Origin of the sequence: Klebsiella sp. CB_Kp196, from assembly GCF_040061575.1 — a bacterium.
In the GTDB taxonomy this organism is placed as follows: domain Bacteria; phylum Pseudomonadota; class Gammaproteobacteria; order Enterobacterales; family Enterobacteriaceae; genus Klebsiella; species Klebsiella michiganensis.
Genome location: NZ_JBEAFH010000051.1, coordinates 1 through 57,491 on the forward strand (window position 1 = coordinate 1; position 57,491 = coordinate 57,491).

The window sequence follows — 57,491 nt, forward strand, 5'->3', positions numbered from 1 at the left end:
CCGTAAGAACACTAACACCTGAAGCTAGCGCGTCTACCAATTCCGCCACCTTCGCCCAGTGCGAGCAATATCAACGTGGATTATGGTGCGAGGGGGGGGACTTGAACCCCCACGTCCGTAAGGACACTAACACCTGAAGCTAGCGCGTCTACCAATTCCGCCACCTTCGCATACCATCGACACTATGAAAGTATCGTTACCACGGAGGCGCATTCTAGTGGTTTTCAGCTATTCGTCAATAGTTAATTGTATCAGTTGGATTGATTGTTGCAAAAATGGACGGTCAGAGAGGAAAAACATCGGCGACCAGCGTCTGCTGGCGCCGAAAAAATGCAGGATTATTTCTTCGCCTGACGGGTCATCACCGTCCGGTAGACCTTAAAGCGGCCCGTTTGGGCAATTACTTCATGGAAGCCGAAGATCTCATCCAGCACGTTCGGATAGGGCAGGAAGGCGTTAGCGACGATGCGCAGCTCGCCGCCGCTGTTCAAATGACGAACGGCGCCGCGAATCAGCGTTTGCGCGGCCTCCAGGCTGGTCTGTAGACCATCGTGGAAAGGCGGGTTGGAGATAATCATGTCGAAGCGGCCGTTCACTTCAGAGAACACGTTGCTGGCGAACACTTCCCCTTCGATGCCGTTAGCGGCCAGCGTGGCGCGACTGGCTTCAACTGCCGGGGCGCTGACGTCGCATAAGGAGAGGCGGACTTTAGGCGAGTGGCTGGCCAGCACGGTTGCCAGCACGCCGGCGCCGCAGCCGACATCAAGCACTTTACCTTTGGTATGCGGCGTCAGCGTGGAAAGCAGCAGCTGGCTACCGACATCCAGGCCATCGCGGCTGAAGACGCCCGGCAGCGTTTTAATCGTCAGATTATCCAGCGAATACTCGCCCCAGTACTGTTCTGCATTGAACGCGGGCTGTTTTTCCAGACGACCGTGATACAGCCCACAGCGGCGCGCGCTGTCGACTTTGCTCAGCGGCGCATATTCCGCCAGCATCTGCTCGGCGCTGCGCACGCCGCTGCGGTTCTCGCCAACCACGAAAATATCAATACCGGTCGGCAGCAGCGAAAGCAGGTTCATCAGCTGAAACTGCGCTTCCGGTTTGTTCTTTGGCCAGTAGTAAATCAGCGTATCGCAATCGGCGACATCGCCGGCCTCTGCGACCAGGCTATAGCGGGCATTTTCGCCCATCTGGCGGCTCAGTACCTGCCAGTGGTGGAACTGCTGGGTATGGGCGCGGCTGGCGGCCGTGTCCAGACGTGCGGGCAGGTCATCCTGCAGGTCACCGGCAAACAGAACGCGGGCGGACTCGAAATCATCACTGTGGCGCAGCAAGACTTCACTTGCCGGGGTAAAAGCGGACATGAAACACTCCTTCATTAAGACTGGGGCCGATTATACACGTTATCTTTCGGCCTGCCTCTTTGTTGGCGGCGGGATGCGCTCCGACCGCCGCGTAGTTTGTTGGCGCAGATACGACGGATTTGCTATATTGCGCGCTTAATTAACAGGAGTGTTTCGCTATGACATCCCGACGAGACTGGCAATTACAGCAGCTGGGCATCACCCAGTGGTCGCTACGTCGTCCTGGGGCGTTACAGGGTGAAATCGCTATCTCGCTTCCTGGACACATTCGTCTGGTGATGGTGGCGGAAGAACCGCCATCGCTGACCGAACCGCTTATCAGCGATATTCTGCGCGCGCTGGCCCTGATGCCGGAGCAGGTGATGCAGCTGACGCCTGAACGCGTTGCGATGCTGCCTCAGGACGCACGCTGTAATAGCTGGCGGCTGGGCACCGACGCGCCGCTGCTGCTGGCGGGCGCACAGCTTTCCACGCCCGCATTCGATGAACTTCAGACCAGCACGCCTGCTCGCATGGCGCTCTGGCAACAGATTTGCGCACATGAACACGATTTCTACCCTCAATCCGGCTGATTTGCCCCGCGCCTGGCAAATTGAAACGCGCGCCCACGCTTTTCCGTGGAGCGAACAGACGTTTGCCAGTAATCAGGGCGAGCGCTATCTGAATCTTCAACTGTCCGTGGACGGCGTGATGGCGGCCTTTGCCATTACGCAAATCGTGCTCGACGAAGCGACGCTGTTCAATATTGCCGTCGACCCCGCTTTCCAGCGTCGCGGTCTGGGCAGGGCGCTGCTGGAACGGGTGATTGATGAAGTTGAAAAACGCGGCGTCGTCACGCTGTGGCTGGAGGTGCGCGCGTCTAACGTCGCCGCCATCGCGCTCTATGAAAGCTTAGGCTTTAACGAGGCGACGATTCGCCGCAACTATTACCCCACGGTCGACGGACGTGAGGACGCCATCATAATGGCACTGCCAATCAGTATGTAAGACAAGGTGATACGATGAAGTGGGACTGGATTTTCTTTGATGCCGACGAAACGTTATTTACGTTTGACTCATTTAGCGGCCTACAGCGGATGTTTCTCGACTATAGCGTGACGTTCTCCGCAGAGGATTTTCAGGACTACCAGGCCGTGAATAAGCCGCTATGGGTGGATTATCAAAACGGCGCCATTACCTCTCTTCAGCTGCAGCATCAGCGCTTTGACGGTTGGGCGGAACGCCTGAACGTCCCTCCCGGCGAGCTGAACGCCGCGTTTATGAACGCGATGGCGGAGATCTGCTCGCCGCTGCCGGGGGCGGTATCGCTGCTTGATTCGCTGCAGGGGAAGGTAAAAATGGGCATCATCACCAACGGTTTTACCTCACTGCAGCAGACGCGTCTTGAACGTACCGGACTGCGCGATCACTTTGATTTGCTCATTATTTCCGAAGAGGTTGGGGTGGCTAAGCCGGATGCGCGTATTTTCGACTATGCGCTGGCGCAGGCGGGCAATCCCGATCGTTCGCGGGTGCTGATGGTTGGCGATACGGCGGAATCGGATATTCGCGGCGGCGTGAATGCCGGGCTGGCGACCTGCTGGTTCAACCCCCATCAACGCGAACTGCCCGCGGACCTCCGCGCGGACTGGACGGTCACCTCTTTAAGCGAACTGGAGCAACTCCTGTGTAAACACTGATTGCCTCCCCCCCATTGATGGGTAAAATAGCCGCAATTTTTTCGTATTCAACATGCGCGGCGCGTTGCCGCGTTTACTAAGAAGATTGAATTATGACGTTGTCTCCTTATTTGCAGGAGGTGGCCAAGCGCCGCACTTTTGCCATTATTTCTCACCCGGATGCCGGTAAAACGACCATTACTGAAAAGGTACTGTTATTCGGACAGGCTATTCAGACCGCCGGAACGGTGAAAGGTCGCGGCTCCAGCCAGCATGCGAAATCTGACTGGATGGAGATGGAAAAGCAGCGCGGTATCTCCATCACCACGTCCGTGATGCAGTTCCCGTATCACGACTGCCTGGTTAACCTGCTGGATACCCCGGGCCACGAAGACTTCTCCGAGGATACCTACCGTACCCTGACGGCGGTGGACTGCTGCCTGATGGTTATCGATGCCGCGAAAGGCGTCGAGGATCGTACCCGTAAGCTGATGGAAGTCACCCGTCTGCGCGATACGCCGATCCTGACGTTCATGAACAAACTCGACCGCGACATCCGCGATCCGATGGAGCTGCTGGATGAAGTGGAAAACGAGCTGAAAATCGGCTGCGCGCCGATCACCTGGCCGATTGGCTGCGGCAAACTGTTCAAGGGCGTTTACCATCTTTATAAAGATGAAACCTACCTGTATCAGACCGGTAAAGGCCACACCATCCAGGAAGTGCGCATCGTGAAGGGGCTGGATAACCCGGAGCTTGATGCCGCGGTGGGTGAAGACCTGGCGCAGCAGCTGCGCGATGAGCTGGAACTGGTGCAGGGCGCGTCTAACGAATTCGATAAAGAGCTGTTCCTGGCGGGCGAAATTACGCCGGTATTCTTCGGCACCGCGCTGGGTAACTTTGGCGTCGATCATATGCTGGACGGTTTAGTGGAGTGGGCGCCCGCGCCGATGCCGCGCAAAACCGACACCCGCACCGTGGAGGCCGCGGAGGAGAAGTTCACCGGCTTCGTCTTTAAAATTCAGGCCAACATGGACCCGAAACACCGCGACCGCGTGGCCTTTATGCGCGTGGTTTCCGGTAAGTACGAGAAGGGGATGAAGATGCGCCAGGTGCGTATCGGCAAGGACGTGGTGATCTCCGACGCGCTGACCTTTATGGCCGGCGACCGTTCGCATGTGGAAGAGGCGTATCCGGGCGATATCCTGGGTCTGCATAACCACGGCACCATTCAGATTGGCGATACCTTCACCCAGGGTGAAATGATGAAGTTCACCGGTATCCCGAACTTCGCCCCGGAACTGTTCCGCCGCATTCGCCTGAAAGATCCTCTCAAGCAGAAACAGCTGCTGAAAGGGCTGGTTCAGCTCTCTGAAGAGGGGGCGGTGCAGGTGTTCCGTCCGATCGCCAATAACGATCTGATCGTTGGCGCGGTGGGGGTGCTGCAGTTTGATGTGGTTGTTGCTCGCCTGAAGAGCGAGTACAACGTTGAGGCGATTTACGAGTCCGTCAACGTCGCGACCGCACGCTGGGTGGAATGCAGCGACGCGAAGAAATTCGAAGAGTTTAAGCGTAAGAACGAAATTCAGCTGGCGCTGGATGGCGGCGATAACCTGACTTATATCGCCCCGACCATGGTTAACCTGAACCTGACGCAGGAACGTTACCCTGACGTCCAGTTCCGTAAAACCCGCGAGCACTAATCCTCTCCGGAGCGCGGTTTTCGCCGCGCTCCACGCCATTTCCCCCTCAGATTGCCCTTTCTGGAAAGTTCTTAATTCTTACCGTTTTGCGCGCTTTTTTACCCGTTAATGCCGCACTCTTCCGCGTATCTACTACATTTAATAAGTAATTTTTGGAATCCTGGCTTAATAGACTACTTATTTTGCTTTACCTGCTTAGATATAACGAGGAATAACGATGACAAAACTTAAGAGCGGCAAGACACTCCTGGCCCTCTTCCTGGGCTCAGCAATAATCAGCGCTTCGGCGTATGCGGAAAACTCGACCGCAGATAGCGCAAAATCTGCAGCAAGCAATGCCGGGCAAGCCGTTGATAATTCGATGAACAAAGTCGGGAATTTTATGGACGACAGCACCATCACCGCCAGGGTGAAAGCGGCGCTGATCGATCATAAAGATATTCGCAGCACCGATATCTCTGTGAAAACTGAAAACAAAGTCGTCACGTTAAGCGGTACGGTTGACAGTTCAGAGCAGCATAAGCAGGCGGTTAGCGTAGCGAAAGCGGTTGAAGGCGTGACCTCCGTTAACGACAAGCTTAGCGTACAGAACGAAAAATCTGCTTCGCTGAAGGGCTACGCCGGCGACACGGCGGTGACCAGCGAGATCAAAGCGAAATTACTGGCTGACGATATCGTTCCGTCGCGTAACGTGAAGGTTGAGACCACCGATGGCGTTGTACATTTATCCGGTACGGTCGAGTCCAGTAAGCAGTCGGAGCGGGCGGAAGGTATTGCGAAAGCCGTTTCCGGCGTCAAAAGCGTGAAGAATGACCTTAGCGTCAAATAAATCTATTCACTAAAAAAATTTATTCTGCGGTCTTTCCGCAGGATGTGTAGCACCACAGGGTTGTGTATGCGCGGCCTGAGTGCGCAGAAAATCGACCGTCATTAACTATGGTAAGGAGAGACGTATGTTTAGATGGGGCATTATTTTTCTGGTGATCGCGTTAATTGCCGCCGCTCTGGGCTTTGGTGGCCTGGCGGGTACCGCTGCCTGGGCTGCGAAAATTGTCTTCGTTGTCGGTATTATCCTGTTCCTGGTCAGCCTGTTCACCGGCCGTCGGCGTCCCTAGACGTTAACGCGTGAAATACCGTCTTACATAAAGCCAGTCAATGTGACTGGCTTTCTCAGTTTAAGGGCGTTAAAAATTGCGTTACCTTTGTTTTTATAATAAGCCAGACAGGAAAGCAGGGTGGGGCAGCGAATTCCCGTTACGTTGGGCAACATTACGCCGTTATCTGTTAAACCCTTCCAGCCGGGCAGGCTCGCACTGGTGTGCGAAGGCGGGGGGCAGAGAGGGATTTTTACCGCCGGGGTGCTGGACGAATTTATGCGCGCGGGATTCAACCCGTTCGACATGATGTTCGGTACCTCTGCCGGGGCGCAAAATCTCTCGGCCTATCTGTGCAACCAGCCCGGCTATGCCCGCAAAGTGATCACCCGCTACACCACCGCCCGCGAGTTTTTCGACCCGATGCGTTTTGTGCGCGGCGGGAATCTTATCGATCTTGACTGGCTGGTCGACACCACCTCGAAAAAGATGCCGCTGGCGATGGCCTATGCTGAAGATTGTTTTGCTCAGGGAAAAGAGTTCTGGATGTGCGCCTGTCGCGGCGATGATTACACGCCAAACTACTTTTCCCCCACTCAGCAGACCTGGCTTGACCTGATTCGCGCCTCCAGCGCCATTCCCGGTTTTTACCGCAGCGGCGTGCTGCTGGATGGCGTGAGCTATCTTGACGGCGGCGTCAGCGATGCGATCCCCGTACAGGAAGCGGCCCGTCGAGGGGCGCAAACCATCGTGGTGATCCGCACCGTTCCGTCCCAGATGTACTACACGCCGCAGTGGTTTAAACGGATGGAGCGCTGGCTTGGCGAAAGTAGTCTGCAGCCGTTTGTGAATCTGGTGCAGCATCACGAAACCACCTATCGCTCCACGCAAGAGTTCATTGAAAAACCGCCGGGTAAGCTGAGAATCCTGGAAATTTATCCGCAGAAGCCGTTGAAGAGTATGGCGTTAGGCAGCCGTCTTCCAGCGTTGCTGGAGGACTACAAGACCGGGCGCCAGTGCGGGCGCTACTTTCTCGCTACCGTCGGTAAACTGCTGGCCGACAGACCGCCGCTGCTGCGCCATGCGCCGCGTATTGCGGTACCGAAAACGGTCGTTATTCCGCCAGCGCCGGTGGCCAATGAGATCCCTCAGGCGCCGGTCATCGCGGCGGTGCAGGCCAATGATGCCAGCTTTGAAAATGAGGACCTGGCGTGACCCTACGATTTATTGATACCCACTGCCATTTCGATTTTCCCCCTTTCACCGGCGACGAAAGCGCCAGCATTGCCCGGGCGACGGAGGCTGGCGTGACGCAGATCGTGATACCTGCGACAGAAGCGGATAACTTCGCCCGCGTGTTAGCGCTGGCGGAGAAATATGATGAGCTCTACGCCGCCTTAGGCCTCCATCCGATAGCGATTGAACGGCATAGCGCAGAGAGTCTTGAACGGCTTGAAGCCTGCCTGGCGAAACGCGACGCTAAGCTGGTCGCGGTTGGGGAGATCGGTCTCGATCTCTATCGGGAAGATCCGCAATTTGCACGTCAGGTTTCTGTATTTGAGGCGCAGATGCGGCTGGCGAAACGCTACGATTTGCCGGCGATCCTCCACTCCAGACGCACTCACGACAAGCTGGCGATGCTGCTGAAAAAGCACGCTTTACCGCGAACCGGCGTAGTGCATGGTTTTGCCGGTAGCCTTCAGCAGGCGGAGCGGTTTGTGCAGCTGGGCTACAAGATTGGCGTTGGCGGCACCATTACCTATCCGCGCGCCAGTAAGACCCGCGATGCGATCGCGCAGCTGCCGCTTTCGGCGCTGCTGCTGGAGACCGATGCGCCGGATATGCCGTTGAACGGTTTCCAGGGGCAGCCGAACAGGCCAGAACGGGTGGCTCGCGTCTTCTCCACCTTATGTGAGCTACGCTCTGAGCCCGCGGAAGAGATAGCGAATATCCTGATTGATAATACAAATGCGCTTTTTGCGCTTCCGTAGCGCTTTGCTGAGTGACCTGTGTCTCATTCCTGCCTTTTTATCTCATTGTTTTGCTTAAAATGTGTGAGCTGAAATGAGCATGATGGTTTCATGCCGTTATAATCGCGGGGTTTTAAGGCTGAACTCTCAATACACAGGGACTCTGTATGCAAATTATTATGGGACTTATCGGCATGGTGGTGCTGTTAGCCATCGCTGTGCTCCTCTCCAGTAATCGAAAAGCCATCAACCTGCGTACCGTCCTCGGCGCCTGGATTATCCAGGTGGGGATCGGCGCGTTAATTCTCTACGTGCCGGCCGGGCGCACCGCGCTGCTGGCCATGTCGAACGGCGTTGCCAACGTGATTGCTTACGGCAATGAAGGGATCGGCTTTATCTTTGGCGGGCTGGTTTCCGACAAGATGTTTGAAGTCTTCGGCGGCGGCGGGTTTGTTTTTGCCCTGCGCGTCCTGCCGGTCATCGTCTTCTTCTCATCGCTGATCGCCGTGCTTTATTACCTCGGCATCATGCAGTTTGTTATCCGCATTCTCGGCGGGGCGCTGCGGGCGGTACTGAAAACCTCGCGCACGGAATCGCTCTCTGCCACGGCGAACATCTTCGTTGGCCAGACCGAAGCGCCGCTGGTGGTGCGTCCATATATCGCCACCATGACCCGTTCCGAGCTCTTCGCCGTGATGTGCGGGGGCCTGGCCTCGGTTGCGGGCTCCGTTCTGGCCGGTTACGCGCAGATGGGCGTACCGCTGGAATACCTGATTGCCGCTTCGTTTATGGCGGCGCCGGGCGGCCTGCTGTTCGCGAAGATTATCGTGCCCGAAACCGAGCAGCCCCGGGACAACCCGGCGATGGACAAAAACGACGCCGATCCGCAGGCGCCGGCGAACGTGCTGGATGCCGCCGCGTCCGGCGCGGCTTCCGGGATGCAGCTGGCGCTTAACGTCGGGGCGATGCTGCTGGCGTTTATCGCGCTGATTGCCCTGGTTAACGGTATTCTCTCCGGCGTGGGCGGCTGGTTTAACCATCCGGACCTGTCGCTGCAAATGATCCTCGGCTGGGTCTTCTCACCGCTGGCGTGGGTGATTGGCGTTCCGTGGAATGAGGCCACCGTTGCCGGCTCGTTTATCGGCCAGAAGCTGATTATCAACGAGTTTGTGGCCTACATGAATTTCGGTGAATACCTGAAAGCCGACGCCGAGGTCGCAGCCGCCGGTTTGCAGGTGATTTCAACCCACACCAAGGCCATCATCTCGTTTGCCCTGTGCGGTTTTGCCAATCTGTCATCCATTGCGATTCTGATTGGCGGACTGGGCGGCATGGCGCCTAATCGTCGCCAGGAAATTGCCCAGCTGGGCATGCGGGCCGTGGCGGCGGGGACGCTGTCTAACCTGATGAGCGCCACGATAGCGGGCGTCTTCCTCGCGCTATAGCGCCGTCGTTAATCACGACCCTACCCCGCGGCACCGCCGCCGCGGGGATCTCTCATCTGTGTGTTAAAATCCTATCATTTAATAATTATCTGTTTATCAATCACTCATGATGCATCTGGCATTTTTTCGCACAAAATGTCCGCGCTGATATCGAGGTTGACCGCGTGGGTATGTTACAATAATAACATTGCCTCGACGCTGAGATTCCTGATTATGCTTAAAGAGAGTCTGGCCTTCGGGGGGCATGCACAGGGATTTATTATGTGATTCATATCACTCTACAGTAATGCAAATTAGTAATTAGTTTTCATTAACTGTGATGTATATCGAAGTGTAACGGCGAGGGGATGTTACAATAGTAACAGACTCGCAAGGTGAACAAACTTTAATACGGCAATACGCCGTCGGAGTATGAAATGACTGATTTAACGGCAAGCAGCCTGCGCGCGTTGAAACTGATGGACCTGACCACCCTGAACGATGACGACACCAATGAAAAAGTGATCGCGCTGTGCCACCAGGCCAAAACACCGGTAGGGAATACTGCCGCAGTATGCATCTACCCGCGCTTTATCCCGATCGCGCGTAAAACGCTGAACGAGCAGGGTACCCCGGATATCCGGATCGCGACGGTGACCAATTTCCCGCACGGTAACGATGATATTGCTATTGCGCTGGCGGAAACCCGCGCGGCGATAGCTTACGGCGCAGACGAAGTTGACGTCGTATTCCCTTACCGCGCGCTGATTGCCGGCAACGAACAGGTGGGTTTTGACCTGGTGAAAGCCTGTAAAGAAGCCTGCGCGGCGGCAAACGTGCTGCTGAAAGTGATTATCGAAACCGGTGAGCTGAAAGAAGAAGCGCTGATTCGTAAAGCATCTGAAATCGCCATCAAAGCCGGTGCCGATTTTATCAAAACGTCTACCGGTAAAGTTCCGGTCAATGCGACCCCGGAAAGCGCGCGCATCATGCTGGAAGTCATCCGCGATATGGGCGTTCAGCAGAGCGTCGGCTTCAAACCGGCGGGCGGCGTGCGTAGCGCAGAAGACGCGCAAAAGTTCCTCGCTATTGCCGATGAACTGTTCGGTGCCGACTGGGCCGACTCTCGTCACTACCGCTTTGGCGCTTCCAGCCTGCTGGCAAGCCTGCTGAAAGCGCTGGGTCACGGCGATGGTAAGAGCGCCAGCAGCTACTAATACGTAATTTGCCTGACCTCAAGGCCGGATGCTGTCCGGCCTGTGGTTGGTCTTTGACTCTTTCCTCGGGAGGTTATCTTGTTTCTCGCACAAGAAATTATTCGTAAAAAACGTGATGGTCATGCGCTGAGCGATGAAGAGATTCGTTTTTTCATCAACGGCATCCGCGACAACACCATCTCAGAAGGGCAGATCGCCGCGCTGGCGATGACCATTTTTTTCCACGATATGTCTATGCCGGAACGCGTTTCGCTGACCATGGCGATGCGGGATTCAGGGACCGTTCTCGACTGGAAGAGTCTTAATCTCAATGGCCCGATCGTCGATAAACACTCTACCGGCGGCGTAGGCGATGTGACCTCGCTGATGCTGGGGCCGATGGTCGCGGCCTGCGGCGGCTATGTCCCGATGATCTCGGGGCGCGGTCTCGGGCACACCGGCGGTACGCTCGACAAGCTGGAAGCGATTCCTGGGTTCGATATTTTCCCGGACGATAGCCGCTTCCGTGAAATCATTAAAGATGTCGGCGTCGCGATTATCGGGCAGACCAGCTCTCTGGCGCCGGCGGACAAACGTTTTTACGCCACGCGCGATATCACCGCAACGGTGGACTCTATCCCGCTGATCACCGCCTCCATTCTCGCCAAGAAGCTGGCGGAAGGCCTGGACGCGCTGGTGATGGATGTCAAAGTCGGCAGCGGCGCCTTTATGCCTACTTATGAGCTTTCCGCCGCGCTGGCCGAAGCGATCGTCGGGGTATCCAACGGCGCCGGCGTGCGGACGACGGCGCTGTTAACCGATATGAACCAGGTGCTGGCTTCCAGCGCCGGTAATGCGGTGGAAGTGCGTGAAGCCGTGCAGTTCCTCACCGGCGAGTACCGTAATCCGCGGCTGCTTGAGGTGACGATGGCGCTGTGCGTCGAGATGCTGATTTCCGGCAAGCTGGCGCAGAATGACGCCGACGCGCGGGCGAAGCTACAGGCGGTGCTGGATAACGGTAAAGCCGCAGAAGTCTTCGGCCGGATGGTGGCGGCGCAAAAAGGGCCGAACGACTTCGTGGAAAACTACGATAAGTATCTGCCGGCCGCGATGCTGAGCAAAGCCGTCTATGCCGAAGGTGAAGGGTTTGTCGCCGAAATGGACACCCGCGCGCTGGGCATGGCGGTGGTATCAATGGGCGGCGGTCGCCGTCAGGCATCGGATCTGATTGATTACAGCGTCGGTTTCACCGACGTGGTTCGCCTCGGCGCGCGTATCGACGCGCAGCAGCCGCTGGCGGTTATCCATGCTAAAGATGAAAACAGCTGGCAGGAAGCGGCCAAAGCCGTGAAAGCGGCCATTAAACTTGACGATAAAGCGCCTGAAATGACGCCGACGGTCTATCGTCGTATCACCGAATAGTTATATACTGATCTGATCGCTTTTTTGCAGCGCAAAAGGTACGGAGAATAATATGAAACGTGCATTTATTATGGTGCTGGACTCATTCGGCATCGGTGCGACTGAAGACGCCGATCGCTTTGGCGACGTCGGTTCAGACACCATGGGCCATATTGCAGAAGCCTGTGCCAAAGGCGAGGCTGACAACGGCCGCAAAGGCCCGCTCAATCTACCGAATCTGACCCGTCTGGGGCTGGTTAAAGCCCATGAGGGTTCTACCGGTAAAATTGCCGCCGGTATGGACGGCAGCGCGGACGTTATCGGCGCCTACGCATGGGCGCATGAGCTTTCTTCCGGTAAAGACACCCCGTCAGGCCACTGGGAAATCGCCGGCGTGCCGGTTCTGTTTGACTGGGGCTACTTCCCCGAGCATGAAAACAGCTTCCCGCAGGAACTTCTGGATAAACTGGTTAAGCGCGCAAACCTGCCGGGCTACCTCGGCAACTGCCACTCTTCCGGTACCGTTATCCTCGACCAGCTGGGCGAAGAGCATATGAAAACCGGCAAGCCGATTTTCTATACCTCCGCTGACTCGGTATTCCAGATTGCCTGCCATGAAGAGACCTTTGGTCTCGATAAGCTGTACGAGCTGTGTGAAATCGCGCGTGAAGAGCTGACCGAAGGCGGCTACAACATCGGTCGCGTTATCGCGCGTCCGTTTATCGGCGACAAAGCCGGCAACTTCCAGCGCACCGGTAACCGCCACGATTTGGCCGTTGAGCCGCCGGCGCCGACGGTGCTGCAGAAGCTGGTCGACGAGAAAAAGGGCCAGGTTGTATCGGTGGGTAAAATCGCCGATATCTACGCCAACTGCGGTATTACCAAAAAGGTGAAGGCGACCGGCCTGGATGCGCTGTTTGACGCCACCATCAAAGAGATGAAAGAAGCGGGAGACGAGACCATCGTCTTCACCAACTTCGTGGACTTCGACTCTTCCTGGGGCCACCGCCGCGACGTTGCAGGCTATGCCGCAGGGCTGGAGCTGTTCGACCGCCGTCTGCCGGAGCTGATGGAACTGGTCGGGGAAGATGACATTCTGATCCTGACCGCCGACCACGGCTGCGACCCGACCTGGACCGGTACCGACCATACCCGCGAGCACATTCCGGTGCTGATCTATGGCCCGAAAGTGAAGCCGGGTTCGCTGGGTCACCGCGAAACCTTCGCCGATATCGGCCAGACCCTGGCAACGTACTTCGGTACGTCTCCGATGGAGTACGGCAAAAACATGCTGTGATTATTTGCCCGGTGAGCCTCGCTCGCCGGGCCTTTTTTGTCGACCTGATTAGGCATAGCCGCCATCAGGTAAAACATTCAGAAGGATTTAACGATGGCTACTCCACACATTAACGCAGAAATGGGCGATTTCGCTGACGTTGTGCTGATGCCTGGCGACCCGCTGCGCGCGAAGCACATTGCAGAAACGTTCCTTGAAGATGTCCGCGAAGTGAATAACGTGCGCGGTATGCTGGGCTTCACCGGTACCTACAAAGGCCGCAAAATTTCCGTGATGGGTCACGGCATGGGGATCCCGTCCTGCTCCATTTACGCAAAAGAGCTGATCACCGACTTCGGCGTCAAAAAAATCATTCGCGTCGGCTCCTGCGGCGCGGTGCGTATGGACGTTAAGCTGCGCGACGTGGTTATCGGCATGGGTGCCTGTACCGACTCTAAAGTTAACCGTATGCGTTTTAAGGACCACGACTTTGCGGCGATTGCCGACTTTGGCATGGTGCGTAACGCGGTTGACGCGGCAAAAGCGCTGGGCGTTGACGCTCGCGTGGGCAACATTTTCTCCGCTGACCTGTTCTATGCGCCGGACGGCGGCGAAATGTTCGACGTGATGGAAAAATACGGCATTCTGGGCGTGGAAATGGAAGCGGCCGGCATCTACGGCGTCGCGGCGGAATTTGGTGCGAAAGCGCTGACCATCTGCACGGTCTCCGACCACATCCGTACCCACGAGCAGACCAGCTCCGCTGAACGTCAGACGACCTTCAACGACATGATTAAAATCGCGCTGGAATCCGTTCTGCTGGGCGATAAAGAGTAATCATCTCTTCCGCCCTCTCCCTATGGGAGAGGGCCGGGGTGACCGCACGTTAGCGTACCGCGCCGGCAATCCATGCCGAGAGCTCCCGCAGCGCTTTCTCCTGCTCCGGGAAATCCACGAGTAATGCATCGCACTCCTGCTGCAGCATATCCGCGCGGTAGAGGCATCCCTGTAGCCTGGCGGCCAGCGCTTCCAGCGGCGCCGGGTTGAGGCTGTCGGTAAAAATCTGCGTGCGCGTGATATGGCCTTTTTCGACGTCGAAATGGAGCTCTACGCCGCCCCAGGTAAAACGTTCATCCAGCAGATGGCTGAAGGCCGGGGCCTGGCCAAAGTTCCACTCCCAGCTGCTCTGGCGGGCAAAGGTCGCGGCAAAATTCGGCAGGTCCGGCATTTTCTCCGGAGAGATCACTTCGGCCTCCACGCGCTCGCCGTAATGGGCGAAGAACGCCTCCTGAATCGCTTCGCAAACCTGCTGATGGGTAATGCCCGGCAGCAGCTCGACCAGATTGGCTACCCGTCCGCGCACGGAGGTAATGCCTTTGGCCTGCAGCTTCTTCTTATCGGGATTGAGGTAGTTGGCAAGGCGGCTTAAATCGGCGTTCAGCAGCAGCGTACCGTGGTGAAAGCCGCGATCCATCGTTTCGCGATAGGCGGAACCGGAGACCTTGCGGTCGCCTTCGGCGGTTTTGACCACCAGATCGTTGCGGCCCGAGGCTTCCGCCGCTACGCCCAGCGCATTCAGCGCCGTCAGCACGATATTTGTGGAAACGGTTTTATCGTACTCCGGTTTGCCGGCCATAAAGGTAAAGCAGGTATTGCCCAGATCGTGGAATACCGCGCCGCCGCCGCTGCTGCGACGGGCCAGGCGCACGTTATCTTCTTCCATACGTCGGGTGTTGCACTCTTTCCACGGGTTCTGCGCGCGGCCAATGACCACCGTATCGGCATTGCGCCACAGAAACAGCACCCGTTGAGTCGCGGGCATCTGGCGAAAAATAGACTCCTCAACCGCCAGATTGAACCAGGGGTCGTAAGAGTCGGAGAGCAGCAGGCGCAGCGTGGACATGGCGATTTCCTTATTCTGATTCATCTTTATCTTCATCCTGCACCGGCTTATTGGCGGTGAGCAGGAAAGGCGATTGCTGCCAGCGGGTACGTTTACCCTGCAGCAGGGTGCGCGTCAGGACGACGCCGATGGCCAGAGATAGCAGCAGCATCAGACGCAGGATATTGGTGGTATTATCGACCTGCTGCGCTTCGGTGGCCAGGGTATGGGTATCCAGCGTCAGGCGCAGGTAGCCGAGCGGGCCGTTTTTACCCTGAACAGGTTCGACGATTTGCTGGTTGAAGTAGCCGCCGGCTTTTTTACCGTCCAGCGCCAGCCGATCGCGTACCTCGACGCTTTCGCCGGAACGCGCCACCAGGTCGCCCTGTTCGTCATATACGCCGGCGTCGAGGATCCGGCTTTTATGGGTAAGCTGATCCAGCAGCTGGCTAATCCGCTTTTCGTCGGGCGTTTCGCTACGCATCAGCGGCGCCAGGTTGAGCGTGACCTGCTGGGCGAGCGTGCGGGCCAGTTCTTCCAGCTGCGGATTGCGCTGCTTCTGGCTGTTCTGGCTGAACCATGAGGCCCCCTGCATCAGGGCGACGAGGAGCGCGAGACAGATCAGAACAATCACCGCGCGATGCAGCCGGAATTTAAGTTTTGCGCGTACCATATTCCACCTTTGAAAATTTGCAGCTTAATGTTGCCAGAAGCGCTGGTTACAAGGTAGCCTCATGCGTTATTTTCCTCGCCTGAATGAAGTTATGTGGAGCCGTGATGCCAAACAGTTTGACCTGGTGCGACCTGCCTGAAGATGTTTCCCAGTGGCCTGGATTGCCGCTTTCCCTGAGCGGTGATGAGGTCATGCCGTTGGATTATCACGCCGGACGCAGCGGCTGGCTGCTGTATGGCCGCGGTCTTAACAAGCGTCGCCTGACCGAGTGGCAGCGAGAACTGGGGGCGGCCCTGGTGATTGTTGCCTCCTGGGCGGTTGACGACTATCAGGTGATTCGGCTGGCTGGTTCTTTAACGCTACGAGCGACCCGTCTGGCCCATGAGGCCGGTTTTGACGTCGCGCCGCTGGGTAAAATCCCGCATTTACGTACGCCGGGGCTGCTGGTCATGGATATGGACTCGACGGCGATTCAGATTGAGTGCATTGATGAAATCGCCAAACTGGCCGGTACCGGCGAGCTGGTCTCTGAAGTGACCGAGCGCGCGATGCGCGGCGAACTTGATTTTACCGCCAGCCTGCGCCAGCGGGTGGCGACGCTGAAAGATGCCGATGCCAATATTCTGCTGCAGGTGCGGGAAACGCTGCCGCTGATGCCGGGCCTGACCCAGCTGGTGCTGAAGCTGGAAACGCTCGGCTGGAAAGTGGCGATCGCCTCCGGCGGCTTCACCTTCTTTGCCGAGTATCTGCGCGACAAGCTGCATCTCGACGCGGTGGTCGCCAACGAACTGGAGATCATGGACGGTAAGCTGACCGGCAACGTTATCGGCGATATCGTCGATGCGAAATACAAAGCCAATACGCTGCGTAAACTGGCGGAAAAGTATGAGATCCCGCCGGCGCAAACCGTCGCCATTGGCGATGGCGCAAACGATCTGCCGATGATTAAAGCGGCAGGGCTCGGCATCGCCTATCATGCTAAGCCCAAAGTTAATGAACTGGCGGAAGTGACAATCCGCCACGCTGACCTGATGGGGGTATTCTGTATTCTCTCCGGCAGCATGAATCAAAAGTAAGAGGTTAACGTGGCGAAAGCTCCAAAACGCGCATTTGTCTGTAATGAATGCGGTGCGGATTATCCGCGCTGGCAGGGGCAGTGCAGCGCCTGTCATGCCTGGAATACCATAACCGAGATGCGCATTGCCGCTTCGCCCCAGGTGGCAAGAAACGAACGTCTGTCAGGATATGCCGGTAATGCCGGCGTATCGAAAGTGCAGAAGCTCTCCGATATCAGCCTCGAAGCGCTGCCGCGCTTTTCGACCGGCTTTAAAGAGTTTGACCGCGTGCTCGGCGGCGGCGTGGTGCCGGGGAGCGCGATTCTGATCGGCGGCAACCCCGGCGCGGGTAAGTCGACGCTGCTGCTGCAAACCCTGTGTAAGCTCGCCGAAGGTATGAAAACGCTCTACGTCACCGGGGAAGAGTCGCTTCAGCAGGTGGCGATGCGCGCTCACCGTTTAGGCCTGCCGACGGCTAACCTCAATATGCTGTCAGAAACCAGCATTGAGCAGATTTGCCAGATTGCCGATGAAGAAAAGCCGCAGCTGATGGTTATCGACTCCATCCAGGTAATGCATATGGCCGACGTGCAGTCGTCGCCGGGCAGCGTGGCCCAGGTGCGCGAAACGGCAGCCTATTTAACGCGCTTTGCCAAGACGCGCGGCGTGGCTATCGTCATGGTCGGCCACGTGACCAAAGATGGCTCGCTGGCCGGGCCGAAAGTGCTGGAGCACTGTATCGACTGCTCCGTGCTGCTCGACGGCGACGCCGATTCTCGTTTCCGCACCCTGCGCAGCCATAAAAACCGCTTCGGCGCGGTCAACGAGCTGGGCGTATTCGCTATGACCGAGCAGGGGCTACGTGAAGTGAGCAACCCCTCGGCTATCTTTCTGAGCCGCGGTGACGAAGTGACTTCCGGCAGTTCGGTGATGGTGGTCTGGGAAGGCACGCGACCGCTGCTGGTGGAGATCCAGGCGCTGGTCGATCACTCGATGATGTCCAACCCGCGCCGCGTGGCGGTGGGGCTGGAGCAGAACCGTCTGGCGATCCTGCTGGCGGTTCTGCATCGTCACGGCGGTCTGCAGATGGCCGACCAGGACGTCTTCGTCAACGTGGTTGGTGGCGTGAAGGTCACCGAAACCAGCGCCGATCTGGCGCTGCTGCTGGCGATGGTTTCCAGCCTGCGCGACCGTCCGCTGCCCCAGGACCTGGTGGTTTTCGGCGAAGTGGGTCTGGCAGGCGAGATTCGCCCGGTGCCGAGCGGCCAGGAGCGTATTTCAGAAGCGGCTAAGCATGGTTTTCGTCGGGCGATTGTTCCGGCAGCCAATGTGCCGAAAAAAGTGCCGGAAGGGATGCAAATCTTTGGCGTGAAAAAGCTTGCGGACGCACTTAGCGTCTTTGACGACTTATAATAAGTTAAAAGGAGACTCGCTATGTCGTCATTTGACTATTTAAAAAGCGCCATAAAGCAGAAGGGGTGTACGCTACAGCAGGTAGCTGACGCCAGCGGGATGACAAAAGGCTATCTGAGCCAGCTGCTGAACGCGAAAATTAAAAGCCCCAGCGCGCAGAAGCTGGAAGCGCTGCACCGGTTTCTCGGGCTGGAGTTTCCGCGTCGGCAAAAAAGCGTTGGCGTGGTATTTGGTAAGTTTTACCCGCTGCATACCGGACACATCTATTTGATTCAGCGCGCCTGTAGCCAGGTCGATGAGCTGCACATCATTATGGGCTACGACGATCCCCGCGACCGCGAGCTGTTTGAAAAGAGCGCGATGTCGCAGCAGCCGACCGTGCCCGACCGCCTGCGCTGGCTGCTGCAGACCTTCAAGTACCAGAAAAATATCCGCATCCACGCCTTCAATGAAGAGGGGATGGAACCTTATCCGCACGGCTGGGACGTCTGGAGCCGCGGGATCCGCGCCTTTATGAACGAGAAGGGCATTGAGCCTAACTGGATCTACACCTCGGAAGAGGGCGACGCGCCGCAGTATCTGGATCATCTGGGAATTGAAACCGTACTCATCGATCCTAAACGCACCTTTATGAACATCAGCGGCGGGCAGATTCGTGAAAACCCGTTCCGCTATTGGGAATATATTCCTACCGAAGTGAAGCCGTTTTTCGTGCGCACGGTGGCGATCCTGGGCGGTGAATCGAGCGGTAAGTCGACGCTGGTGAATAAGCTATCCAATATCTTTAATACCACCAGCGCCTGGGAGTATGGCCGCGACTACGTCTTTTCGCACCTCGGCGGCGATGAGATGGCGCTGCAATATTCCGACTACGACAAGATTGCCCTCGGCCACGCGCAGTATATTGATTTCGCGGTGAAGTATGCCAACAAGGTGGCGTTCATCGACACGGACTTTGTCAGCACCCAGGCGTTCTGTCTCAAGTACGAAGGGCGGGAACATCCCTTTGTGCAGGCGCTGATCGACGAGTATCGTTTTGACCTGGTCATCCTGCTGGAAAACAACACGCCGTGGGTGGCTGATGGTTTGCGTAGCCTTGGCAGCTCGGTGGACCGCAAAGAGTTTCAGACGCTGCTGGTGTCGTTGCTCAAGGAGAACGAGATAGATTTTGTGCATGTGAAAGAGGCCGACTACGATGCCCGCTTCCTGCGCTGCGTGGAGCTGGTGAAAGAGATGATGGGCGAGCAGGGATAGGCCTTCTGCGGCCTGATGCCGCATGAATGCCTGCGCCGGGCTACAGCCCTCTCCCGGCGGGAGAGGGGGCAAACACGAAAAAGGGCAACCTGCGTTGCCCTTTTGCTTTTATTTCGCGATACGTTTGTACTTAATACGCTTCGGCTCCAGCGCATCGGCGCCGAGGGTGCGTTTCTTGTACTCTTCGTATTCGGTAAAGTTACCTTCGAAGAACTCCACCTTACCTTCATCCTGGTAGTCCAGAATGTGGGTCGCGATGCGGTCGAGGAACCAGCGGTCGTGCGAGATAACCATCGCGCAGCCCGGGAACTCCAGCAGGGCGTTTTCCAGCGCGCGCAGGGTTTCGATATCCAGGTCGTTGGTGGGCTCATCGAGCAGCAGGACGTTACCGCCCACCTGCAGCAGCTTCGCCAGGTGCAGACGACCGCGCTCACCGCCGGACAGCTCGCCAACGCGCTTGCCCTGGTCAACGCCTTTGAAGTTAAAGCGGCCCACGTAGGCGCGGCTCGGCATCTCGGTGTTGCCAATCTTCATGATATCCAGCCCGCCGGAAACTTCTTCCCATACGGTTTTGCTGTTGTCCATCGCGTCGCGGAACTGATCGACGGAGGCCAGCTTGACGGTTTCACCCAGGGTGATTGAACCGGCATCAGGCTGTTCCTGACCGGACATCATGCGGAACAGGGTGGATTTACCCGCGCCGTTCGGGCCGATGATGCCGACGATAGCGCCTTTCGGTACCGAGAAGCTCAGGTCGTCAATCAGCAGACGGTCGCCGTAGGACTTACGCAGGTTGCTGACTTCAACCACTTTATCGCCCAGACGTGCGCCTGGCGGAATAAACAGTTCGTTAGTCTCGTTACGCTTCTGGTACTCGACGTTGTTAAGCTCTTCAAAGCGCGCCAGACGGGCTTTGCCCTTAGACTGACGGCCTTTCGCGCCCTGACGGACCCACTCCAGCTCTTTCTCGATTGACTTACGGCGCGCCGCTTCCTGAGAAGCTTCCTGCGCCAGACGCTGATCTTTCTGCTCCAGCCAGGAGGAGTAGTTGCCTTCCCACGGAATACCTTCGCCGCGGTCAAGCTCAAGGATCCAGCCGGCGACGTTATCGAGGAAGTAGCGGTCGTGGGTAATCGCCACGACGGTGCCTTCGAAATCGTGCAGGAAGCGTTCCAGCCACGCGACGGACTCTGCATCCAGGTGGTTAGTCGGTTCATCGAGCAGCAGCATGTCTGGTTTTTCCAGCAGCAGGCGGCACAGCGCGACGCGGCGGCGCTCACCGCCGGACAGGTTGGCGATTTTCGCGTCCCAGTCCGGCAGACGCAGGGCATCCGCCGCGCGCTCAAGCTGGACGTTCAGGTTATGGCCATCGTGCGCCTGGATAATCTCTTCGAACTTGCCCTGCTGAGCGGCGAGCTTGTCGAAGTCGGCATCCGGCTCCGCGTATTTGGCGTACACCTCGTCGAGACCTTTCAGGGCGTTGACCACTTCGGCCACCGCTTCTTCAACCGACTCACGGACGGTCTGCTCCGGATTGAGCTGCGGCTCCTGCGGCAGATAGCCGATTTTCAGGCCCGGCTGCGGACGGGCCTCGCCTTCGATATCGGTATCGATGCCGGCCATGATGCGCAGCAGGGTAGACTTACCGGCGCCGTTCAGACCGAGAACGCCGATTTTTGCGCCAGGGAAAAAGCTCAGGGAGATATTTTTCAGAATATGACGTTTCGGCGGAACCACTTTGCCGACACGATGCATGGTATAAACGAATTGAGCCACGTTGGACTTCGCCTCTTTTATATACTCTTCATCCCTCAGGCTCGCTTGATGCAGCCAGAATGATTTTGAGTAGGGTAGTGAATAGTTTTCAAAGGCGAAGTGTAGCCTTTTTCGCGCTTTAATCCCAGCGAGGCGATGGGATTCACAAAAGCGTAAAAAAATGTCCGGGACGTGGCGCGATTCGCGTTGTCTGATTAGCATATCTACGTAATACCTGAAATTTTTGCCCGCGGCATGATGCTGCTGTGGTGTATCTGAATAGAGGAAGAGCTTGTGGAAAAAGCCAAAACTGTGACGTGGCGTCTTCTGGCCGCCGGCGTAAGTCTGCTGACGTTAAGCCAACTGGCGCATGCGGATTCACTGGATGAACAGCGCAGCCGCTATGCTCAAATTAAACAGGCGTGGGACAGTCGACAAATGGACGTCGTCAATCAGCTGATGCCCACCCTGACGACCTATCCGCTCTATCCTTATCTCCAGTACCGGCAGATTACCGACGATCTGATGAACCAGCCGGCGCTGGTGGTGACCAACTTTATCGCCGCCAACCCGACGCTGCCCCCCGCGCGCTCGCTGAAATCACGGTTCGTCAATGAACTGGCGCGCCGTAGCGACTGGCGCGGCCTGCTGGCCTTCAGTCCGGATAAGCCGACCGGCACCGAGGCGCAGTGCAATTACTACTATGCGAAGTGGAACGTCGGCCAGGCTCAGGAGGCCTGGGACGGCGCCAAAGCGCTGTGGCTGAGCGGCAAAAGTCAGCCAAACGCCTGTGATCAGCTGTTTGGCGCCTGGCGCGCCTCCGGCCAGCAGGATCCGCTGGCCTACCTTGAACGCATTCGCCTGGCGATGAAAGCGGGCAATACCAGCCTGGTGCGGGTCCTGGCCCAGCAGATGCCTGCCGATTATCAAACGATTTCGACGGCGGTCATCGCGCTGGCTAACGATCCCAATAGCGTGATGACGTTCGCCCGGACAACCGGCGCGACGGATTTTACCCGCCAGATGGCGGCGGTCGCGTTTGCCAGCGTTGCGCGGCAGGATGTGGAAAATGCGCGCCTGATGATCCCCTCATTAGCGCAGGCGCAGCAGCTCAATGAAGATCAGATTCAGGAGCTGCGGGACATCGTCGCCTGGCGCCTGATGGGCAGCGACGTGACCGAAGAGCAGGCCATCTGGCGCGACGATGTCATCATGCGTTCGCAATCCACCTCGCTGGTGGAGCGCCGGGTTCGTATGGCGCTGGGCCTTGGGGACCGCCGGGGCCTGAACACCTGGCTGGCGCGCTTGCCGATGGAAGCGAAAGAGAAGGACGAATGGCGCTACTGGCAGGCCGATCTGCTGCTGGAGCGCGGGCGCGATGACGAAGCGAAAGATATTCTCCGCTCGCTGATGCAGCAGCGCGGCTTCTATCCGATGGTCGCCGCGCAGCGCCTTGGCGAGGAGTACAGGTTCCGCATCGATAAAGCGCCAGCGAACCTCGATCCGGCGCTGACCTCGGGGCCGGAAATGGCGCGGGTGCGCGAACTGATGTACTGGAATATGGATAACACCGCCCGCAGCGAGTGGGCCAATCTGGTCACCAGCAAGACCAAAGACCAGCAGGCGCAGCTGGCTCGTTACGCGTTTAATCAGAACTGGTGGGATCTCAGCGTCCAGGCCACCATCGCCGGTAAATTGTGGGATCAGCTGGAAGAGCGTTTCCCGCTGGCCTATAACGACCTCTTTACCCGCTATATCAGCGGTAAAGATATTCCGCAAAGCTACGCGATGGCCATTGCGCGTCAGGAGAGCGCCTGGAACCCGAAAGCCGGTTCACCGGTTGGCGCCCGCGGTCTGATGCAGATTATGCCGGGGACGGCAACGCATACGGTGAGCATGTTCAGTATTCCCGGCTATAGCGGTCCATCGCAGCTGCTCGATCCGGAAATGAACATCAACATTGGTACCAGCTATCTGCAATATGTTTACCAGCAGTTTGGCAATAACCGTATCTTCGCCTCCGCGGCCTATAACGCCGGTCCCGGGCGGGTGCGCACGTGGCGGGGCAACAGCGGCGGCCGCATTGACGCGGTGGCGTTTATTGAGAGCATTCCTTTCTCTGAAACGCGCGGCTACGTGAAAAACGTTTTGTCCTATGACGCCTACTATCGCTATTTTATGGGCCAGAAAGAGACGCTGCTGAGCGATACGGAGTGGAAGCTGCGCTATTAATATCGCCGTCGTCGGGCAACATCGTATTTCGCGATGTTGCCCGAAATCCGTAGAGTCCGGACAGAAGTATGTTATGCTTTGTACTCGTTAGTGAGTACATTCGACAGGTGGCGTAACATGACCCAACAATCCCCCTATTCAGCGGCGGTGGCCGAACAGCGTCATCAGGAGTGGCTGCGATTTGTTGCCCTCCTGCAGCAGGCGTACGCCGACGATCTCCATCTGCCGCTTTTACAGCTCATGCTGACGCCCGACGAGCGCGAGGCGCTGGGCACGCGGGTGCGTATTATTGAAGAGCTGCTGCGCGGCGAGATGAGCCAGCGCGAGCTGAAAAACGAGCTCGGCGCCGGGATCGCCACCATTACCCGCGGTTCGAACAGCCTGAAGTCAGCCCCGCCGGAGCTGCGTCTGTGGCTGGAGCAGGCGTTGATTAACGTTAACGATAAATAGCGTTATGAAACGGGCTTAGCGCCAGCACGACGGCCTGATGATAAACGCTGCTGCGCGTCAGTTTTCCGGCCGTAAATACGCCGATAGCGCCCTCTTTACGGCCAATTTCATCGATGCCGGTATACTGAGACATCACCGGCCCCAGCGCTTCTCCTGCCTGGACTTTTTCAAGAATGACCTGCGGCAGCGGCAGGGTCGCCGAGCGCGCTTCGCCGCGCAGGCTGCCGTCCTCGATCGTCACCCAGCTAAAGGTGCTGCCTTCATCGATGCCGGCTTCAATAGCGACCCAGAAGTCAGCATTGGGCTGCGCGCGACGCGCGTTAGCCACGCGGTTTCGTGCGCCAGCGCGCGTTTCGTCGCTGCCGAAAGGCTGTTCCGGCACGCCGCTCTCGACGGAGACGGACTCAATGTGGCAGGATCCTTCGCCGAAGATCTCGTTAAAAGCCTGCAGAATTGCCTGAATTTTGGCGGGATTAGTGGTAGCTGAGACAACATGGTGCATAATCAAAACAACTCAGAAATACTAAACATCATCGCAGTATACTCCAAATCATTCTTGTTGCAGGCGGCTATGCTTGTAGCTTAATGGTTAAGAGCTCATAACGGATAATAAAGCATGTTACAGGTATACCTTGTTCGCCACGGTGAAACGCAGTGGAACGCCGAGCGACGTATTCAGGGCCAGTCCGACAGTCCGCTTACCGCCCACGGTGAGCGTCAGGCCTGGCAGGTAGGCGAGCGCGCCAGAACGCTGGGGATTACGCATATTATCGCCAGCGATTTAGGCCGGACGCGGCGTACCGCAGAAATCATCGCTGAAGCCTGCGGATGCAGCGTCATGACCGATTCACGCTTGCGTGAGCTGGATATGGGCGTGCTGGAAAAGCGCCATATCGACTCGCTGAGCGAAGAAGAAGAGGGCTGGCGTCGACAGCTGGTTAACGGTACGCCCGACGGGCGCATCCCGCAGGGAGAGTCAATGCAGGAGCTGAGCGACCGTATGCACGCGGCGCTGACCTCTTGTCTGGAGCTGCCCGCAGGTAGCCGGCCGCTGCTGGTGAGCCACGGCATGGCGCTGGGGTGTCTGGTGAGTACGATTCTTGGCTTGCCCGCCTATGCGGAGCGTCGCCTGCGTCTGCGCAACTGCTCTATCTCTCGCGTTGACTATCAGCAAAGCCCCTGGCTGGCGTCGGGATGGGTCGTGGAAACCGCGGGGGATGTCTCGCATCTTGATGCCCCCGCGATGGATGAGCTACAGCGTTAACGACGAATCGGAATCAGGTATTCGCAGCGCAGCTGAATAGGCGGTTCCTGATTCCGGTTTTCATCTTCCGGGAAGAAGCGTTCGATATCCAGGCCCTTACGACGAGTGAGATTGAGCATCGGCATGCAGGTGCCGTAAACCGTCAGAATAAATTCCTGTAGCCCGGTGCCCAATCCTTCGTAGGTAAACATCACGTATTCGCCGCCTTCCAGCGTCACCGGGTGGGCGTTGTGCAGATGGCCGTTAGCCAGCTCCGGCGTCAGCGCGGTGGTGTAAAACACCTCCTGCTCATCGTCTTTATCGAGGCTCGGACGCGGCTCATGCAGGCCGTACAGCGTCGGAGGAATCGACGGCGTATTGGCGAGGAATTCACGCCAGAACTGCACGCGCATCTGATTACGGAAATCGGAGATCTCTTCCAGCTTGCAGGTATAGCTCTGGGTCACGCCGACCAGCTGAGTGGTGTTCAGCGTGACGAATTCGTACTGCGGCATGGTGAACTCGCCCAGACGCAGCGGAGGACGCATACCGTAAGAGCTCCAGTCGGGGGAGCGTCGGTAAAGGGCTGGCGTCAACGAGAACTGTTTTTTAAATGCGCGAGTAAAAGTCTGCTGCGAGTCAAAGCGATACTGCAGCGCAATATCGAGAATCGGACGCGCGGTCAGGCGTAGGGCAACCGCTGACTTAGATAAGCGACGGGCGCGAATATAGGCACCAATGGCATGGCCGGTCACGTCCTTGAACATTCTTTGCAGATGCCACTTGGAATAGCCCGCCTTCGCTGCCACATTGTCCAGTGAGAGTGGCTGATCCAGGTGACCTTCCAGCCAGCTAAGGAGATCGCGAATAATCCCTGCTTGATCCATAAAATATCCCCATCCTTAAACTCAGGTGCCTGATACTAAAGGTAGCGGATAATAGCATTTTTTGATGTTTTAGCATTCAGTGTTTTTTTTGCTTTTAAATGCGATTCTTCCAGAAGTATCGGTGGTAATTTTGTAAAGCTGTGATCTATAAAACTTTTCTTCTTAATGTGTGATAATCACTCAGCTAAATTTTTAAGAATGGTAACAATATGAAATACAAGAAGTTAGTGGCAGGTATGCTTTTACTGGCGGGGTCTCAGATGGCGCAGGCGGAGCAAATTGGCTCTGTGGATACCGTGTTTAAGTTCCTTGGGCCGGATCATAAAATTGTCGTAGAGGCCTTTGACGACCCGGATGTACAAAACGTGACGTGCTACATCAGCCGGGCGAAAACCGGGGGAATTAAAGGCGGGTTAGGGCTGGCGGAAGATACCTCTGATGCTGCGATCTCCTGTCAGCAGGTGGGGCCGATTGAGCTGACGGATAAAATCAAAAACGGTAAAACGCAGGGCGATGTCGTGTTCCAGAAACGCACCTCGCTGGTATTTAAAAAGCTGCAGGTGGTGCGCTTTTACGATGCCAAACGCAATGCGCTGGTCTATCTGACCTATTCGGATAAAATCGTCGATGGCTCGCCGAAGAACGCGATTAGCGCGGTGCCGATTATGCCATGGAATAAATAACAGGGAACGCCGATGCAACAACCGCGGATCTGGTTGGTGGAAGATGAGATGAGCATCGCCGATACGCTCGTCTACCAGCTGCAGCAGGAAGGATTTATCGTTACGGCGTTCGAGCGCGGGCTGCCGGCGCTCGATGCGGCACATCACCACCAACCCGACCTGGCGATTCTCGACGTCGGGCTGCCGGATATCAGCGGGTTTGAGCTCTGTCGGCGGCTGCTTGCTCGCTACCCGGCGCTGCCGGTGCTGTTCCTGACGGCCCGCAGCGAAGAGGTGGATAAGCTGCTTGGCCTGGAAATCGGCGCTGATGACTATATTGCCAAGCCATTTTCCCCTCGTGAAGTTTGCGCCAGAGTTCGCACCGTTCTGCGGCGGCTGCAGAAGTTCGCCGCCCCTCCACCGCTCTTGCGCGTGGGGGAGTTCACATTGAACGACGCCGCGGCTCGGGTCACCTGGTGCGGTCAGAGCCTGAATCTGACCCGCTATGAGTTTTTATTATTAAAAACGCTACTGCACTCTCCGGGGCGCATTTTTTCCCGCCAGCTGCTGATGGAGCAGGTATGGGGCGATGCGAACGAGAGCTTCGATCGTACCGTGGATACTCATATCAAAACGCTGCGCGCTAAGCTGCGAGAAGTGAACCCTGACATCTCCCCCATCAATACGCACCGCGGCATGGGATACAGCCTTGGAGGCTTCTGATGCGCATCGGTATGCGGCTGCTGATGGGCTACTTTTTGATTGTGGCGATCGCGGCCTGGTTTGTGCTTTCCATCTTCGTTCAGGAGATTAAACCCGGGGTCCGGCGGGCAACCGAAGGGACGCTGATTGATACGGCTACCCTGCTTGCCGAGCTGGCCCGCGAGGATTTACTCTCCGCCGATCCCCAGCACGGGCGCCTGGCCCAGGCTTTTCAAACGCTGCATCGCCAGCCGATCAACGCCAACATTGCCGGCATTAATAAAGTTCGCAATGAATATCACGTCTATATGACCGATGCGCAGGGCAAGGTGGTGTTTGATTCTGCGGACAGTGCGCTGGGGCAAGACTACTCGCGCTGGAACGATGTCTGGCTCACTTTACGCGGGCAATACGGCGCGCGCAGCACGCGCAGCGATCCGAACGATGATAACAGCTCGGTGATGTATATTGCCGCGCCGGTGACTGACAGCGGCCGAATCATTGGCGTGCTAAGCGTCGGGAAACCCAATCTGGCCATGGCGCCGGTCATTAAACGCAGCGAGCGGCGTATTCTGTGGGCCGGCGGGGCGCTGCTGGGGATCGCGCTCCTGATAGGCGCTGCGATGGTATGGTGGATTAACTTTTCCATCGGCAAGCTGGTTCGCTACGCGGACTCCGTGACCGCCGATCGTCCGGTTCCGCTGCCGAATCTGGGCGGCAGCGAACTGCGTAAGCTGGCGCAGGCGCTGGAGAGTATGCGCCTTAAGCTTGAAGGTAAAAACGCCATTGAAAACTATATTTATGCGCTGACCCATGAGCTGAAGAGCCCGCTGGCGGCGATTCGCGGCGCGGCAGAAATTCTCCGTGAGGCTCCTCCGCCTGAGGTCGCCGCCCGTTTTACGCGTAATATTCTGGCGCAGAACGCGCGAATGCAGTTGCTGGTGGAAAATTTGCTCCAGCAGGCCCGGCTGGAGAACCGGCTGGAGATCGCCCGACGTCCCGTCCCCGTCGCTGAGCTATTTCATCGCCTGGCCGAGGAGCGCGAGATCGCGCTGGCGGCGAAAAAAGTGACGCTGCGCTGGCAGGATACGCCTCTGATGGTTGAAGGCGATCGGGAGCTTCTGGCGCAGGCGTTGGGTAATCTCGTTGATAATGCTATCGATTTCACGCCTTCCGCAGGGGAAATCCTGCTTGGTGCTGAAGAGCGTGATGGCGGCGTGCTGTTAACCGTATGCGATACGGGATGCGGCATTCCCGACTACGCCCTGGGGCGTATTTTTGAACGTTTCTATTCTCTGCCTCGTGAAAATGGGCAAAAAAGCAGTGGCCTGGGGCTGGCGTTTGTTCGTGAAGTCGCGCGCCTGCATCAGGGGGATATCCAGCTGGTTAATCGCCCTGAAGGCGGCGCGTGCGCTTTGCTGAGACTTCACGCTCACTTCACATAGCTTCAAACTCTCCCCACACGGCCCCTTTAAGGTGAGCGCATCACTAAGGAGAGGGCTATGTTGAAATCACCACTATTCTGGAAAATGAGCACCCTGCTGGGATGCATTTTACTGTTGTCGATCCCGCTGATGCTGGTCCGGCAGCTGATCGTTGAACGCGCGGACTATCGTAGCGACGTGGTTGACGCGCTGGAGAGCAGCACCAGCGGATCGCAGAAACTGGCCGGACCGATGATTGCCATTCCGGTGACCGAGACGCTAACGCGGGTTGAGGGAACTAAAACGGTAGAATATCAAACCCAATGGGTACACTACTGGCTGCCGGAGACGCTGGCGGTCACCGGTAATCAGGATGTTGAATCCCGGAGAATCGGTATCTATGAGGGGCAGATCTGGCACAATAATCTCAGCGTCAAAGCGCATTTTGAACCTTCGCGCATCAAGGCGCTCAGGAAGCAGACGATTACGCTGGGCAGACCGTTTCTGGTCGTCAGCGTCAGCGATGCGCGCGGTATTGGCGAGATTAAGTCACCAGAGCTCAATGGCGAGAGGCTACCCGTTGAGCCTGGGCCGGGTCTCGACGATAGCGGGGAGGGCATTCATATGCCGATGCCGCTGTTACTCCCTGAACAAAAAGCGCTGGATATTGAATTCACGCTCAATCTGAATGGCAGCGGCAGCTTCTCGGTGGTTCCGCTTGGGCGCAACAGTACCTTACAGCTTGCCGGCAACTGGCCGCACCCGGGTTTCCTTGGTGACTTTTTACCTGCAAAGCGGGAAGTCAGCCCAACAGGCTATAGCGCCCAGTGGCAAAGCACCTGGTTTGCCAACAATATGGCGAAGTTTTTTGTTGAGGGTCGGCAGATTGAGTGGCGTCAGTTGCCCGCTTTCAACGTGAATGTCACCACGCCCGCCGATCAATATCAGCTGACCGATCGGGCGACAAAATATGCCGTTCTGTTGATAACGCTGACGTTTATGGCATTTTTTGTTTTTGAAAGCTTAACGCGGTATCGCATGCACCCCATGCAGTATCTGCTGGTGGGGCTGTCGCTGGTCATGTTCTATCTGGTGCTGCTGGCGCTGTCTGAACATATCGGTTTTACGGCATCGTGGATTGCCGCCAGCCTGCTAGGCGCGCTTATCAACGGGGTGTATCTTCAGGCAGTCTTGAATGGTTGGCGTAACAGTTTACTGTTCGTCTGTGCGCTACTGCTGCTGGACGGCGTTATGTGGATGCTGTTGCGATCGGAAGATAGCGCATTGCTGCTGGGGACCGGCGTATTGCTGCTGGCGTTAAGTGCGCTGATGTTCCTGACCCGCCACGTTGACTGGTACGCGTTATCTCTGCCGAAGGCAAAAGGTGAGCTGCCGGACGCTGGTCAGGATGACGATAAGTTCAGGATCTGGAAATAAAAAAACGGCGCGAATTGCGCCGTTTTTACGTTATGACAGCAAGAAAAACGGTGTTATTCCTGCAGGTCGCCACAGAAGCGGTACCCCTCGCCATGGATGGTGGCGATAATTTCCGGGGTGTCCGGAGTGGATTCAAAATGCTTACGAATGCGACGGATGGTCACGTCCACGGTACGGTCGTGCGGCTTCAGCTCACGGCCGGTCATTTTCTTCAGCAGTTCCGCACGCGACTGGATTTTGCCCGGATTTTCGCAGAAGTGCAGCATGGCGCGGAATTCACTGCGCGGCAGCTTGTACTGCTCACCATTGGGGCTTACCAGCGAGCGGCTATTGATATCCAGCTCCCAGCCGTTGAACTTATAGCTTTCCACGCTACGGCGCTCTTCGCTCACGGTACCCAGGTTCATGGTACGGGAGAGCAGGTTGCGCGCGCGGATCGTCAGTTCACGTGGGTTGAACGGTTTAGTGATATAATCATCGGCGCCAATTTCGAGGCCAAGGATTTTATCCACTTCGTTATCGCGGCCGGTGAGGAACATCAGCGCGACGTCCGCCTGCTCACGCAGTTCGCGTGCTAACAGGAGACCATTTTTACCCGGCAGGTTGATATCCATGATCACCAGGTTGATATCATTTTCAGACAGGATCTGATGCATTTCCGCGCCATCGGTCGCTTCGAATACATCATAACCTTCTGCTTCGAAAATACTTTTTAACGTGTTGCGTGTTACCAACTCGTCTTCAACGATAAGAATGTGCGGGGTCTGCATGTTTGCTACCTAAATTGCCAACTAAATCGAAACAGGAAGTACCAAAGTCCCTGACCTGCCTGGTGCATGTCGCAAATTAACATGCCCGGCGTAACATGACTAAAGTACGTAATTGCGTTCTTGATGCACTTTCCATCAACGTCAACAACATCATTAGCTTGGTCGTGGGTACTTTCCCTCTGGACCCGACGGTGTCAAAAACGGCTGTCATCCTAACCATTTTAACAGCAACATAACAGGCTAAGTGAGGCATGACACCCAATAAAACTACGCTTCGTTGACATATATCAAGTTCAATTGTAGCACGTTAACAGTCTTGTGAAATCATTGCATCTAAACGGGATTCATCTTCACAATTCATACTTCGCTCAATTAGTTGCAATGAGAAAATAATAAACGCGGTGAATCCAAAGCCTCAAAACGTACTCGGACGTAAATTTCATTGCCAAACATACGGATAAAGCCGTTCTGTTAACATACTCTGTGTCATGGTGCCTTGGGAATAGTTTAGTTTTTTTTATGGGTGATAAAGCTCAAATTTAGTGATTTTTGTTGCAAATTTGTAAATTCACGGCGCGTAAAATGAGGGAAAAAATCGTTATTCCCACCGCCTAAAAGGTAAAAGAGAAACCGAATGCGTTTATCAATTGTATTAGTGTCCCCGGCTCGGGCGGAAAACGTCGGGGCGGCAGCCAGAGCGATGAAAACCATGGGGTTTAGCGACATGCGTATCGTCGATAGCGAGGCGCATTTGCAGCCCGCCGCGCGCTGGGTCGCGCACGGTTCTGGCGATATCCTCGATAATATCAACACTTATGCCACGCTGGAGCAGGCGCTGCACGATGTTGATTTTACCGTGGCCACGACCGCCCGCAGCCGGGCGCGTTTCCACTACTACGCGACGCCGCAGCAGCTCCTGCCGCTGCTGGAAGAAAAAGCGCAGTGGATGCATCATGCCGCGCTGGTGTTTGGTCGGGAAGATTCTGGTTTGACGAATGAAGAGCTGGCCCTTGCCGATGTGTTGACCGGTGTGCCGATGGCGGCTGACTATCCTTCGCTAAACCTGGGGCAGTCGGTGATGGTCTATTGCTACCAACTGAGCTCATTGCTGCAACTGGCCCCGTCAACCTCCGCCGACGCAGATGGTAATCAGCTGCAGGCGTTACGCCTGCGAACGCGCGATCTGCTTAACCGCCTCGGCGCGGGTGACGATGTAAAACTGTCCGACTGGCTGGAGCAGCGGATAGGACTTTTGCAGCAGCGAGACACCGCCATGCTGCATCGTTTACTGCACGATATTGAAAAAAACCTCCCAGGGTAAAATGCTGTCATATTATTTTCATATGGTCTTATGTGCTAATTATTGGCGTCTGGATGCGTAAATCCGGATGAATTGTCAGGTTGCTATGGCGTATTGGCCAGGTGTGAAAAAAAGGGCTAAAAGTAGAAATTCGTTGACTTAAGTCGACAGATACTTTAACCAATATAGGCACAGGACACAGACAGATAAAAATTACAGAGTACACAACATCCATGAATCGCATCGGCATGATCACCACGATTATCACCACCACTATTACCACAGGTAACGGTGCGGGCTGACGCGTACAGGAAACACAGAAAAAAGCCCGCACCTGAACAGTGCGGGCTTTTTTTTCGATAAAAAATCAAGGGGTCATAACCATGCGTGTGTTGAAGTTCGGCGGTACATCAGTGGCAAATGCAGAACGTTTTCTGCGTGTTGCCGATATTCTGGAGAGTAATGCCAGGCAGGGGCAGGTAGCGACCGTACTGTCTGCCCCGGCGAAGATCACTAACCATCTGGTTGCGATGATCGAAAAAACCATTGGCGGGCAGGATGCGCTGACTAATATCGCTGATGCCGAACGCATTTTCGCCGAACTTCTGCAAGGCCTCGCCGATGCCCAGCCGGGCTTTCCGCACGCTCAGTTGAAAATGTTTGTCGAGCAGGAGTTTGCGCAAATCAAACACGTCCTGCACGGTATTAGCCTGCTCGGACAGTGCCCGGATAGCGTCAATGCGTCTCTGATCTGCCGGGGAGAAAAGCTCTCCATCGCTATTATGGCCGGCTTACTGGAAGCGCGCGGTCATAACGTCACGGTGATTAATCCGGTTGAAAAACTGCTTGCCGTTGGCCATTACCTCGAATCCACCGTGGACATCGCCGAGTCGACCCGCCGCATTGCCGCCAGCCAGATCCCGGCTGACCATATGGTGCTGATGGCGGGCTTTACCGCCGGTAACGAAAAGGGCGAACTGGTGGTGCTGGGCCGTAACGGCTCTGACTACTCCGCAGCGGTGCTGGCCGCCTGCCTGCGCGCCGACTGCTGTGAAATCTGGACCGACGTTGACGGCGTTTATACCTGCGACCCGCGTCAGGTGCCGGATGCGCGTTTGCTGAAGTCGATGTCCTATCAGGAAGCTATGGAGCTCTCCTACTTCGGCGCCAAAGTTTTGCACCCGCGTACTATCGCCCCCATCGCCCAGTTCCAGATCCCCTGTTTAATCAAAAATACCGGTAATCCGCAGGCGCCGGGTACGCTTATCGGCGGCAGCAGCGATGAAGACGATCTGCCGGTGAAAGGTATCTCTAATCTCAACAATATGGCGATGTTCAACGTCTCCGGGCCGGGGATGAAGGGGATGGTTGGCATGGCGGCGCGCGTGTTCGCCACTATGTCCCGCGCGGGAATCTCCGTTGTTCTTATCACCCAGTCCTCTTCCGAATACAGCATCAGCTTCTGCGTGCCGCAGAGCGATTGCGCTCGGGCGAAGCGGGTAATGGAAGATGAATTTTATCTGGAGCTGAAAGAGGGGCTGCTTGAGCCGCTGTCGATCATGGAACGCCTGGCGATTATTTCGGTTGTCGGCGATGGTATGCGCACCCTGCGTGGGATTTCCGCTAAATTCTTCGCTGCGCTGGCGCGCGCCAATATCAACATTGTGGCGATTGCCCAGGGTTCTTCCGAGCGCTCTATTTCCGTTGTCGTGAGCAACGATGATGCGACCACCGGCGTTCGCGTGACCCACCAGATGCTGTTCAATACCGATCAGGTGATTGAAGTGTTTGTCATTGGCATCGGCGGCGTCGGCGGCGCGCTGATCGAACAGATCAAGCGCCAGCAGAGCTGGTTGAAGAGTAAACATATCGACCTCCGCGTTTGCGGGGTGGCTAACTCGCGCGCCTTGCTGACCAACGTACACGGCCTGAACCTTGAACACTGGCGCGATGAGCTGGCGGAAGCCAAAGAGGCGTTCAACCTGGGACGACTTATTCGTCTGGTGAAAGAGTACCATCTGCTGAACCCGGTGATTGTCGACTGTACCTCCAGCCAGGCGGTGGCCGATCAGTACGCCGATTTCCTGCGCGAAGGTTTCCACGTGGTAACGCCGAACAAAAAGGCCAATACCTCATCGCTGGATTACTATCATCAGCTGCGTCATGCCGCGAGCAGCTCACGACGTAAGTTTTTATACGATACCAACGTCGGCGCGGGGCTGCCGGTAATCGAAAACCTGCAAAATCTGCTGAACGCCGGCGATGAGCTGCTGCGCTTCTCCGGTATTCTGTCCGGCTCGCTGTCATTTATCTTCGGTAAGCTGGACGAAGGCGTAAGCTTCTCCGCGGCGACGAAGCTGGCGCGTGAAATGGGCTATACCGAACCGGATCCGCGCGACGATCTTTCCGGGGTGGATGTCGCGCGTAAGCTACTGATCCTCGCACGTGAAACCGGGCGCGAACTGGAGCTGTCTGACATTATCGTAGAGCCGGCGCTACCGGCGGGTTTTGACGCCAGCGGCGATGTCGACAGCTTTATGGCACGCCTGCCTTCTCTGGATGACGAGTTTGCCTCGCGGGTCTCAAAAGCGCGCGATGAAGGCAAGGTCTTGCGCTATGTCGGTAATATCGAAGAGGATGGCACCTGCCGCGTGAAAATCGCCGCGGTTGATGGCAACGATCCGCTGTTTAAAGTGAAAAACGGCGAGAATGCGCTGGCGTTCTATAGCCACTATTACCAGCCGCTGCCGCTGGTGCTGCGCGGTTATGGTGCGGGTAACGATGTGACGGCGGCTGGCGTTTTCGCCGACCTGCTGCGTACCCTGTCATGGAAGTTAGGAGTTTAAGATGGTCAAAGTATATGCCCCGGCTTCCAGTGCTAATATGAGCGTCGGGTTTGACGTGCTGGGCGCGGCGGTAACGCCGGTTGACGGCACGCTGCTGGGGGACAATGTCTCGGTTGAGGCGGCGACGAGCTTTAGCCTGCAAAACGTGGGTCGCTTCGCCAGCAAACTGCCGACGGCGCCGCAGGAAAATATCGTCTATCAATGCTGGGAGCGTTTTTGCCAGGAGATTGGCAAGAAGGTACCGGTGGCGATGACCCTGGAAAAAAACATGCCGATTGGTTCCGGCCTGGGTTCCAGCGCCTGTTCCGTCGTCGCCGCGCTGGTCGCGATGAACGAGTTCTGCGGCAAGCCGCTCAGTGAGAGCCGAATGCTGGCGCTGATGGGCGAGATGGAAGGGCGGATTTCCGGCAGTATCCATTACGATAACGTCGCGCCGTGCTATCTGGGCGGGATACAATTGATGCTTGAGGAAAACGGCATCATCAGCCAGCAGATTCCGGCCTTCGACGAGTGGCTGTGGGTGCTGGCCTATCCGGGTATTAAGGTCTCCACCGCGGAGGCGCGGGCAATTTTGCCGGCGCAGTATCGCCGTCAGGACTGTATTGCCCACGGTCGTCATCTGGCGGGCTTTATTCATGCCTGCTATTCCCGCCAGCCTCAGCTGGCGGCGAAATTGATGAAAGATGTGATTGCCGAACCGTATCGTACCAAACTACTGCCGGGCTTCAGCGAAGCGCGTCAGGCAGCAATGGAAATTGGCGCGCAGGCGTGCGGCATTTCCGGTTCCGGTCCAACGTTGTTTGCACTATGCGATAAACCGGAAACCGCGCAGCGCGTCGCCGACTGGCTGGCTACGCACTATCTGCAAAATCAGGAAGGCTTCGTTCATATTTGCCGGCTGGACACGGCGGGCGCTCGAGTAGTGGGATAACCAATGAAACTCTATAACTTAAAAGATCATAACGAACAGGTCAGCTTTGCGCAGGCCGTCACGCAGGGGCTTGGCAAACATCAGGGGCTGTTCTTCCCGCACGATCTGCCGGAATTCAGCCTGACTGAAATCGACGAGATGCTGCAGCAGGACTTTGTGTCGCGTAGCGCAAAAATCCTGTCGGCATTTATCGGCGATGAGATCCCGCAGGGCGTTCTGCAAGAGCGCATCGGCAACGCCTTTACCTTCCCGGCGCCGGTCAGCAAAGTGCAGGACGACGTCGGCTGCCTCGAACTGTTCCACGGCCCGACTCTGGCGTTTAAAGACTTCGGCGGCCGTTTTATGGCGCAGATGCTCACCCATATCGCAGGCGACAAACCGGTCACTATTCTGACGGCCACCTCCGGCGACACCGGCGCGGCGGTTGCGCACGCGTTTTATGGCCTGCCAAACGTCAAAGTGGTCATTCTCTATCCGCGCGGCAAAATCAGCCCGCTGCAGGAAAAGCTGTTCTGCACTCTCGGCGGTAACATTGAAACTGTGGCTATCGACGGCGACTTTGACGCCTGCCAGGCGCTGGTTAAACAGGCCTTTGATGATGAAGAGCTGAAAGCTGCGCTGGGTCTTAACTCGGCTAACTCAATCAATATCAGCCGCCTGCTGGCGCAGATTTGCTACTACTTTGAAGCCGTGGCTCAGCTGCCTCAGGAAGCCCGTAACCAGCTGGTTATCTCGGTACCCAGCGGTAACTTTGGCGATCTGACCGCCGGCCTGCTGGCCAAATCTCTGGGTCTGCCAATCAAACGCTTTATTGCGGCGACTAACGCCAACGACACCGTGCCGCGCTTCCTGCAGGACGGTAACTGGTCGCCGAAAGCAACCCAGGCCACGCTGTCTAACGCCATGGACGTCAGCCAGCCGAACAACTGGCCGCGCGTGGAAGAGCTGTTCCGTCGTAAAACCTGGCGCCTGAACGAGCTCGGCTACGCGGCGGTGGATGATGAAACCACCAAAGAGACCATGCGTGAGCTGAAGGCTATCGGCTACACCTCAGAACCGCATGCGGCGATTGCTTATCGCGCGCTGCGCGACCAGCTGCAGGCGGGTGAGTATGGCCTGTTCCTCGGCACGGCGCATCCGGCGAAGTTTAAAGAGAGCGTGGAAGAGATTCTGCAAGAGACGCTGCCGCTGCCGAAAGAGCTGGCCGATCGCGCCGATCTGCCGCTGCTGTCGCATAATCTGCCGGCCGATTTTGCCGCGCTGCGTAAGCTGATGATGGGCTAAGTCTGAATCAGCGCTTCCCTGCTGCGTGATTGGCGGCAGGGAAGCGGTTTTTTACTGCTCGTGGCGTTTAAAGACCAGCTCTCCGTTACCCGAAGCGTCGGCGTCAAAGAAATAACCTTCGCTATCAAAGCGGGTCAGCTGCTCCGGCTTCGTTAAGCGATTCTCAATAATGTAACGACTCATCAAGCCGCGCGCTTTTTTAGCGTAGAAGCTGATCACTTTAAACTTGCCGTTTTTCTCATCAAGGAATACCGGCTTTATCAGCTGGCCCTCAAGCCGTTTGGGTTTCACCGACCTGAAGTACTCATCAGAGGCCAGATTTACCACGATATCGTCGCCCTGGGCTTTCAACGCCTGATTCAGCTTATCGGTAATAACGTCTCCCCAATACTGATACAGATCTTTGCCTTTTGCGTTCTCAAGCTTAATCCCCATCTCCAGACGATAGGGTTGCATCAGATCCAGCGGGCGCAGAACGCCGTACAGGCCGGAAAGCATCCGCAGATGCTGCTGGGCAAAATCGAAATCGGCTTCGCTAAAGGTCTCTGCCCGCAGGCCGGTATAGACATCACCCTTAAACGCCAGGATCGCCTGACGGGCGTTGTCCGGGGTGAAGTCTGGCTGCCAGTCGTGAAAGCGGGTCGCGTTCAGGTCAGCCAGCTTGTCGCTGATGCCCATCAGTTTACCAATCTGCGGTGCCGACAGCTGACGGGCAATGCCGATAAGCTCCTGAGAGTGTTCCAGTAGCTCTGGCTGGGTATAACGCGTCGTTGCCAGCGGGCTTTGATAATCGAGCGTTTTTGCAGGTGAAATCAGAATGAGCATATCCAGTCCTTACAGGAAATTTTTGACGACTTTAGCAAAAAAACGTCATGAGAGGATCGATAGCTGCGATTGCCGCGCTATTCGCGCGGCAGGTTGTCCCATGTTCCCGGTACCAGCTGCTGATGAATTTCAGGGTAGCGGGTGACGTCAAATTCCGGCCGCTGGCCCAGCTTCCGCTGTCGCAGATAATCGCTGGCAATGATCCGCACCGTCGGCGACAGCAGCAGGATAGCCGTCAGGTTAGTTATAGCCATCAGCGCCATGATGATATCCGCCATCTGCCAGACCACCGGTAGGCTGACCATCGCGCCGGTGACGACCATACACAGCGTGAGCAGACGCAGCAGCCAGATGTTACGCAGGCTATCCATGCGGAGAAAAATGAGATTATTTTCGGCATAGATATAGTTTGCGACGATCGAACTGAAGGCGAACAGCAGCACGATAAAAGCGACAAAGCTGGAACCCCAGTCGCCGACGAGGTTGCTCATCGAATGCTGGATAGCCTGAATGCCGCTTGCCGCTTCTTCGTTGCCGTCTCGCGGCGCCAGCATGATGATCACTGCGCTGGCGGTACAGATCACGATGGTATCAATAAAGACGCCAATCATTTGTACGATCCCCTGCGCCGCGGGATGAGGGGGCCAGGAGGCGGCAGCGGCGGCGGAATTTGGCGTCGAACCCATACCCGCTTCATTGGAAAACATCCCGCGCTGAAAGCCGCTGGTGAGCGCCTGGCTGATGGTGTAGCCCACCGCGCCCGCAGCGGCCTCTTGCCAGCCGAAAGCGCAGCGGAAAATGATTTCAAAAATCGTCGGCAGGGCGGTGATATGCCACAGGCCGATAATCAGGCTGGTCAGCACCCACAATAAAGCCATAAGCGGCACGAGCCACTGCATCAGCCGCGCTACGCCGCGAATCCCGCGAACGATGACCAGCAGGGTCAGCGCCGCCAGCACGCCGCCGGTGATAACATCGGGTAAACGAAACGCATACTCCATGGCATGGGCAACGGAGTTGGCTTGTACGGTATTAAAGATGACGCCGTAGGCCAGCAGGAGAAGAATAGAAAACAGCACGCCCATCCAGCGCATGCCGAGTCCCCGGGCCATATACCAGGCCGGGCCACCGCGAAAGTGCCCGCGGGAGTCGCGCTCTTTATAAAGCTGCGCGAGAGAACATTCGGCGAAACTGCTGGCCATGCCGAGCAGCGCCGAGACCCACATCCAGAAAACGGCGCCGGGGCCACCTGCGGCAATGGCCAGCGCCACGCCTGCCATATTGCCGCTGCCCACGCGCGCCGCCAGACTCATACAGAGCGCCTGAAAAGAGGTTAACCCGCCGGGCTGCGGCTGAAGGCTCTTTTTCAGACTTCTGCTAAACTGGCGGATATAACGGAACTGAATATATTTTGTTCGCCAGGTAAACCAAACTCCAGCGCCCAGTAACAGATAAATCATTACCGAGCCCCAGAGTATTTCATTGATAAACGACAGAAAATCAGGCATCAAGCATCCTCTTGCCCATATCGGTGCGCGAGTGTAAGCGCTACCAATCCAGTGACAATCCTTTAGTGTTCAGGGAATTAATTGGCCCAGTTTATCACACTCTGCGCTCATGCATTGTAGGCGGTTGCGCTGCCCCGGCAGCGTGTTATCATCTTGGCAGACCGGTTACATCCCCTTAACTGCTGTTTAAGAGAAACACTATCATGACGGATAAATTGACTTCTCTGCGTCAGTACACCACTGTCGTAGCTGATACCGGAGATATCGCGGCAATGAAGCTGTATCAGCCTCAGGACGCCACGACTAACCCTTCTTTGATTCTCGGCGCGGCTCAGATCCCTGAGTACCGTAAGCTGATTGATGACGCCGTTGCCTGGGCTCGCGGCCAGAGCAGCGACCGCGCGCAGCAGATTATCGATGCTTCCGATAAGCTGGCGGTGAACATTGGTCTCGAAATTCTTAAGCTGATCCCTGGCCGTATTTCCACCGAAGTTGATGCTCGCCTGTCCTATGACACCGAGGCTTCTATCGCCAAAGCTAAGCGCCTCATCAAACTGTACAACGATGCTGGCATCGGCAACGATCGCATTCTGATTAAACTGGCTTCTACCTGGCAGGGCATTCGCGCCGCTGAGCAGCTGGAAAAAGAAGGCATCAACTGTAACCTGACGCTGCTGTTCTCCTTCGCTCAGGCGCGTGCCTGTGCGGAAGCGGGCGTATTCCTGATTTCTCCGTTCGTTGGTCGTATCCTCGACTGGTACAAAGCCAACACCGATAAGAAAGAGTACGCGCCGACAGAAGATCCGGGCGTGGTGTCCGTAAGCGAAATCTACGAATACTACAAACAGCACGGTTACGAAACGGTGGTTATGGGCGCAAGCTTCCGTAACCTCGGCGAGATCCTCGAACTGGCCGGCTGTGACCGTCTGACTATCGCTCCTGCGCTGCTGAAAGAGCTGGCGGAAAGCGAAGGCGCCATCGAACGCAAACTGGCCTTCAGCGGCGAAGTTAAAGCGCGTCCGGCGCGTATCACCGAATCTGAATTCCTGTGGCAGCACAACCAGGATCCGATGGCGGTAGATAAACTGGCGGAAGGCATCCGCAAGTTTGCGATCGACCAGGAAAAACTGGAAAAAATGATCGGCGATCTGCTGTAATCCCCCATGTGGCCGGCGTCCGTCGGCCACATTAAACTGTCTGCCTTGCTCCCCTCGGTGTATTATTCTGTCTATTAATACTGTTTGAACGGAATAATCATGAACACCTTACGAATCGGCTTAGTTTCCATTTCCGATCGCGCCTCCAGCGGCGTCTATCAGGATAAAGGCATTCCCGCGCTTGAAGCGTGGCTGGCCCGTGCGCTCTCCACGCCTTTCGAATTGCAAACCCGCTTGATCCCGGATGAACAGGTTATTATCGAGCAAACCCTCTGTGAACTGGTCGATGAAATGGGCTGCCATCTGGTCCTGACTACAGGCGGCACGGGCCCGGCCCGCCGTGATGTCACCCCGGATGCGACGCTGGCGATTGCCGATCGGGTGATGCCCGGCTTTGGTGAGCAAATGCGCCAGGTGAGCCTGCACTTTGTGCCGACGGCCATTCTTTCTCGTCAGGTTGGCGTTATCCGCAAGCAGGCGCTGATCCTTAACCTGCCCGGGCAGCCAAAGGCGATTGAGGAAACGCTGGAAGGTGTGAAAGATGCGGAAGGTAACGTGCTGGTGCACGGCGTTTTCGCGAGTGTACCGTATTGTGTACAACTGCTTGAGGGGCCTTATGTGGAAACAAACGGCGAAGTAGTAGCAGCTTTCCGCCCTAAAAGCGCCAGACGTGAAACATTATCCTGAATTTACCGTATTCCTGATATAACCTGCATCACCAGTGGTGTGTTGTTTTATTTACGATATAGTGTTTTTTACTTTACACCGTACGTAGAATATCTTCATACCTCTGGATGATCGCCCGTTATGTCACACTACACCCGACCTTTGAATCGACAGGATTATAAAACGCTGACGCTGGCCGCCCTCGGCGGCGCGCTGGAGTTTTACGATTTCATTATCTTTGTCTTCTTCGCCGCCGTTGTCGGCGAGCTATTTTTCCCGGCCGATATCCCGGAATGGCTGCGCCAGGTGCAGACCTTCGGCATTTTTGCGGCGGGCTATTTAGCTCGTCCTCTTGGCGGCATCATTATGGCCCATTTTGGCGATCTGGTCGGGCGTAAGAAGATGTTTACCCTGAGTATTTTACTGATGGCGCTGCCTACGCTGGCGATTGGCCTGCTGCCCACCTACGCGTCGGTAGGCATCGTGGCGCCGCTTTTGCTGCTTCTTATGCGCATTCTTCAGGGGGCGGCGATTGGCGGTGAAGTCCCCGGCGCATGGGTCTTTGTGGCGGAGCATGTACCGGAAAAAAGAATAGGTATCGCCTGCGGTACGCTGACCGCTGGCCTGACGGTGGGGATATTACTGGGGTCGGTCGTCGCGACGCTGATTAATACTCATCTGACTCCTCAGGGTATCCACGATGGCGGCTGGCGTATTCCGTTCCTGTTAGGCGGCGCGTTTGGTCTTGTCGCCATGTATCTGCGCCGTTGGCTCCAGGAGACGCCGATTTTCCTCGAAATGCAGCAGCGTAAAGCGTTAGCGCAGGAGCTGCCGGTTAAAGCCGTCGCGCTGAAGCATCAGAAAGCGGTGGTGGTCTCAATGCTGCTGACCTGGCTTTTATCCGCCGGCGTGGTGGTGGTGATCCTGATGTCGCCGGTCTGGCTGCAAAAGCACTACGGTTTTGCCCCCGCAATCACCCTGCAGGCGAACAGTATTGCCACTATCATGCTGTGTATCGGCTGCCTGCTGGCAGGGCTGGCCGCTGACCGTTTTGGCGCCAGCCGCACGTTTATTGTCGGCAGCGTATTCCTCGCGGCGGCAAGCTGGGCGTTCTATCATCTTTCCGGCGATAGCCCGCAGCGCCTGTTCCTGCTTTACGGTGCGGTGGGGCTGTGCGTCGGCGTGGTCGGGGCGGTTCCGTATGTGATGGTGCGCGCGTTCCCGGCTGAAGTGCGTTTTACCGGTATCTCATTCTCTTATAACGTCTCTTACGCCATCTTTGGCGGTCTGACGCCGATTGCGGTGACCATGCTGATGGGCGTTTCGCCGATGGCGCCCGCGTGGTACGTGCTGGCACTGTCGTTGATGGGATTGGGGCTGGGGATCTGGCTGCGCCAGGGGCTGGAACAACAGGTCGCTGCGCCGAAAGCTGAACTGCAGCGCCTGCCGTAAATCGATAGGGCTCACGTCGCCGCTCGCGAGCGGCGACGTTAATTAATGCTTTTCGCCGATTGGCAGAACGGTGCGGCCAAACTGCTCGTTCAGCACTTCACCCATCGCCAGATAGATGGCGCTAGCGCCACAGACCAGACCGACCCAGCCCGCAATCTTAACGATGCCTTCGTTATCAGCCAGGTGACCAATCGCCAGCAGCGCGAACAGCACGGTCAGACTGAGGAAAACAAACTGCAGCATACGCGCGGCTTTCAGGGTGCCAAAGAACATAAACAGGGTAAAAACGCCCCATAGTCCCAGGTACATACCGAGGAAGTGCGCGTTGGGTGCTTCTGCAAGGCCCATTTTCGGCATCAGAAGAATAGCAACCAGCGTCAGCCAAAAAGCGCCGTAAGACGTGAATGCGGTTAAACCAAAGGTGTTGCCTTTTTTAAACTCCAGCAGGCCGGCAAAAATCTGCGCAATGCCGCCGTAAAAAATGCCCATCGCCAGGATAGCTACATCAAACGCGAACAGGCCGCTATTTGCCAGGTTAAGCAGAATAGTGGTCATGCCGAAGCCCATAAGGCCCAGCGGTGCCGGATTAGCCAACTTAGTGTTGCCCATAATTCCTCAAAATAATGATTAGAAAGGGAAGCATTCCCCGTCTCTCAGCGACGGGGCGCGGCATAATAATTAGGCGCTGCGAAACTGTCTATGATCTGGCGGGGTATTTTTCACCAATTTCATTTTTCACCTGATAAAGACTGGTCATTTGCCGTAAACAGGCAATATGCAGTACGGCCGGGATGGTCACGCGATAAGCGCTGCCGCTCACGGCTTTGACGCCATTAAACGCGGCGCCGAGGGGGCCGCCAAGCCCCGCGCCGCGAACCAGACCGTGGCCGATGACGCTAACCGCGGCGTGCGTGCGCAGGATCTTCGCCAGCCGGATTTCCAGAAGGTGGTTGACGCCCTGCGCCAGCTTATTTGTCTGCAGCAGATGGGGAAGTAATGCTTTATGGTCGTTGACCCGACACTCAACGGCAGTGAAGAAGTCAGCTTTCTGCCGATCGTCCATCTTCTTCCAGCTGTGTTCAAGGAAGTGCTCCAGAAGATGCTGTTCTATTTCCGGCGTAGAGGTGTGCTTATCGGCTTTGATTTTTAGCCGCTTGCAAACATCCAGCAAAATTTCCCGGTAGAACTTTCCGTGACGACGCAGCGTGTTGGCGATGCTGTCGCCGCCGAAGTGCTGGAGCTCGCCGGCAATGAGCTGCCAGTTGCGACGATAGCGTTCGGGATGCCCTGCCATCGCCTGGAAAGTTTGATTACGTAATAGCGTACTTGAAAGGCGCGGCTTTCCATTCTCATTGTGGGTCAGAATTCGGGTGAATGTTTCCAGATGCTCTTCGCTACAGCGATGAAGAAAAGAGAGGTCTTCATCATCCAGATAATTAATTTTCATAAATACCAGATAAGGTGAACAGTAATATTAATCGTCGCCAATGATTTTTAGCGAGGCCATGTCAGAAGAGTTAATCGTGTGGCCAGAAAAAGCGATTTTTTTTACGCAGCGCTTGTTATCGTTGTCGCTATTAATGTTAATCCAGTCGGTGGTTGCCCCCTGTTTGATGGTTGATGGAACGTTGAGGCTCTGGCTGGCGCTATTGCTGGCTTTAAAGTACACCGTCGCGCCGGAGAGCTGGATGTCGCCGCGATCGGCAGTGAGCTGGATACGCTTAATCACCCGGCATACCGGTAGCTTCAGCGTGAGATCGTTAGTCTCATTTCGCGGCATGGCGACAACCCCTAAAATTTTATGATCGTTAGCGGATGCTGACGTTATTAAGGCGGCGCTTAAAAATAACCCTGCTGATATATGAATCAGTGATTTCATGAGGATTTCCTGAATATTGGATGAGTCATAGCGGGGGGTATTTTATCACCGGAACTTTATTGTCTTTAGCACGTAATCATTGCGGATTATGTCAATTGTTTTATGAATATATTTAACTTTAATTATTATCATTAATTATATTTTGTGCGTTTTTAGGCCCGCTTTCCGGACCGCTTATGAGGCCTGCTTGCCACCCGTCGGCGCGGGCAGGTCAAAAATTTTTTTGTATCCCCCCTTGATGCCGCGGTGGGCGACCCCATCTTGTAGTCAACCGCAGTGAATGAACCTGAAAAAAAATGATGTCTGGGTAGTTGAAACCGCACGTTTCGCCCTTATTACAGGTTCACAACCACATGTTGACTGAATTTTTAGTGGAGACGTTTAGATGGGTAAAATTATTGGTATCGACCTGGGTACTACCAACTCTTGTGTAGCGATTATGGATGGCACTACTGCACGCGTGCTGGAGAACGCCGAAGGCGATCGCACCACGCCTTCTATCATTGCCTATACCCAGGATGGTGAAACTCTGGTTGGTCAGCCGGCTAAACGTCAGGCAGTGACAAACCCGCAAAATACCCTGTTTGCGATTAAACGCCTGATTGGCCGCCGCTTCCAGGACGAAGAAGTCCAGCGTGACGTTTCTATCATGCCGTACAAAATCGTTGCCGCAGACAATGGCGACGCATGGCTTGATGTGAAAGGCACCAAAACCGCACCGCCGCAGATCTCTGCCGAAGTGCTGAAGAAAATGAAGAAAACGGCTGAAGATTACCTGGGTGAACCGGTAACTGAAGCGGTTATTACCGTACCTGCTTACTTTAACGATGCTCAGCGTCAGGCAACCAAAGACGCCGGCCGTATTGCAGGCCTGGAAGTCAAACGTATCATCAACGAACCGACTGCCGCTGCGCTGGCTTACGGTCTGGATAAAGAAGTCGGCAACCGCACTATCGCGGTGTACGACCTCGGTGGTGGTACCTTCGATATCTCCATTATCGAAATCGACGAAGTTGACGGCGAAAAAACCTTCGAAGTTCTGGCGACCAACGGTGATACCCACCTGGGCGGTGAAGACTTCGATACCCGTCTGATCAACTACCTCGTTGACGAGTTTAAGAAAGATCAGGGCATTGACCTGCGTAACGACCCGCTGGCGATGCAGCGCCTGAAAGAAGCCGCTGAGAAAGCGAAGATTGAACTCTCTTCCGCTCAGCAGACCGACGTGAATCTGCCGTACATCACCGCAGATGCCACCGGTCCGAAACATATGAACATCAAAGTGACCCGTGCGAAACTGGAAAGCCTGGTAGAAGATCTGGTTAACCGTTCCATCGAGCCGCTGAAAGTTGCTCTGCAGGATGCTGGCCTGTCCGTATCCGATATCCAGGACGTTATCCTGGTCGGTGGTCAGACCCGTATGCCGATGGTGCAGAAAAAAGTTGCTGAGTTCTTCGGTAAAGAGCCGCGTAAAGACGTTAACCCGGACGAAGCCGTTGCCATTGGTGCTGCTGTTCAGGGCGGCGTCCTGACGGGTGAAGTGAAAGACGTTCTGCTGCTGGACGTTACCCCGCTGTCTCTGGGTATCGAAACCATGGGCGGCGTGATGACTGCGCTGATCAATAAGAACACCACCATCCCGACCAAGCACAGCCAGGTGTTCTCAACTGCTGAAGACAACCAGTCTGCGGTAACCATCCATGTTATTCAGGGTGAGCGTAAACGCGCATCGGATAACAAATCTCTGGGTCAGTTCAACCTGGATGGTATCAACCCGGCACCGCGCGGTATGCCTCAGATCGAAGTGACTTTCGACATCGATGCTGATGGTATCCTGCATGTGTCCGCGAAAGACAAAAACAGCGGTAAAGAGCAGAAGATCACCATCAAAGCCTCTTCTGGTCTGAACGAAGAAGAAATTCAGAAAATGGTACGCGATGCTGAAGCTAACGCAGAAGCTGACCGTAAGTTTGAAGAACTGGTACAGACCCGTAACCAGGGTGACCACCTGCTGCACAGCACGCGTAAGCAGGTTGAAGAAGCAGGCGATAAACTGCCGGCTGACGATAAAACCGCTATCGAGTCTGCGCTGACCGCGCTGGAAACTTCGCTGAAAGGTGAAGATAAAGCCGATATTGAAGCGAAAATGCAGGCGCTGGCCCAGGCTTCCCAGAAGCTGATGGAAATCGCTCAGCAGCAGCACGCTCAGCAGCAGGCTGGCGGCGCTGACGCTTCCGAGAGCAACGCGAAGGACGACGATGTTGTTGACGCTGAGTTCGAAGAAGTGAAAGACAAAAAATAATCGCCCTTTGAACGGGTAAAACACTGGCACGGGCGAAGAGGTTTCCTCTCCGCCCGTGCACGCATGTTAAGGGGCTGAAAAACACCAATGGCAAAGCAAGACTATTACGAGATTTTAGGCGTTTCCAGAACAGCGGAAGAGCGTGAAATCAAAAAGGCGTATAAGCGCCTGGCCATGAAGTATCACCCGGACCGTAACCAGGGTGATAAAGAGGCTGAAGCTAAATTCAAAGAAATCAAAGAAGCGTATGAAATCCTGACCGATGCCCAGAAGCGTGCAGCCTACGATCAGTACGGTCACGCCGCATTTGAGCAGGGCGGCATGGGCGGCGGCGGCGGTGGTTTTGGTGGCGGCGCGGATTTCAGCGATATCTTTGGCGATGTTTTCGGTGATATCTTTGGCGGCGGACGCGGTCGCCAGCGCGCAGCGCGCGGCTCGGACCTGCGCTATAACATGGATCTGACGCTCGAAGAAGCCGTTCGCGGCGTAACCAAAGAGATCCGTATCCCGACTCTGGAAGAGTGCGACGTTTGCCACGGCAGCGGAGCCAAAGCGGGTAGCCAGCCGCAGACTTGCCCAACCTGTCACGGTGCGGGCCAGGTCCAGATGCGCCAGGGTTTCTTCGCCGTTCAGCAGACCTGTCCGCATTGCCAGGGGCGCGGTACGCTGATTAAAGATCCGTGCAATAAATGCCACGGTCATGGTCGCGTTGAGAAAACCAAAACGCTGTCGGTTAAAATCCCGGCGGGCGTCGATACCGGCGACCGTATTCGTCTGGCAGGTGAAGGTGAAGCGGGCGAGCATGGCGCACCTGCTGGCGATCTGTATGTACAGGTCCAGGTTAAGCAGCACGCCATTTTCGAGCGTGAAGGAAATAATCTGTACTGCGAAGTCCCGATTAACTTCACCATGGCCGCTCTCGGCGGAGAGATTGAGGTTCCGACGCTGGACGGTCGTGTAAATCTTAAAGTGCCGGGCGAGACGCAGACAGGTAAGCTGTTCAGGATGCGCGGTAAAGGCGTGAAGTCCGTGCGCGGCGGTGCGCAGGGCGATCTGCTGTGCCGCGTGGTGGTTGAAACTCCGGTTGGCCTTAACGATAAACAAAAGCAGCTGCTGAAAGATCTTCAGGAGAGCTTTGGTGGGCCAACGGGTGAGAAGAACAGTCCGCGCTCTAAAAGTTTCTTCGATGGCGTGAAGAAATTTTTCGATGATTTGACGCGCTAATTGCTATTTATTTCCTGACTTTCTCCAAGCCCGGGCCTTCGTGCCTGGGCTTTTTTCTATCCCGCTTCCACACTATTTAAATTAACCTATTATTTATCAGGGCTAACAATTGATTTATTTTGAGTATTATCTATATTGCTTTTTTCATTTTTAGAGGCCTGCAGCGGATGGGATCGAAAGGTGCCAATAAGGATTTTGATTATAATTTAATCAAGACTCTTGACGCTGTTATTTCGGCTGGAAATGCTGCTAAAGCAGCCAAAAAACTTGGAATTACCCCTTCTGCCGTGTCATTGGCGCTCCGCCGTTTACAAGGGTATTATCAGGAAGAGTTGTTTGTTCGTGGTAAAGATGGTTTGTTACCTACCGCGAAGGCGATTGAAATCTATCAAAATTTCCGTCAGGTGATGGAATTGGTAGAGAGCACATTTATTTCCGACAAAAAAGATAACGCTGACGCCAGGATGACTATTTTAGGCGGAGATATCGTTGAGACTTACTACCTCTCTCAGCTTTATGCAGACGATATCTTTGAGCACGTGTTACTAAATCATTATTCATCACGAAATCTTTCCCGCGAGGTGCTGGCTGATTTACTACTCACTGCGGAATGCGATCTTCTGATTAGCAGCGAGCCGTTGAATATCCCGGGAATTGATAATCAGCTTATCGACAGCTTCAGGAGCTTTGTTTGCATTTTCGCCAGCAACCATATCCTGAGTACCTTACCTCATATCTCATTACATCATTTCTATTCTTCTCGTCACGCGATGTATCAACTGGGTAGGTATTCTCCGATGATTATAAATGATAAAGGCCTTTTTAAAGATAATCTTTATTATAAAGGATCGCGCATTATCGGCTATCGCACCGATTCACTTAATGGGATGTTAAGTATGATTGAACGCACCTCATTAATCGCATTAATGCCGTTAAAGCTGGCACTTTTTTATAAAAATCAGCGCAAATATGATATTAAGTTTGTTCAGCCGCCACCTGAACTCACGTTCAAATCTATACAGATTTATGCATCATGGGACAAAAATAGTAAGAATATATCCATCATTAACGAAGTTGTCTCCCGGTTACACACGCTGTCATCATTTCGTCGCTGAGGAGTATCTTTTCAAACACTATATCAAATATGGTTTGGTTTGATACTCTTTGATTATTTTAAAATAGTCAACCTACCTACACTCTGGTGGTGCCTTTTTATATGAGTTAATCAAGGAGTGTACTATGTCTATTCCCAACCATCTCGAAACCACGGAAGTCGTTTTGCTGGAAGTCGAAATATTGTTCACAATTATTGCTACCGGCGCCTGGGGGGGATTTGTTAGCTATCTTATCCGCCGTGATAGGCAAGAGGGTGACGATCATTCCCATAAGGGAATCATGCACTGTTTGACCCAAGTGGTGGTTTCCTGTTTTACCAGTTTTTTGCTCAGCGCTGTAGCGATTGAAAAAGAGCTTAGTTTTAATATGGTGCTACTCGCCGCCGGTCTTGGCGGAGTATTTGCAGGGCCGATTTTAAAAATTCTTGGCGAGAAAATTAAAAAAGCGCTGGACGACGCAAAAATACATTAACTACATCTTTAATGTATATCGATCATGATAAAAGGCTCATCCCTGAGTCTTTTATTAGCTATAATTAAATAATCGTGTTATTTGACTCTGGCTTTCATCCAGCCAAAAATGAACTCTTCATTTTGTCTATTTTTTTCAGTGATATCCAGGTAGTAGGCGCCCTGGCTACAGTTGAGCGCTTTGACTAATACCTCCTCCCCCTGCTTACCACGTAAGGTCAGAAAATACTTGAGGGCCGCGAGCGTTCGGGGGCCAATCTTGCCATCGGTTTTGATATCCTGGTAGCTTCTTTCTTCCCGATTTAGTGCATTTAGCCAGCGCTGTAGCCACACGCAGGGATAGTGGGGGCCAATATTGACTGCGGCATCGCAGAGTTCAAAGGAAATGGGGTAGGAGAGTGTTGATATCTGCTCGAAGCCAGGTTTAATCCAATAATCTTCTTCGAGAATAGAAAATGCTTCAGTTCGCGTCAGGTTGATCATCTCACCGGTATAACCATGGGCCCGGGCTGTCGCCTCAGTGATTCCCCAGTTGGTTGCACCACCTTTATCTTTCGGGTTCAGGCTGTAACCACCTTCCATCGCCAAAATGCCATCAATGATTGGGTTCATTTTTTCTCTCCTTGAATTAATGAATATGCAAATACATCACTGTACCGAGGGTGACAGAAAAGACCGTGGTTAATGCTGCCAGCGTCTTTCTGAAAACCTGTCGTTTGTTTTCTTTCTTCTTGCTTTCCATTGCTTTAATAGGGATCTCTTTATTAACTTGAATGCCTTGTCTTGGGATGGTGATAAAGAGATCGTTTATTCCAAGCGACTTCAGATCTCGTCTGATCAGGTAGAGTATTTGCGTTAAATTTGCATCATTGACAAAATGGCTACGACTTCCCCATAACTCTGTGGTTATTTTTTGGCGCTCAATAATATCCATATCAGCATTTTCGATGATGAAGCTAAGACACTTCGCCCTCATTGCCGTCATTTTAATGACCTTTGAGTTGGAAGCGGTTCTCAGTTCATACTTTCCTTCATTATAAACGCAATTGTCGTTGATGAGATAAGTTTTCATATTGTCGTCCTTTAGATATGATCCTGTTTGCTTGCGTTAAATATATTGTACGAGAATTGTCTTAATCTATTACTTGTCATCCGTATTATTGTAATGTCATTTGATGGTGAGAGCTTAATCACATAATCTCATGTAAGTTAAATGATATTTAACTAGATGATTAATGATATTTACTATGCTGCTGATGTTTTAATCCCGTTTTGATGAGATGCGTTTACCTGCTGATGAGCCGGAGATTATTACTATCATTTTGGCCTCATAAATTAGCGTGAAGCCTGTCTCGAAAACGTGATGTTTTGTGATTAGCCATCGCCTCGTAAGGATTGGATTATTGGCCCGGCAGAACGAACTGCGACAATTTTTCAAACTTAAAAGGAAATTAAAAATGGCTACCAGCAAATTGATTCAAGGCGATACGCTGACCGAAACCAGCAACGCCGCAGACGGCTTTAACCCGGCAACAGAAGTGAGCGCATACAGCTATACCTCCGCTCGCGTCGCTAAACCGGTCTATAACAAATACAAAGCTTCCACCACCAAACCCAAAGTCTTCGGCTACTACACCGACTGGTCACAGTATGATGGTCGTCTGCAGGGCGATGATTCAAAAGATAACCGCGGTCGCGGCTACGACCTGGCCAACGTTTCTCCTACCGCCTACGACAAAATCATCGTCGGTTTCGTCGGCGTGACCGGCTTCCACAAAGTAGACAACCTGTGGCGCGACGTGGTTGCCGAAGGTGCCGATCAGTGCGGAAAAGTGAAGTACGAGCCCACCTTTCTCGACCCGTGGGGCGACTTCCAGTCTTACGTTAACGTTGGCCATACCGTCAGCGGCTGGGATGTCGATCCGAAGACCGTGACCCAGAGTAATACTAAAGGCCTGCTCGGCGGCCTGCGCGATCTGCAGGCCAAAGCGAAGCAGCAGGGCCACGACCTGGTGCTGTCCATGAGCATCGGCGGCTGGAGCATGAGTAACGGTTTCCATGAAACCGCCGCGTCTGACGCCGCGCGTAAGGTCTTTGCCAAAGGCGTGGTAAAACTGTTCAAACAGTTCCCGATGTTCAGCGAAGTGGATATCGACTGGGAATATCCGAACGCCGAAGGCGCTGGCAACCCGTACGGCCCGGAAGACGGCGAGAACTACGCCCTGCTGATTGGCGAACTGCGTAAGCAGCTGGACGCCGCAGGCCTGAGCAACGTCAAAATCTCCATTGCCAGCTCGGCGGTGGTCAAGACGCTCGGCTACTCTAACGTCAATGCGCTGCTGGAAGCGGGCCTGTACGGTATCAACGTCATGACCTATGACTTCTTCGGTACCCCGTGGGCGGAGAGCGTGACCCACCACACCAACCTGAAGGCGCTGGAAGAAGGCGGCTGGGGGGTGGATACCGTTGTCGGCCATCTGCTGTCCGAAGGCTTCCCGGCAGAGCGCATCAACATTGGTTACGCTGCCTACACCCGTAACGGGCGCAACGCGGAGCTGGAATCCCTGTCCCCGCTGAAAGGCACCTATAACCCGGGCACCGGCACCACCGTAGGCTCCTTCGAATCGGGTACCACCGAATGGTACGACATCATTTATAACTACCTGGATCTGGAAAACCAGAAAGGCCGTAACGGCTTCAACGTCTACACCGACAAGGTTGCCGACGCGGACTACCTCTACAACCCTGACAGCAAACTGTTCATGTCCCTGGATACGCCGCGCACGGTGAAAGCCAAGGGCGAATATGCCGCCAGCCTCGGCCTGGGCGCGCTGTTCACCTGGACAATCGACCAGGACAACGGCGTGCTGGTTAACGCCGCCCGTGAAGGTCTGGGCTATGAAATAGCGTCTGAAGTTATCGATATGGAGCCGTTCTATTTCGAAGGCATCAACGTCGACCCGGCGGATGAACCAGATGAAGAAGATGCGACTACCGACGTGAACCACGCGCCGAAAGCCGTCGTTGAACTGCGCGTCGTCGGCGGTTCTACCGTACAGCTTTCCGGTGAAGGATCCTCTGACGAAGATAAAGACGATATCACCTTCAGCTGGGGTGTTCCGTCTGAAATCACCGTGGCTGACAAAACCGTTCCCGTGATTGAGTTCGTCGTTCCGGACGTTTCCGTTAAAACCAACTTCCAGTTCACCCTGTTTGTCCGGGATGTCTGGGGCGAGCCTTCTACCCAGCAGCGTTTCGTGTTGGTCGCCGTTCCGGCTGCGTCTCAGATTCAGCCTGAGCCGGAAGAGGAAGATAGCGTTGTGCCAGTCGAGCCGGAAGAAGATACCACGCCGGCAGAAGATGAGACTTCGGGGGATGACGCGACTACGCCTTACCCGCTGTGGGATGCTGCTACCGTGTACGGTGGGAACTGGGGATCATTCGAAACGGTAAGCTGGAAAGGCCATAACTACCAGGTTAAATGGTGGTCTCAGGGCGACCAGCCGGATCTGAACTGCGCTGCGGGCCAGGCGTGGACTGACCTTGGTGCTTACTAATCCTTTTCATTAAAGGAAAAGGATTGAGTTCAACAATACAAGCCCCGGAAAACCGGGGCTTTTTCCACCAGGGAACGAGGAGTGTTGTCAATGACGGTCTCGATTAAAAACAGCCAGATCGATGTGAATAGCTGGTATCAAAAAATCACGTTAACCATCACCAATGAAAATAACCGTGCCGTGGATATGAATCATGCGGTCATTAGCTTTACCGGGTCCGGCCATCAGGATCCGTGGGGAAATTTTGGCGGTACCCTCAAAGGGGACATGCCTCTTACGTTAAGCGGTAAATCACAGGGGACCGTTGACGTCAATGAAATCATTATTAATAACAGCCGGCAGCTGTTACTGCAGCCGGGCGAAAGCGGTACGTTATTCTTCAGTTTTGCCGCCACTCAGGTTCCGGTAAAACTCTCGACCTTCACATTAACTCTGGCCTCTTCGGCACAAGACGAGACAACGGATGACGCTGCAGATGAGGTTGAGCCAGAACCTGAAGTTCCCGCCGATGATGATACTGATAGCCTGAAGCCCGAACCTGAAGACAATATCCCTGCTGATGAGGAAACGGATGAGGTTGCTCCGGAACCTCAAGAGCAGGGTGATGATGCGGTTGAGGAAGAGGAAGGGATGGTTATTGCGGCAAGCAAGCTGAGTACGACCAGCTGGTATCAGCGCGTCACCCTGACGCTGACCAATCTCTATTCCCACTCTATCGATCTTAATCAACTTAAGCTGGAGTTTACCGCCAGCGGGCATCCCGATCCTTACAGCCCGTTCAGCGGTTCTTTGCTCGGCAATAAGCCCGTGACGCTGGGCAGCGACGGCGGTTGGCCCATCGAGAAAAATACGATTACCATTCATCATGATGGCGAGTTCTGGCTGACGGCCGGGGCCAGCGCCGAGCTGCAGTTCTTTCTTTCCGCGACCCAAACTCCGGTCACGATGAGCGGCTTAACCGCAACCCTGGCGCACGATCCTGGCCGTCAGGGGACGATTGAAATTCAGTTTCCACCGTTGGCGGAAAGCACAACCCTCCAGCCGACCATCGCTCTACGCTATCCAGACGCAACATCACAACGCTTTGCCGGCGAGTGGGGGCAGGCTTTAGTCATCGGCGATCTTAGCGCCGGCGATTACGCTATCACCGTGCTGGAGCTGTGCAATGATGATATGCGGATCGCGCCCGTTGAAGCGACGTATCCGCTTAAGCTTGTTTCCGGCCATGACGCCCAGACCTGCCGGGTTGCGTATCAACCGCCAGTACCGTTGGCTTCGGTACGCCTGACGGTCGATGCCCCTGAGTTCATCGGCGCGGAAATGGTGGTTGAGCTGTGGACGGAGTCTGGCGTCTGCGAAAGAACCCTGACAATGCCCGTCAATCAAATGCAGCTGGTGACCCGGCTTACCGCGGGGCACCGCTATCAGATGGGTTTGCAACCTGCGGTTATCAATAACCAGATGGTGACGACTCCCGCCCAGCCGACTATTTTTACCCCTGAACAAGGGGTGGCGAAAGAGGTCCTCGTCGGTTTCCGGCAGACGGAGGTTGATAGCCATGATTTTGTTGAGGTTCAGGCCACTATACTGGGCTTGCCTGAGGGCGTTTCGCCCCAGCGCTATCGGTTCTGCTATGGGCAATATCAATATACTCTGATGCTGGAGAGCACTCCCCATCTGCAAACGCTGGCGATGCCTATGGCTCCTGGCCAGTACAGCGTTGAGGCGCCAGAGGTTTATCTCTCCGGGACGCCGTGGCGCTGTGAACCGGACGCACCGCTGCGGCTGTTGCAAAGCGTCAACCATATCACCCTGGAGTTTGTTCAGGGCGTTCCCTTGCAGGTTAAAGGCTGGCCAAACTATCTCGCCCACGGTGGCGTGACGGTGAATGCGGCGGACACCGTATCGCTATACCGCGACGTCCCCTTCAGCGCCCTGTTTAAATACGATGGTTTTGATGGCGGCGGTGACCCCGTCCCGGCTGCGGAAGTGGATAAAAACGGCGACGGCTTTCTTGATTATGATTCGCTCCCGATTCACAAAACCGTTCCTCTGGTACGTGAGATTGAAAAAGAGGCGGGCCGTTGCGTAATGCCGGTCATGGTGGTGTATACCGCCAATGCCAGCGGCGGCAGCGCGCTCGCCGATCTCCAGGACGCTCAGCGGTTGCGTAACCATTTTGGCAACTTCATCACCCAGTGTCTCGCGGCGCAATCCTGGAAGGATGACGAGCATCCGGTTCCCGCCACCTTTGTGCTGAACCCCGATTTTCTTGGCGCGATGCAGCAGGAGCCGTATGGCTACGCTGCGGTGCGTCAAGCGAATAGCATGCAGGTTAATGTCCAACTGGCGGCCGCGATTAACGCTTTGCCTGCGCTTCCGGGATTCAGCGCGCCGGTGTTGCCGACTTTCTCTAACGATCTCTACGGTTATGTCCAGGCGATCAACTACCTTGTGCGGCAGTTCGCGCCGGATGTGGCATTCGGCTGGCAGACAAACGTATGGGCGACAGGAACGGCAGATTGGGTACTCAGGCCGAACGCCGATCCGGCCGCGCAGGGGACCGCTATCGCCAACTTTATCAATGAGCTGGGTGTCTATAGCGGTGAGTATGCGCCAGACTTTATCGCCTTTGATAAATTTGAGCGCGATTGCTTTAGCCCTGATGCATTAGCGCACTATGCCTGGAACGCGACCTGCTGGTTTAATTATCTGGGGATGGTAAAACACGCGGCTAAAGCTCTGCGTAAACCGGCAATGCTGTGGCAAATTCCGGGCGGCCATATGCCAACCGTGGATGAAGGCAACAGTAAAATTGCCGCCGCGCATTACGCATCGGGCGGAAGCTTCTTCATGGGCGATGCGCGTATTGGCTGCGATCTCGATACCATCGCGTCAGATCTGCTCAATACGACGGTGAATAGCGCAACTTACGGCGCGGCGACCGTCGGTGACTTTTTACGCCAGGATAAGGGTTACGACTGGGGGCAAATGCAGGCATTGAATCTACCCGACTACCATGTTTTCTCAGTACTGTGGGGCGGCGGCTCGACGGTAAGCATAACCACCATTCACTCTAATGGTGAAGATGGCGGTTGGCTTGCAGATAAAATGGTTGAGTATTATACCGCACCGGCCTATTTCAGTTAATGTCGCATTTACCCCGCCATAGCGCCTGAAAAATGCATCGCTGTTCATAGTGATTCAGAATATTTAATTTCTGAATCACTATTTTTTAGTGTATTTTTATTTCGGGAGAGATAGTTTCAGCAGTTATTTTATTGTTATGTTAATTTTTTGTTTTGCGATTTATTTGTGGTTGTTGAAGTTTATATTAAGAATTTGCGCTTTGTGCTAAGTATTGCGTTTTCGTGCTTGCGGCTAAAAATATACTTCCGGGAGGATGTTTATAATGAATTGAAGATAACCTCCGTTAAGTATATCTTGGGGTAATCTATGATTATGGTAATAATGAAAAATGAAATTAGACGTTGCTGAAAATGATAATGGGAATACCCTGCATTCCTATCTTTTTTCCCAACAGGCTAAACCGCATGCAGCGCTTGATGCACTCTTCGCCTCGCTATGGCCCTTCGGTAAACCTTTTAATTTGGCTCCCGGAGATGAGTTTTTACTGAATTCAGACGGGGAAAATAAAATTGTGCTGCTGGAGTCCGGTATATTTTCGTTTTGCCGCTGTGGCAGCGGACTTCATGTTAATTCCTCTTTTGCTCCCGCCATTATCGGATTAGTCGATAGTTATGGGGTGACTTACAATGTTCCGACCCGGCCAGAACACTTTCTGATAGCGGAAACGAAGTGCAGCGGGCGCGCAGTGTCTCTGCCCGACTTTATCAAGACTGTTGATGAGTGCGATCTGTGGCACGATGTCGCACGAATACTTGCCTATCGTCTGATGGTCATGAGCGTACGCGATCGTGAACTGGTTGGCGTGGACTCTTATCTGAAGGTGAGATCGTTATTAATCGAGCTTTGGGCTTATGCCAGCGAATATCGACAAAGTATTAATGTGCTTAACTTCATTC

General features: G+C 55.0%; 53 protein-coding genes, 1 tRNA gene and 1 other annotated feature (1 of these 55 running past the window's edge). Of the genes, 39 read left to right on the forward strand and 15 right to left on the reverse strand.

Annotation, left to right across the window (positions count from 1 at the left end):
- Positions 1-83: 83 nt before the first annotated feature.
- Together ABLU87_RS17095 and rsmC are read right to left on the reverse strand one after the other, a co-directional pair.
- Positions 84-170, reverse strand: a tRNA-Leu gene (locus ABLU87_RS17095).
- Between the two features lie 168 nt (positions 171-338).
- Complete coding sequence (rsmC, locus tag ABLU87_RS17100) at positions 339-1,367, reverse strand: 16S rRNA (guanine(1207)-N(2))-methyltransferase RsmC (RefSeq protein ID WP_014227826.1); 1,029 nt, start codon at positions 1,365-1,367, stop codon at positions 339-341.
- A 158-nt stretch (positions 1,368-1,525) separates the two neighbouring features.
- Here rsmC and ABLU87_RS17105 point away from each other — a divergent pair, with 158 nt between their 5' ends.
- The 13 genes from ABLU87_RS17105 (at position 1,526) to deoD (ending at position 13,926) form a co-directional block, all read left to right on the forward strand.
- Positions 1,526-1,939 carry a DNA polymerase III subunit psi gene (locus ABLU87_RS17105; protein ID WP_014227827.1) on the forward strand — a complete coding sequence of 138 codons (414 nt, stop codon included), beginning with the start codon at positions 1,526-1,528 and terminating at the stop codon, positions 1,937-1,939.
- Positions 1,908-2,354, forward strand: a complete 447-nt coding sequence (gene rimI, locus ABLU87_RS17110; protein ID WP_004098383.1) for a ribosomal protein S18-alanine N-acetyltransferase — start codon at positions 1,908-1,910, stop codon at positions 2,352-2,354. Before ABLU87_RS17105 ends, rimI begins: the two co-directional genes overlap by 32 nt.
- A 14-nt stretch (positions 2,355-2,368) precedes the next feature.
- A complete protein-coding gene (gene yjjG, locus ABLU87_RS17115; protein ID WP_004098385.1) occupies positions 2,369-3,046 on the forward strand; it encodes a pyrimidine 5'-nucleotidase in 678 nt (225 codons plus the stop codon).
- 92 nt (positions 3,047-3,138) lie between these two features.
- Entirely contained in the window at positions 3,139-4,728 is a 1,590-nt protein-coding gene (prfC, locus tag ABLU87_RS17120; protein WP_004098388.1) for a peptide chain release factor 3, read from the forward strand.
- A gap of 217 nt (positions 4,729-4,945) precedes the next feature.
- On the forward strand, positions 4,946-5,557 hold the full coding sequence (gene osmY, locus ABLU87_RS17125) for a molecular chaperone OsmY (RefSeq protein WP_122117841.1): 612 nt from the start codon (positions 4,946-4,948) through the stop codon (positions 5,555-5,557).
- Between the two features lie 124 nt (positions 5,558-5,681).
- The gene (locus tag ABLU87_RS17130) at positions 5,682-5,843 is read left to right on the forward strand and encodes a DUF1328 domain-containing protein (protein WP_003856556.1); all 162 of its coding nucleotides are present in this window, start codon (positions 5,682-5,684) and stop codon (positions 5,841-5,843) included.
- 120 nt (positions 5,844-5,963) lie between these two features.
- Positions 5,964-7,037 carry a patatin family protein gene (locus tag ABLU87_RS17135; protein ID WP_004128693.1) on the forward strand — a complete coding sequence of 358 codons (1,074 nt, stop codon included), beginning with the start codon at positions 5,964-5,966 and terminating at the stop codon, positions 7,035-7,037.
- Entirely contained in the window at positions 7,034-7,813 is a 780-nt protein-coding gene (locus ABLU87_RS17140; protein ID WP_122117842.1) for a metal-dependent hydrolase, read from the forward strand. The genes ABLU87_RS17135 and ABLU87_RS17140 overlap by 4 nt, the downstream gene beginning before the upstream one ends.
- 146 nt (positions 7,814-7,959) lie before the next feature.
- The gene (locus ABLU87_RS17145; RefSeq protein ID WP_014837350.1) at positions 7,960-9,237 is read left to right on the forward strand and encodes a NupC/NupG family nucleoside CNT transporter; all 1,278 of its coding nucleotides are present in this window, start codon (positions 7,960-7,962) and stop codon (positions 9,235-9,237) included.
- Positions 9,238-9,653: 416 nt separating this feature from the next.
- Entirely contained in the window at positions 9,654-10,433 is a 780-nt protein-coding gene (gene deoC, locus ABLU87_RS17150; protein WP_014837351.1) for a deoxyribose-phosphate aldolase, read from the forward strand.
- 78 nt (positions 10,434-10,511) lie between these two features.
- A complete protein-coding gene (deoA, locus tag ABLU87_RS17155) occupies positions 10,512-11,834 on the forward strand; it encodes a thymidine phosphorylase (protein WP_014227832.1) in 1,323 nt (440 codons plus the stop codon).
- 52 nt (positions 11,835-11,886) lie between these two features.
- Entirely contained in the window at positions 11,887-13,110 is a 1,224-nt protein-coding gene (gene deoB, locus ABLU87_RS17160; RefSeq protein ID WP_014837353.1) for a phosphopentomutase, read from the forward strand.
- Positions 13,111-13,203: 93 nt separating this feature from the next.
- Positions 13,204-13,926 carry a purine-nucleoside phosphorylase gene (gene deoD / locus ABLU87_RS17165; protein WP_004098401.1) on the forward strand — a complete coding sequence of 241 codons (723 nt, stop codon included), beginning with the start codon at positions 13,204-13,206 and terminating at the stop codon, positions 13,924-13,926.
- Between the two features lie 49 nt (positions 13,927-13,975).
- On the opposite strand, the gene lplA is transcribed toward deoD, so the two are convergent.
- Complete coding sequence (gene lplA, locus ABLU87_RS17170) at positions 13,976-14,992, reverse strand: lipoate--protein ligase LplA (RefSeq protein ID WP_014227834.1); 1,017 nt, start codon at positions 14,990-14,992, stop codon at positions 13,976-13,978.
- 10 nt (positions 14,993-15,002) lie between these two features.
- Positions 15,003-15,644, reverse strand: a complete 642-nt coding sequence (locus tag ABLU87_RS17175) for a YtjB family periplasmic protein (RefSeq protein WP_014227835.1) — start codon at positions 15,642-15,644, stop codon at positions 15,003-15,005.
- 104 nt (positions 15,645-15,748) lie between these two features.
- Between ABLU87_RS17175 and serB the strand changes: the two genes are divergently transcribed.
- Genes serB through nadR form a run of 3 tightly spaced genes read left to right on the forward strand, consistent with a single transcriptional unit; the run spans position 15,749 to position 19,366 of the window.
- The gene (serB, locus tag ABLU87_RS17180; protein WP_014227836.1) at positions 15,749-16,720 is read left to right on the forward strand and encodes a phosphoserine phosphatase; all 972 of its coding nucleotides are present in this window, start codon (positions 15,749-15,751) and stop codon (positions 16,718-16,720) included.
- Between the two features lie 9 nt (positions 16,721-16,729).
- Positions 16,730-18,112: a DNA repair protein RadA gene (gene radA / locus ABLU87_RS17185; protein ID WP_004098408.1), complete on the forward strand. Its 1,383-nt coding sequence runs from the start codon at positions 16,730-16,732 to the stop codon at positions 18,110-18,112.
- Between the two features lie 21 nt (positions 18,113-18,133).
- Positions 18,134-19,366, forward strand: coding sequence for a multifunctional transcriptional regulator/nicotinamide-nucleotide adenylyltransferase/ribosylnicotinamide kinase NadR (gene nadR, locus ABLU87_RS17190; protein ID WP_004098414.1), 1,233 nt, complete (start codon positions 18,134-18,136; stop codon positions 19,364-19,366).
- A 108-nt stretch (positions 19,367-19,474) separates the two neighbouring features.
- Here nadR and ettA read toward each other — a convergent pair whose 3' ends face one another.
- Complete coding sequence (ettA, locus tag ABLU87_RS17195; RefSeq protein ID WP_014227837.1) at positions 19,475-21,142, reverse strand: energy-dependent translational throttle protein EttA; 1,668 nt, start codon at positions 21,140-21,142, stop codon at positions 19,475-19,477.
- A gap of 273 nt (positions 21,143-21,415) precedes the next feature.
- Between ettA and sltY the strand changes: the two genes are divergently transcribed.
- Positions 21,416-23,353, forward strand: a complete 1,938-nt coding sequence (gene sltY / locus ABLU87_RS17200) for a murein transglycosylase (protein WP_103814851.1) — start codon at positions 21,416-21,418, stop codon at positions 23,351-23,353.
- Positions 23,354-23,470: 117 nt separating this feature from the next.
- Positions 23,471-23,803 (forward strand): trp operon repressor, encoded by a 333-nt coding sequence (gene trpR / locus ABLU87_RS17205; protein WP_004098417.1) that lies wholly within the window; start codon positions 23,471-23,473, stop codon positions 23,801-23,803.
- Here trpR and yjjX read toward each other — a convergent pair.
- Complete coding sequence (gene yjjX / locus ABLU87_RS17210; protein ID WP_014837357.1) at positions 23,790-24,305, reverse strand: inosine/xanthosine triphosphatase; 516 nt, start codon at positions 24,303-24,305, stop codon at positions 23,790-23,792. The two genes, trpR and yjjX, sit on opposite strands and share 14 nt — an antisense overlap.
- A gap of 114 nt (positions 24,306-24,419) precedes the next feature.
- Between yjjX and gpmB the strand changes: the two genes are divergently transcribed.
- The gene (gene gpmB, locus ABLU87_RS17215) at positions 24,420-25,067 is read left to right on the forward strand and encodes a 2,3-diphosphoglycerate-dependent phosphoglycerate mutase GpmB (protein WP_014227840.1); all 648 of its coding nucleotides are present in this window, start codon (positions 24,420-24,422) and stop codon (positions 25,065-25,067) included.
- On the opposite strand, the gene robA is transcribed toward gpmB, so the two are convergent.
- Entirely contained in the window at positions 25,064-25,933 is an 870-nt protein-coding gene (robA, locus tag ABLU87_RS17220) for an MDR efflux pump AcrAB transcriptional activator RobA (protein WP_014227841.1), read from the reverse strand. The genes gpmB and robA overlap by 4 nt on opposite strands.
- A 209-nt stretch (positions 25,934-26,142) precedes the next feature.
- On the opposite strand from robA, the gene creA reads away from it, so the two are divergent.
- From creA to creD, 4 genes are read left to right on the forward strand one after another with little or no spacing between them, the layout of a single operon-like run.
- Positions 26,143-26,616: a protein CreA gene (gene creA / locus ABLU87_RS17225; protein ID WP_004098425.1), complete on the forward strand. Its 474-nt coding sequence runs from the start codon at positions 26,143-26,145 to the stop codon at positions 26,614-26,616.
- Between the two features lie 12 nt (positions 26,617-26,628).
- On the forward strand, positions 26,629-27,318 hold the full coding sequence (gene creB, locus ABLU87_RS17230; protein ID WP_004098427.1) for a two-component system response regulator CreB: 690 nt from the start codon (positions 26,629-26,631) through the stop codon (positions 27,316-27,318).
- Positions 27,318-28,742, forward strand: coding sequence for a two-component system sensor histidine kinase CreC (gene creC / locus ABLU87_RS17235; protein ID WP_122117079.1), 1,425 nt, complete (start codon positions 27,318-27,320; stop codon positions 28,740-28,742). Before creB ends, creC begins: the two co-directional genes overlap by 1 nt.
- A 57-nt stretch (positions 28,743-28,799) precedes the next feature.
- Positions 28,800-30,158: a cell envelope integrity protein CreD gene (gene creD, locus ABLU87_RS17240; protein WP_122117078.1), complete on the forward strand. Its 1,359-nt coding sequence runs from the start codon at positions 28,800-28,802 to the stop codon at positions 30,156-30,158.
- 53 nt (positions 30,159-30,211) lie between these two features.
- Here the strand turns inward: creD and arcA are convergent, their stop codons facing one another.
- A complete protein-coding gene (arcA, locus tag ABLU87_RS17245) occupies positions 30,212-30,928 on the reverse strand; it encodes a two-component system response regulator ArcA (protein ID WP_002887843.1) in 717 nt (238 codons plus the stop codon).
- A gap of 95 nt (positions 30,929-31,023) precedes the next feature.
- Between arcA and yjjY the strand changes: the two genes are divergently transcribed.
- The 6 genes from yjjY to thrC all read left to right on the forward strand — a co-directional run bounded on the left by yjjY (position 31,024) and on the right by thrC (position 37,289).
- Positions 31,024-31,164: a protein YjjY gene (gene yjjY, locus ABLU87_RS17250; RefSeq protein WP_001541509.1), complete on the forward strand. Its 141-nt coding sequence runs from the start codon at positions 31,024-31,026 to the stop codon at positions 31,162-31,164.
- Between the two features lie 398 nt (positions 31,165-31,562).
- Positions 31,563-32,249, forward strand: a complete 687-nt coding sequence (locus ABLU87_RS17255; protein WP_009653675.1) for a tRNA/rRNA methyltransferase — start codon at positions 31,563-31,565, stop codon at positions 32,247-32,249.
- Positions 32,250-32,461: 212 nt separating this feature from the next.
- Entirely contained in the window at positions 32,462-32,530 is a 69-nt protein-coding gene (gene thrL, locus ABLU87_RS17260; RefSeq protein WP_004222578.1) for a thr operon leader peptide, read from the forward strand.
- Positions 32,469-32,586 (forward strand) — a sequence feature (Thr leader region). Its footprint overlaps the gene before it by 62 nt.
- A gap of 25 nt (positions 32,587-32,611) precedes the next feature.
- On the forward strand, positions 32,612-35,074 hold the full coding sequence (thrA, locus tag ABLU87_RS17265) for a bifunctional aspartate kinase/homoserine dehydrogenase I (RefSeq protein ID WP_014227847.1): 2,463 nt from the start codon (positions 32,612-32,614) through the stop codon (positions 35,072-35,074).
- Position 35,075: 1 nt separating this feature from the next.
- The gene (gene thrB / locus ABLU87_RS17270; protein WP_064358101.1) at positions 35,076-36,005 is read left to right on the forward strand and encodes a homoserine kinase; all 930 of its coding nucleotides are present in this window, start codon (positions 35,076-35,078) and stop codon (positions 36,003-36,005) included.
- Between the two features lie 3 nt (positions 36,006-36,008).
- A complete protein-coding gene (gene thrC, locus ABLU87_RS17275; protein ID WP_064358100.1) occupies positions 36,009-37,289 on the forward strand; it encodes a threonine synthase in 1,281 nt (426 codons plus the stop codon).
- 51 nt (positions 37,290-37,340) lie between these two features.
- On the opposite strand, the gene yaaA is transcribed toward thrC, so the two are convergent.
- Together yaaA and ABLU87_RS17285 are read right to left on the reverse strand one after the other, a co-directional pair.
- The gene (yaaA, locus tag ABLU87_RS17280) at positions 37,341-38,114 is read right to left on the reverse strand and encodes a peroxide stress protein YaaA (protein WP_004098454.1); all 774 of its coding nucleotides are present in this window, start codon (positions 38,112-38,114) and stop codon (positions 37,341-37,343) included.
- Positions 38,115-38,191: 77 nt separating this feature from the next.
- Positions 38,192-39,622, reverse strand: a complete 1,431-nt coding sequence (locus tag ABLU87_RS17285; protein ID WP_049069364.1) for a sodium:alanine symporter family protein — start codon at positions 39,620-39,622, stop codon at positions 38,192-38,194.
- 203 nt (positions 39,623-39,825) lie between these two features.
- Between ABLU87_RS17285 and tal the strand changes: the two genes are divergently transcribed.
- From tal to ABLU87_RS17300, 3 genes are all read left to right on the forward strand, one after another.
- Complete coding sequence (gene tal / locus ABLU87_RS17290) at positions 39,826-40,779, forward strand: transaldolase (protein WP_122117077.1); 954 nt, start codon at positions 39,826-39,828, stop codon at positions 40,777-40,779.
- A 99-nt stretch (positions 40,780-40,878) separates the two neighbouring features.
- A complete protein-coding gene (gene mog, locus ABLU87_RS17295) occupies positions 40,879-41,466 on the forward strand; it encodes a molybdopterin adenylyltransferase (RefSeq protein ID WP_004098459.1) in 588 nt (195 codons plus the stop codon).
- Positions 41,467-41,586: 120 nt separating this feature from the next.
- Positions 41,587-42,897: an MFS transporter gene (locus ABLU87_RS17300; protein ID WP_014227850.1), complete on the forward strand. Its 1,311-nt coding sequence runs from the start codon at positions 41,587-41,589 to the stop codon at positions 42,895-42,897.
- A 42-nt stretch (positions 42,898-42,939) separates the two neighbouring features.
- Here the strand turns inward: ABLU87_RS17300 and satP are convergent, their stop codons facing one another.
- The 3 genes from satP to ABLU87_RS17315 form a co-directional block, all read right to left on the reverse strand.
- Positions 42,940-43,506 (reverse strand): acetate uptake transporter, encoded by a 567-nt coding sequence (gene satP / locus ABLU87_RS17305; RefSeq protein WP_014227851.1) that lies wholly within the window; start codon positions 43,504-43,506, stop codon positions 42,940-42,942.
- Positions 43,507-43,594: 88 nt separating this feature from the next.
- Positions 43,595-44,344 (reverse strand): acidic protein MsyB, encoded by a 750-nt coding sequence (msyB, locus tag ABLU87_RS17310; RefSeq protein ID WP_049082063.1) that lies wholly within the window; start codon positions 44,342-44,344, stop codon positions 43,595-43,597.
- A 27-nt stretch (positions 44,345-44,371) separates the two neighbouring features.
- On the reverse strand, positions 44,372-44,776 hold the full coding sequence (locus ABLU87_RS17315) for a DUF2541 family protein (RefSeq protein ID WP_049080694.1): 405 nt from the start codon (positions 44,774-44,776) through the stop codon (positions 44,372-44,374).
- 385 nt (positions 44,777-45,161) lie between these two features.
- Between ABLU87_RS17315 and dnaK the strand changes: the two genes are divergently transcribed.
- The 4 genes from dnaK to ABLU87_RS17335 all read left to right on the forward strand — a co-directional run bounded on the left by dnaK (position 45,162) and on the right by ABLU87_RS17335 (position 49,889).
- The gene (gene dnaK, locus ABLU87_RS17320; RefSeq protein WP_004128758.1) at positions 45,162-47,078 is read left to right on the forward strand and encodes a molecular chaperone DnaK; all 1,917 of its coding nucleotides are present in this window, start codon (positions 45,162-45,164) and stop codon (positions 47,076-47,078) included.
- 87 nt (positions 47,079-47,165) lie between these two features.
- The gene (dnaJ, locus tag ABLU87_RS17325; protein WP_014837364.1) at positions 47,166-48,302 is read left to right on the forward strand and encodes a molecular chaperone DnaJ; all 1,137 of its coding nucleotides are present in this window, start codon (positions 47,166-47,168) and stop codon (positions 48,300-48,302) included.
- A 167-nt stretch (positions 48,303-48,469) separates the two neighbouring features.
- The gene (locus ABLU87_RS17330) at positions 48,470-49,417 is read left to right on the forward strand and encodes a LysR family transcriptional regulator (RefSeq protein ID WP_025106854.1); all 948 of its coding nucleotides are present in this window, start codon (positions 48,470-48,472) and stop codon (positions 49,415-49,417) included.
- A 124-nt stretch (positions 49,418-49,541) separates the two neighbouring features.
- Positions 49,542-49,889, forward strand: coding sequence for a phage holin family protein (locus ABLU87_RS17335; RefSeq protein WP_014227856.1), 348 nt, complete (start codon positions 49,542-49,544; stop codon positions 49,887-49,889).
- 77 nt (positions 49,890-49,966) lie between these two features.
- Here the strand turns inward: ABLU87_RS17335 and ABLU87_RS17340 are convergent, their stop codons facing one another.
- Together ABLU87_RS17340 and ABLU87_RS17345 are read right to left on the reverse strand one after the other, a co-directional pair.
- Positions 49,967-50,500 carry a glycoside hydrolase family 108 protein gene (locus ABLU87_RS17340; protein ID WP_025106853.1) on the reverse strand — a complete coding sequence of 178 codons (534 nt, stop codon included), beginning with the start codon at positions 50,498-50,500 and terminating at the stop codon, positions 49,967-49,969.
- Between the two features lie 16 nt (positions 50,501-50,516).
- A complete protein-coding gene (locus ABLU87_RS17345; RefSeq protein WP_014227858.1) occupies positions 50,517-50,960 on the reverse strand; it encodes a transcriptional regulator in 444 nt (147 codons plus the stop codon).
- Positions 50,961-51,345: 385 nt separating this feature from the next.
- Here ABLU87_RS17345 and ABLU87_RS17350 point away from each other — a divergent pair, with 385 nt between their 5' ends.
- The 3 genes from ABLU87_RS17350 to ABLU87_RS17360 form a co-directional block, all read left to right on the forward strand.
- Positions 51,346-53,445 (forward strand): glycosyl hydrolase family 18 protein, encoded by a 2,100-nt coding sequence (locus ABLU87_RS17350; protein WP_348865966.1) that lies wholly within the window; start codon positions 51,346-51,348, stop codon positions 53,443-53,445.
- A gap of 90 nt (positions 53,446-53,535) precedes the next feature.
- Entirely contained in the window at positions 53,536-56,595 is a 3,060-nt protein-coding gene (locus tag ABLU87_RS17355; protein ID WP_122117939.1) for a chitinase, read from the forward strand.
- A 328-nt stretch (positions 56,596-56,923) separates the two neighbouring features.
- On the forward strand, positions 56,924-57,491 hold the 5' portion of the coding sequence (locus tag ABLU87_RS17360; protein WP_025108496.1) for a winged helix-turn-helix transcriptional regulator. 125 nt of this gene lie beyond the right edge of the window; the window shows 568 of its 693 coding nt (coding positions 1-568); its start codon is at positions 56,924-56,926; its stop codon lies off the right edge, out of view.

What these genes read in the sequence shown, in the direction of transcription:
- rsmC (WP_014227826.1), bottom strand. Translation starts at nt 1,367, where the DNA reads ATGTCCGCTTTTACCCCGGCAAGTGAAGTCTTGCTGCGCCACAGTGAT.
- ABLU87_RS17105 (WP_014227827.1), top strand. Translation starts at nt 1,526, where the DNA reads ATGACATCCCGACGAGACTGGCAATTACAGCAGCTGGGCATCACCCAG.
- rimI (WP_004098383.1), top strand. Translation starts at nt 1,908, where the DNA reads ATGAACACGATTTCTACCCTCAATCCGGCTGATTTGCCCCGCGCCTGG.
- yjjG (WP_004098385.1), top strand. Translation starts at nt 2,369, where the DNA reads ATGAAGTGGGACTGGATTTTCTTTGATGCCGACGAAACGTTATTTACG.
- prfC (WP_004098388.1), top strand. Translation starts at nt 3,139, where the DNA reads ATGACGTTGTCTCCTTATTTGCAGGAGGTGGCCAAGCGCCGCACTTTT.
- osmY (WP_122117841.1), top strand. Translation starts at nt 4,946, where the DNA reads ATGACAAAACTTAAGAGCGGCAAGACACTCCTGGCCCTCTTCCTGGGC.
- ABLU87_RS17130 (WP_003856556.1), top strand. Translation starts at nt 5,682, where the DNA reads ATGTTTAGATGGGGCATTATTTTTCTGGTGATCGCGTTAATTGCCGCC.
- ABLU87_RS17145 (WP_014837350.1), top strand. Translation starts at nt 7,960, where the DNA reads ATGCAAATTATTATGGGACTTATCGGCATGGTGGTGCTGTTAGCCATC.
- deoC (WP_014837351.1), top strand. Translation starts at nt 9,654, where the DNA reads ATGACTGATTTAACGGCAAGCAGCCTGCGCGCGTTGAAACTGATGGAC.
- deoB (WP_014837353.1), top strand. Translation starts at nt 11,887, where the DNA reads ATGAAACGTGCATTTATTATGGTGCTGGACTCATTCGGCATCGGTGCG.
- deoD (WP_004098401.1), top strand. Translation starts at nt 13,204, where the DNA reads ATGGCTACTCCACACATTAACGCAGAAATGGGCGATTTCGCTGACGTT.
- lplA (WP_014227834.1), bottom strand. Translation starts at nt 14,992, where the DNA reads ATGTCCACGCTGCGCCTGCTGCTCTCCGACTCTTACGACCCCTGGTTC.
- ABLU87_RS17175 (WP_014227835.1), bottom strand. Translation starts at nt 15,644, where the DNA reads ATGGTACGCGCAAAACTTAAATTCCGGCTGCATCGCGCGGTGATTGTT.
- serB (WP_014227836.1), top strand. Translation starts at nt 15,749, where the DNA reads ATGCCAAACAGTTTGACCTGGTGCGACCTGCCTGAAGATGTTTCCCAG.
- nadR (WP_004098414.1), top strand. Translation starts at nt 18,134, where the DNA reads ATGTCGTCATTTGACTATTTAAAAAGCGCCATAAAGCAGAAGGGGTGT.
- trpR (WP_004098417.1), top strand. Translation starts at nt 23,471, where the DNA reads ATGACCCAACAATCCCCCTATTCAGCGGCGGTGGCCGAACAGCGTCAT.
- yjjX (WP_014837357.1), bottom strand. Translation starts at nt 24,305, where the DNA reads ATGCACCATGTTGTCTCAGCTACCACTAATCCCGCCAAAATTCAGGCA.
- gpmB (WP_014227840.1), top strand. Translation starts at nt 24,420, where the DNA reads ATGTTACAGGTATACCTTGTTCGCCACGGTGAAACGCAGTGGAACGCC.
- robA (WP_014227841.1), bottom strand. Translation starts at nt 25,933, where the DNA reads ATGGATCAAGCAGGGATTATTCGCGATCTCCTTAGCTGGCTGGAAGGT.
- creA (WP_004098425.1), top strand. Translation starts at nt 26,143, where the DNA reads ATGAAATACAAGAAGTTAGTGGCAGGTATGCTTTTACTGGCGGGGTCT.
- creB (WP_004098427.1), top strand. Translation starts at nt 26,629, where the DNA reads ATGCAACAACCGCGGATCTGGTTGGTGGAAGATGAGATGAGCATCGCC.
- creC (WP_122117079.1), top strand. Translation starts at nt 27,318, where the DNA reads ATGCGCATCGGTATGCGGCTGCTGATGGGCTACTTTTTGATTGTGGCG.
- creD (WP_122117078.1), top strand. Translation starts at nt 28,800, where the DNA reads ATGTTGAAATCACCACTATTCTGGAAAATGAGCACCCTGCTGGGATGC.
- arcA (WP_002887843.1), bottom strand. Translation starts at nt 30,928, where the DNA reads ATGCAGACCCCGCACATTCTTATCGTTGAAGACGAGTTGGTAACACGC.
- yjjY (WP_001541509.1), top strand. Translation starts at nt 31,024, where the DNA reads ATGACTAAAGTACGTAATTGCGTTCTTGATGCACTTTCCATCAACGTC.
- ABLU87_RS17255 (WP_009653675.1), top strand. Translation starts at nt 31,563, where the DNA reads ATGCGTTTATCAATTGTATTAGTGTCCCCGGCTCGGGCGGAAAACGTC.
- thrA (WP_014227847.1), top strand. Translation starts at nt 32,612, where the DNA reads ATGCGTGTGTTGAAGTTCGGCGGTACATCAGTGGCAAATGCAGAACGT.
- thrB (WP_064358101.1), top strand. Translation starts at nt 35,076, where the DNA reads ATGGTCAAAGTATATGCCCCGGCTTCCAGTGCTAATATGAGCGTCGGG.
- thrC (WP_064358100.1), top strand. Translation starts at nt 36,009, where the DNA reads ATGAAACTCTATAACTTAAAAGATCATAACGAACAGGTCAGCTTTGCG.
- yaaA (WP_004098454.1), bottom strand. Translation starts at nt 38,114, where the DNA reads ATGCTCATTCTGATTTCACCTGCAAAAACGCTCGATTATCAAAGCCCG.
- ABLU87_RS17285 (WP_049069364.1), bottom strand. Translation starts at nt 39,622, where the DNA reads ATGCCTGATTTTCTGTCGTTTATCAATGAAATACTCTGGGGCTCGGTA.
- tal (WP_122117077.1), top strand. Translation starts at nt 39,826, where the DNA reads ATGACGGATAAATTGACTTCTCTGCGTCAGTACACCACTGTCGTAGCT.
- mog (WP_004098459.1), top strand. Translation starts at nt 40,879, where the DNA reads ATGAACACCTTACGAATCGGCTTAGTTTCCATTTCCGATCGCGCCTCC.
- ABLU87_RS17300 (WP_014227850.1), top strand. Translation starts at nt 41,587, where the DNA reads ATGTCACACTACACCCGACCTTTGAATCGACAGGATTATAAAACGCTG.
- satP (WP_014227851.1), bottom strand. Translation starts at nt 43,506, where the DNA reads ATGGGCAACACTAAGTTGGCTAATCCGGCACCGCTGGGCCTTATGGGC.
- msyB (WP_049082063.1), bottom strand. Translation starts at nt 44,344, where the DNA reads ATGAAAATTAATTATCTGGATGATGAAGACCTCTCTTTTCTTCATCGC.
- ABLU87_RS17315 (WP_049080694.1), bottom strand. Translation starts at nt 44,776, where the DNA reads ATGAAATCACTGATTCATATATCAGCAGGGTTATTTTTAAGCGCCGCC.
- dnaK (WP_004128758.1), top strand. Translation starts at nt 45,162, where the DNA reads ATGGGTAAAATTATTGGTATCGACCTGGGTACTACCAACTCTTGTGTA.
- dnaJ (WP_014837364.1), top strand. Translation starts at nt 47,166, where the DNA reads ATGGCAAAGCAAGACTATTACGAGATTTTAGGCGTTTCCAGAACAGCG.
- ABLU87_RS17330 (WP_025106854.1), top strand. Translation starts at nt 48,470, where the DNA reads ATGGGATCGAAAGGTGCCAATAAGGATTTTGATTATAATTTAATCAAG.
- ABLU87_RS17335 (WP_014227856.1), top strand. Translation starts at nt 49,542, where the DNA reads ATGTCTATTCCCAACCATCTCGAAACCACGGAAGTCGTTTTGCTGGAA.
- ABLU87_RS17340 (WP_025106853.1), bottom strand. Translation starts at nt 50,500, where the DNA reads ATGAACCCAATCATTGATGGCATTTTGGCGATGGAAGGTGGTTACAGC.
- ABLU87_RS17345 (WP_014227858.1), bottom strand. Translation starts at nt 50,960, where the DNA reads ATGAAAACTTATCTCATCAACGACAATTGCGTTTATAATGAAGGAAAG.
- ABLU87_RS17350 (WP_348865966.1), top strand. Translation starts at nt 51,346, where the DNA reads ATGGCTACCAGCAAATTGATTCAAGGCGATACGCTGACCGAAACCAGC.
- ABLU87_RS17355 (WP_122117939.1), top strand. Translation starts at nt 53,536, where the DNA reads ATGACGGTCTCGATTAAAAACAGCCAGATCGATGTGAATAGCTGGTAT.